The 57,671-nt window shown below is 48.6% G+C and carries 27 protein-coding genes (1 of these 27 running past the window's edge); 21 read left to right on the top strand and 6 right to left on the bottom strand.

Translation table 11 applies throughout. The annotated features are described in order from the left end of the window. A protein-coding gene (locus tag IQ256_RS09030; protein WP_193855208.1) for a UvrD-helicase domain-containing protein crosses the window boundary here: on the top strand, positions 1–1,359 show its 3' portion. The gene continues 780 nt to the left of window position 1, outside the view; only the last 1,359 of its 2,139 coding nucleotides appear in the window; its start codon lies off the left edge, out of view; it ends in the stop codon at positions 1,357–1,359. A gap of 54 nt (positions 1,360–1,413) precedes the next feature. Here IQ256_RS09030 and mobF read toward each other — a convergent pair whose 3' ends face one another. Continuing rightward, on the bottom strand, positions 1,414–4,926 hold the full coding sequence (gene mobF, locus IQ256_RS09025; protein ID WP_193855207.1) for a MobF family relaxase: 3,513 nt from the start codon (positions 4,924–4,926) through the stop codon (positions 1,414–1,416). Between the two features lie 296 nt (positions 4,927–5,222). Here mobF and IQ256_RS09020 point away from each other — a divergent pair, with 296 nt between their 5' ends. The 4 genes from IQ256_RS09020 to IQ256_RS09005 are packed head-to-tail and all read left to right on the top strand — an operon-like array spanning position 5,223 to position 7,653. Continuing rightward, the gene (locus IQ256_RS09020; RefSeq protein ID WP_193855206.1) at positions 5,223–6,350 is read left to right on the top strand and encodes a ParM/StbA family protein; all 1,128 of its coding nucleotides are present in this window, start codon (positions 5,223–5,225) and stop codon (positions 6,348–6,350) included. A gap of 49 nt (positions 6,351–6,399) precedes the next feature. After that, complete coding sequence (locus IQ256_RS09015) at positions 6,400–6,948, top strand: hypothetical protein (RefSeq protein WP_193855205.1); 549 nt, start codon at positions 6,400–6,402, stop codon at positions 6,946–6,948. Positions 6,949–6,960: 12 nt separating this feature from the next. Continuing rightward, complete coding sequence (locus IQ256_RS09010) at positions 6,961–7,347, top strand: hypothetical protein (protein WP_193855204.1); 387 nt, start codon at positions 6,961–6,963, stop codon at positions 7,345–7,347. 48 nt (positions 7,348–7,395) lie between these two features. Further along, complete coding sequence (locus IQ256_RS09005) at positions 7,396–7,653, top strand: hypothetical protein (RefSeq protein ID WP_193855203.1); 258 nt, start codon at positions 7,396–7,398, stop codon at positions 7,651–7,653. Positions 7,654–8,131: 478 nt separating this feature from the next. On the opposite strand, the gene IQ256_RS09000 is transcribed toward IQ256_RS09005, so the two are convergent. Then, positions 8,132–16,861 carry a calcium-binding protein gene (locus IQ256_RS09000; protein WP_193855202.1) on the bottom strand — a complete coding sequence of 2,910 codons (8,730 nt, stop codon included), beginning with the start codon at positions 16,859–16,861 and terminating at the stop codon, positions 8,132–8,134. An 8-nt stretch (positions 16,862–16,869) separates the two neighbouring features. Then, entirely contained in the window at positions 16,870–18,474 is a 1,605-nt protein-coding gene (locus tag IQ256_RS08995) for a pre-peptidase C-terminal domain-containing protein (RefSeq protein ID WP_193855201.1), read from the bottom strand. A gap of 1,501 nt (positions 18,475–19,975) precedes the next feature. Here IQ256_RS08995 and IQ256_RS08990 point away from each other — a divergent pair. From IQ256_RS08990 to IQ256_RS08945, 10 genes are all read left to right on the top strand, one after another. After that, entirely contained in the window at positions 19,976–25,672 is a 5,697-nt protein-coding gene (locus IQ256_RS08990; RefSeq protein WP_193855200.1) for an S-layer family protein, read from the top strand. A 695-nt stretch (positions 25,673–26,367) separates the two neighbouring features. Next, positions 26,368–36,543 carry an Ig-like domain-containing protein gene (locus IQ256_RS08985; protein WP_193855199.1) on the top strand — a complete coding sequence of 3,392 codons (10,176 nt, stop codon included), beginning with the start codon at positions 26,368–26,370 and terminating at the stop codon, positions 36,541–36,543. Positions 36,544–36,790: 247 nt separating this feature from the next. Next, positions 36,791–39,301, top strand: coding sequence for a DUF6851 domain-containing protein (locus IQ256_RS08980; RefSeq protein WP_193855198.1), 2,511 nt, complete (start codon positions 36,791–36,793; stop codon positions 39,299–39,301). A 1,043-nt stretch (positions 39,302–40,344) separates the two neighbouring features. Beyond that, entirely contained in the window at positions 40,345–41,742 is a 1,398-nt protein-coding gene (locus tag IQ256_RS08975) for a sodium/proline symporter (protein ID WP_193855197.1), read from the top strand. Between the two features lie 747 nt (positions 41,743–42,489). Continuing rightward, entirely contained in the window at positions 42,490–44,283 is a 1,794-nt protein-coding gene (locus IQ256_RS08970) for a sedoheptulose 7-phosphate cyclase (RefSeq protein ID WP_193855196.1), read from the top strand. 208 nt (positions 44,284–44,491) lie between these two features. Beyond that, positions 44,492–45,340, top strand: coding sequence for an O-methyltransferase (locus IQ256_RS08965; RefSeq protein ID WP_193855195.1), 849 nt, complete (start codon positions 44,492–44,494; stop codon positions 45,338–45,340). A gap of 36 nt (positions 45,341–45,376) precedes the next feature. Continuing rightward, the gene (locus tag IQ256_RS08960; protein ID WP_228024708.1) at positions 45,377–46,837 is read left to right on the top strand and encodes a hypothetical protein; all 1,461 of its coding nucleotides are present in this window, start codon (positions 45,377–45,379) and stop codon (positions 46,835–46,837) included. A 19-nt stretch (positions 46,838–46,856) separates the two neighbouring features. Then, positions 46,857–47,906, top strand: coding sequence for a methyltransferase (locus tag IQ256_RS08955; protein WP_193855194.1), 1,050 nt, complete (start codon positions 46,857–46,859; stop codon positions 47,904–47,906). Between the two features lie 78 nt (positions 47,907–47,984). After that, positions 47,985–49,193 (top strand): NupC/NupG family nucleoside CNT transporter, encoded by a 1,209-nt coding sequence (locus IQ256_RS08950; protein ID WP_193855193.1) that lies wholly within the window; start codon positions 47,985–47,987, stop codon positions 49,191–49,193. 189 nt (positions 49,194–49,382) lie between these two features. Next, positions 49,383–51,005, top strand: a complete 1,623-nt coding sequence (locus IQ256_RS08945; protein WP_193855192.1) for a tetratricopeptide repeat protein — start codon at positions 49,383–49,385, stop codon at positions 51,003–51,005. Between the two features lie 67 nt (positions 51,006–51,072). On the opposite strand, the gene dinB is transcribed toward IQ256_RS08945, so the two are convergent. Together dinB and IQ256_RS08935 are read right to left on the bottom strand one after the other, a co-directional pair. Continuing rightward, on the bottom strand, positions 51,073–52,248 hold the full coding sequence (gene dinB / locus IQ256_RS08940) for a DNA polymerase IV (protein ID WP_228024707.1): 1,176 nt from the start codon (positions 52,246–52,248) through the stop codon (positions 51,073–51,075). Beyond that, the gene (locus IQ256_RS08935) at positions 52,241–52,678 is read right to left on the bottom strand and encodes a (2Fe-2S) ferredoxin domain-containing protein (protein WP_193855191.1); all 438 of its coding nucleotides are present in this window, start codon (positions 52,676–52,678) and stop codon (positions 52,241–52,243) included. The genes dinB and IQ256_RS08935 overlap by 8 nt, the downstream gene beginning before the upstream one ends. Positions 52,679–52,793: 115 nt before the next feature. On the opposite strand from IQ256_RS08935, the gene IQ256_RS08930 reads away from it, so the two are divergent. The 5 genes from IQ256_RS08930 to IQ256_RS08910 all read left to right on the top strand — a co-directional run bounded on the left by IQ256_RS08930 (position 52,794) and on the right by IQ256_RS08910 (position 55,351). Continuing rightward, positions 52,794–53,705, top strand: a complete 912-nt coding sequence (locus IQ256_RS08930; RefSeq protein WP_193855190.1) for a D-hexose-6-phosphate mutarotase — start codon at positions 52,794–52,796, stop codon at positions 53,703–53,705. Between the two features lie 116 nt (positions 53,706–53,821). Further along, complete coding sequence (locus IQ256_RS08925; RefSeq protein ID WP_193855189.1) at positions 53,822–54,022, top strand: putative toxin-antitoxin system toxin component, PIN family; 201 nt, start codon at positions 53,822–53,824, stop codon at positions 54,020–54,022. Further along, positions 54,019–54,372 (top strand): toxin-antitoxin system HicB family antitoxin, encoded by a 354-nt coding sequence (locus tag IQ256_RS08920; RefSeq protein WP_193855188.1) that lies wholly within the window; start codon positions 54,019–54,021, stop codon positions 54,370–54,372. The genes IQ256_RS08925 and IQ256_RS08920 overlap by 4 nt, the downstream gene beginning before the upstream one ends. Positions 54,373–54,392: 20 nt before the next feature. Then, positions 54,393–54,722, top strand: coding sequence for a hypothetical protein (locus tag IQ256_RS08915; RefSeq protein WP_193855187.1), 330 nt, complete (start codon positions 54,393–54,395; stop codon positions 54,720–54,722). Between the two features lie 62 nt (positions 54,723–54,784). Then, the gene (locus tag IQ256_RS08910) at positions 54,785–55,351 is read left to right on the top strand and encodes a putative glycolipid-binding domain-containing protein (protein WP_193855186.1); all 567 of its coding nucleotides are present in this window, start codon (positions 54,785–54,787) and stop codon (positions 55,349–55,351) included. Positions 55,352–55,375: 24 nt separating this feature from the next. Here the strand turns inward: IQ256_RS08910 and larB are convergent, their stop codons facing one another. Continuing rightward, the gene (gene larB / locus IQ256_RS08905; RefSeq protein WP_370623391.1) at positions 55,376–56,158 is read right to left on the bottom strand and encodes a nickel pincer cofactor biosynthesis protein LarB; all 783 of its coding nucleotides are present in this window, start codon (positions 56,156–56,158) and stop codon (positions 55,376–55,378) included. Positions 56,159–56,261: 103 nt separating this feature from the next. On the opposite strand from larB, the gene IQ256_RS08900 reads away from it, so the two are divergent. Next, positions 56,262–57,653: a lipid-A-disaccharide synthase gene (locus IQ256_RS08900; RefSeq protein WP_228024706.1), complete on the top strand. Its 1,392-nt coding sequence runs from the start codon at positions 56,262–56,264 to the stop codon at positions 57,651–57,653. Positions 57,654–57,671 lie beyond the last annotated feature (18 nt).

Genomic DNA, 57,671 nt, shown 5'->3' with positions numbered 1-57,671 from the left:
TGGAGTGGGTCAGTGCGCGTCCTCGGCGGAGCCGGTACCGGCAAAACCGTTGTAGCAATGCATCGGGCAAAGTGGCTAGCTCAGAACCGATTTAATGATTCTAGCGATCGCATACTCTTCACTACCTTCACAAAAAATCTAGCCGTCGATATCGAAGCTAACCTGAGATCAATCTGTTCTCCCGAACAAATGCGCCGCATTGAAGTGATTAACTTGGACGCTTGGGTCGCAGAGTTTCTTCGCCAAGAAGGCGTAGATCTTCGCCTTGCCTACGGAGAAGCCTCCGACCAGCATTGGGAAGAGGCATACACATTAGCCCCGACTGAACTAGGCTTTCCTCTCAGGTTTTACCAGGAAGAATGGCGCGATGTTGTTCTATCTCAAAACTGCCAAATCTTGCGCGATTACCTTCAGGCTCGGCGAGTAGGACGAGGCACCCGCTTAAGTCGCAAGCAACGCCAGTCACTATGGCCTGTGTTTGAGGAGTATCGAAATCTGCTCAGAGAACAGGGCCTTCGAGAGCCTGACGACGCGATGCAAGATGTTGCCCAGCTGATTAAAGAAAAGGGAGCAGATTCCTTCCCCTACAGAGCTGTCATTGTGGATGAAGCTCAGGACATGAGTCCAGCAGCTTTCAATTTAATTCGTGCGATCGCCGGAGACTCTGATAAAAACGATCTCTTCATTGCAGGCGACGCCCACCAACGTATTTACGGTAAAGTCGTCACGCTTAGCCATTGTGGTATCGACATACGTGGTCGAGCCCGCAAACTACGCCTCAACTACCGAACCACTGATGAAACCAGACGCTGGGCTACTGCTGTGCTCAATAGCGTCACAGTCGATGATTTAGATGGTGGCGTAGATTCACTCAAAGACTATCGCTCCCTAATGCATGGCGAAGAACCTATCATCAAGGGTTTCCAGACATTTCAAGAAGAAGTAGACTATCTCGCTCAGGTAATCACTGACATACAGTCATCTGAGCACCACACGGCAGGTATTTGTCTTTCCGTCCGCACGAATGCCTTAGTCGATCAGTACTTCACAGCACTCAAGGGAAAAAATATCACCGTCAAAAAAGTTCACCGCAACCAACCAGACAACCCCTCGGACAGCGGCGTCAGATTAGCCACCATGCACCGAGTAAAAGGACTACAGTTCGATTACATGCTTCTACCCGCACTAGGGAAAGACACCATTCCTTTGAACTCAGCCTTAATCCACTGCTCAGACGAAACTGCTAAGCAACACTTTATCGATAGTGAGCGTAGCCTACTGCATGTAGCCGCAACTAGGGCTAAAAAGCGCGTCTTCGTGACGTATTACGACGAGCCTAGTCTCTTGATAGACGCCTGATTTTTTAGCCTGCTTGTAGGACACAAATAAATCAGTAACCTACAAGCAGCTTACTCAATCTCCTATCTCAATACGTTGTCGGGATTGTTTTCGGCTATTCGCTGAATTGGTTGGCTGCTTCTGTTGGCAAGCAGTCAGCGTTTTTCTGATGTAATTCATCGCCTCCTTCGCTCCCTGCATCTCACGAATCTGCTTCACTATCGTGCTGCCCGCAGTCAACATCAGCCAAACTTCTTTTCGACTACGCCCATCCTTAACCGCTGCCCGTCCAACCAATAGATCCAACTTGACAGCATTCTCAGCCTGAACACCCTCACTGTAGTCATTCCATAGCTTGATATAAACCTCACGCTGACTCTTCCCTATCGAGTCAGCTTGCCTCTCAGCTACAACCTGACTCGCCAGGTGTGACTGCTCTACTTCGTCGATAACGGATTCCTGTCCGCCTCGATACTCTCCAGCTTGTTTTCCAACTGCCGCATCGAATCGATCAACCGCTGCTGCGAGTTTATTTCTGTTTTTAGCTGCGCGTTCCAACTGCTCAAAGCCGAAATCAACTGCTTCAACTGCTCTTGCAAAGAGTCCTTCGCATTCGATGAATTCTGATTGCTCAACATACTCTGCAACTGCACAATAAAGTGACTCAACCTGCTGGCTAAGGATGTCGGCAACCAATTCAAGCTCGCCGTCAAACCCTGCATCTCCTGTTCCAGTAAACTCACCCGTTGGCTGAGTTCGCTCACCTCTTCCCGCACGGGTTGAAAGCTCGCCTGCAAACTCCGCCGCAAGGCACTCTCCAACGCCGTCTCCAACACGCTGCCCAATATCTCCACCGTCAGTACTGGGGCCTTCTCCTCCACAATTCTCTTTCTGGGTCTTGCCATACGTCTCTCCTTTTTGTCCTAACAAAACATAATCACTCGCGTTCTCCTTCGCCCTAGAAACCTGCGCCTTGCGAATCAGCTCATGCTTATCTGCCGTGTACAGCTTTAGCCCATGCTTTGCCCGAGACACCGCCACATAAAATGCCTCTCGATTCGTCGTTTTTTCACCCATCAACGCCAGCACCCGTTCAGCCGTTTTCCCCTGACTCCCATACGTCGTACTTACCCAGGCATAATCCACATGCGATCGCCCCGATAAGTCAAACCATCGGCCCTGGCCCAACTCATCCACCGCCATCACTTTCCCAGCGGCATCAATCTCTGCCACAGTGAACTGTTGCCCATTACGTGTTTTCGCTGCCCGGTCATTCTTAGTCCATCGCAGCTTGTCTCCCACGGCAATATTTATGGGTTGAACTCGATAGACTGTTTTGCGATCGCACCGCGCTGGATCAATCTTCAGTAACTGCCCGGCAACCGTCTCCACCACCAGCTGATTAGCTTCCTTATCAACACCTCTCACCACATACTGCTGATACTTCACCAGTCCCTGCTTCTTGTAATCCTGAGTCGGAATCAGTACATCTCCCGCCACATAAGCCGACACATAGCGAGCTTGCACCGTGGTCAAATCCTTTCGCCGCAGACTCAGCAACTTCAAAGCGTCCTCACCCAAACTTCCCTCTGTCTGAAGCGCCTGTCGTAATTGAGCTGTCAGGACGCCCCTTTCCTGATTCGTTCCGGCCAGTAGCAGCGTCTCCTCACGTGCCCCTGGTGAGAGTGAGATATAATCACTAACCATTTGGTTAATTTGACCGCTCAACTTAGGCTCAAGATGCAAACATTCCGCCTGCTCCAGCACGTCAATCCCTCGTGCCACGTTCCCTTCAGAAATCAGCCGCACTGCCAGCTTCAACTCCTCCGTCTTTTGCCGCAAGCTGTGGTCCAACCGAGCCAAAGCAATACCGCCAGCCTGCAAACTTTTGAATGGATTACCGGCTTCTACCGCCGAAAGCTGTTTCGTATCGCCCACCAGCAACACCCTGGCCCCTTCTTGTTGCGCCCGTATCAGCAGCGCGTGAGCATCCTTCATACTCAGCAACCCTGCCTCATCTACAAACCAAATTGCTGGTGCTGTCTCTTCTTCGACTGATGAAACCAGCAATCCCGCTACCGTACTCGTCTCAATCTTCAGCGACTCGCCCAAAGTATGAGCCGCCTCCGCACTCGGCGCGAACCCTCTCACCTGCAAACCTTTATCCTGGGCAATCAGCTTTAACTCATTCAGTGTATAAGTCTTTCCCGCCCCAGCCGATCCTTGCCAAGCCATCACAGAATCTGAACAGGTCAGTGTCTGCAAAATTGCCTGTCGCTGCTCCGCTGTCAGTGGGGACTTTCCCAACAGTTGCTCAATCTCTTCCGGCAAGGCGATCTCCTTTACCTGTCCCTGCCCTCCCTGCATCAATCGAATCGTTTCTAGCTCCAACCGAATCGCCGCCTGAGTGGTCATCCGCGTTTCATCAATCCTAATCAGCTCAGAACTTCCCTCAATCGCCGCCTGTAATTGATCAAAGCTTTGCTGCCCTAGCTGATGCTCCAACGCAAACCGCTCCAACGCAGTTCGTCTGAATACCGCTTCTCGCTCACTGCAATGTGCGATCGCAGGCTCGATATCCGGTTTAGACAGCGTTTTGGACAGAGTGCTTGCAGCCTCTACATCCGAGGCGATCGCTTCAACCTGATCTGCTTGCTCCCATCTCGAATTTGCTGTCGGCAATTCAGGTAGCGCCAATCCTTCTACCTGCGCCAAAGCATTCCATCCTTGCCTCAATTGCTCAGGCTGCATCGGTGTCGGCTTGCGTTTGCGAGACTTCAGCGCCGCCGCCTCATATAGTGCTAGCCGCGATCTCAACACTTGCCCGTCCTCGCTGAAAACTGTTTTCCCCTCTGCTTTCCACAGCGCCACCAACGCCTCAATCTGCTGCCGACGTGTAGAAAACAATTTGAGTAGCTCAGCTGAATAGCCGACTAGCTCGAACTGGCCATGGGCTTTTGGCTCAATGACATAGCCATGTTTTTGAAGCGCGATCGCCAACTCATTCTGATAAATCTGACCCAAGAGTTTCTTGTTTGCGATCGCCTGTTCATTCGCAAAGCTAAACCACTGTCCATCCGGCAGTTGTGTCGCATTCATCACCACACAATGACTATGCAACTGTGGCTCCGCCTCCCGATTTGTCGCATGGGGAAACACCGCTGCAATCAAGTTTCCTGTTGTCAGCCGTTGCCGACCCATCTCAGTTGAGATCCTAGTCTGTGCATACCGCTCTTCCAACACAGACAATGCCTTCGCCACCGCCTGATGATGCGCCGCCAACACCCGCTCATCCTTCTGCACCAACGCCGCAATGCTCACACTCTTTGGCGCACTAAAGGTAAAGTCCGTCGCCGCTCGCCGCTTCTTCGGGTCAATCTCCTTTCCCGAAAGCACCTCACCATTCGGTCCCGTCCCGCTCAGTAGCTCACCAAATACCGCCTTCTCCACTGTGCCAGTTAGCCCTAAATTACTGGCACCCTTCCCTAGCCAAAACGAAGCCTCATGCTGCTCCTCCTCGGTGTAGTAGTCATCTTTGACGAAATAGTTCTCGGCCTGGGCAGCCGAAAGATTGCTTGTAGACAGCATGGCAATTCGCGTCTGAAACGGTGCGAATAAGTAGTCGAAACAATAAAAATCCTTAAACCGATTGCGCTGCGGGGTTTACGAGTTTTTTTGCCAGCAATCTGGCGTCCTGTGTGGTATTTCCGGCGAAGCCCCCAAAAGGGCGTAGCACCGTAGCCGAGATTTACCGCTCACCTCAACAATATAACCAATATTTGCAAAAAATAATATTTTGGTTAAACGTATATTTTTATTAACCATGAAGAACCGAATCTATGAGGCCGCGATTAATATTGCGGTGTAGCTCGCTTCAAAATGCTATGACACAAATTACTGTGGGTACGCCCACTATTCACCTTGCTGGAGACATTGGTGCTTCAGCCTCTAAGTTCTTCTATCGGGTTCACCCCGGACAGGCTGTGCCACTTTGGATGGATGCTGCCGTTGCCAATGGTCTAAACGAATCGGCTTTACCTAGCATCGGCAGTAAGCATCGCCCTCAAGACAGTGCCTGGTTAGAGATCGGTTCGGAAATCGTTTTGGTTGGAGAATCAGCTAAGGCCTTTTTGGATAACACTAGCTTGAGTGCGAACAAGTCTGACAAGGCAGCTTACAAAATTGCAGCAGCACTCGGCGTTATCGCTGAACTAGAACAGTTGCCTAGCCATTACAAAGCCTTCGTTTGGCTGCCCTTACCGCTAACAGAAATTAGAACCCGCGAGCAGATCGCTGCTAAGTTCTACGATATCTGCGAACAGGGCTTCATCTGCCGCGATCGCCAGCAGGACGTACAGCCGATTCTAAAGTTCTTCCCTGAAGGCTTTGGACTTTATCTCAACCGCAAAAAGCAGCTAGAGAAAAGTAGTCAATCTATCGCCGGGCGGCGGACTCTCATCCTAATGATGGGGCATCGTAACCTGTCCATCCTCTGTTTTGAAGGCGGATCTCTTCGCGCCGGTCGCTCTAATTCTGATGGCCCTGGCTTCTGGCCCGCCTTTGAGAAGGCGACTCGCTCAGCCGGGGTACCGCCGACTGACTATGCTGGACTGATGTCTGCACTCGTCACTAGGAAGTCCCAGCAAATTTCCCAAGCACAAGCAGGGCTCTTCGACTTTGGAACCTACGCCAACTTCGTCCGACAAACTTATTGGCAAGCAGTCAGCGTCTACCTACAAGACAATTTGCTAGGACAGCTCACTGATGGGACAGTAGACATCATTCTCAGCGGTGGCGGTGCTGGCATCATTCAATCAGAGATAGCAGATTACTTTGAGTCCTTGGGATTGAGCGGTCGCCTAGTCTACGCAGACCAACTACAGCCTCAGCTAACCGATGTGGTTAGCCAGTTACCAGAAGCTGCTCAGAATTCGTCGATTCCGTTACGAATGTCTGACTGCTATGGTCTATTCCAAGGACTTATCGGTAAACTAACCAAAGTACCTACCTAACAAACCAAGCTGCTGAATCCTGAAAACTTTAGTTCCACTCGCATTCACCATGGCTCGTCCACGTTCTCCCCATAGCACTAGTGACCGACAGCGTATCCAGTTTGCTTACAACGCAGACCGCAGTACGCCAATTGGGGAAACTTTCAAGTATCTTTTGAAAAGCGACAAGTTGCCGAGTCGAAAGGGTAAGCATAAGGGCTTGGATGCGATCGCAGCATTCTGGCAACCGTTTGCCTATCAGGAAAAGGAAGAGTTGAGTGATGAGGAGAAGATTGCGATCGCACAAGAATCTATCGATACCTTATCCCAACAAATCGATCTCATCCGCGAAACCTTCGGCATAGAGGCTCCTCAAGCACCGACAGCCAATCCAGCTCAGCTTCAGCAGGAGATGCGCTCGGTTGCAACAGCAGTCGTTCAAGAGTTTGTCGCTAGTGGTGCATTTCCAGCATCAGCGGTTGAGAATGTCACCGCTCAAACAACCAACGCTGTTAGCAATGCTGTCTCGAAACCAGCACCCAGCATCAATGAGGGCGTTGACTTCGATGAGGAAGCCCTACTCGGCGACCTCTTTGACAACTCCGAAATTGCCGCGTAGGTAGGGAATTCCATGGGGCTAGAACCGAAGAAACCCAGCAACGAAGCGGGCAAAGCCGCAAGGCAGCAATATTTAGATTTGGCTAGGCGCGTTACCGGCGAAGCTAATCTGGACTACAACACGCTCTACCACCGCTTTGCCGAAAATGACTGGGCTGCTGTCAAACTCGATGATGCTGTCGCATCACTGTCGATTAGGTCGGGGAACTCACCCAAGCAAACGGTCGGCATTCTCCATCAAAGCCCCTATCTTCAACACCAGGTGCATCAACGCAGCGTGCCTTTAGCACCGATGAGCCAGTACGTGCGCTCTACGGTGCTAAAGACCGTTCAACAGCAAAAGCAAGCACAGTCTCAGCAACGGAGTCCGTCACGAAGCTCCGAGATCGAACAGAACTAGTAGCTGTCTGCGCTTGCGACCTAAGCAAACAATTCAAGCGTTATCATTATGCTTCTCTTCATCAGTAAGCGACAGGCAACTGAGTGCCTAAATCTCAGCAGTTCCACGCTCAAAAAGTACCGACTAAACGGTGAGTGGATTGAAGGAATTCACTGGGTAAGGATCAACAGCCGTTGTGTTCGATACAACCTCGAACTCATCAAAGACTGGTTGCATAATAAGAATGACCCAGCCGCTCATCTACGAGCGATTGAACTCTATCAAACAGGATTGCTTAGCAATCAGAAAAAGGGACCAAAGAAATAAAGTATCTTGGATATTGCGTATTCGCGTGACTTCAGGCTCGTGGCAACTTCTGGTGAAGCGATTCTCTGGCTTAGGTTGACTGTACTCTTCTACATAGGGCTGATCCTATGTTTGCTTGATAGCATAACGGTTTTTTCTACGTCAATGCGTAACTTCTAACCTATAGCAAACGGGCAGCGTTGAGCGGCGGTTCGAGACTATCTAGTCGTCTTTGAAAAACAGCTAGTAATACATTGATGCAGTCGCGAAATCGCCTGCCGCATCGATGCATTACTAAGTAGGTAGCCATATATAAATGCTGCTATAAATCGTTGAAACCTTTACCAGACATCGCTCGATAACCTCATTTAATTTAGGCTACCTACTTAGCTGTTTATGGCTTCGACTTGCGTAAGCTCTTCTACTGTTTGGTTAAGGCTGCTCATGCGTCAGTATCATGTAGACGCTTACACATGCTTTTCCAGAGATGACTACCCATTTACTCGAAGACATCTGGATTGATGCTGTAGCCTAATCGATTGATGGCGGCGATCGCATCTGTTGGTGTAATCAAACCATTACCATCAAAATCAGCCTTAATATCGGCAGCAGGTGTAGACTGCCCCAAACGATTAATCACGAATATAGAATCGGTTGGTGTTATTATGCCATTCCCATCAATATCCCAAGGGAAGTAGGTGACGTCGTCTTTGTCGATGCCTTTTCCTTGCAGGACGTCATTAGGTGTGACGTCATCATTGAGCTGGCTGTCGGGATCGACGATGATACCGAGATAGTCGTAACTATCAGAAACATGGTCGCTGCCCAGCCCGATCAAGTCGTCTGCTTGAGCACGACCGTTAAGAACGTCCCGTGAAAGCTGAACAGTTTTCGTTTGTGTTGATTGCTGACCGCTAGTCAGTCTATCAATGGTAACGGTATCTATAAAAACATCGTCTGCATTTCCAATGATGTCGTCATCAGAGTGAATGATACCGACGTCGAAGGCTGTAGCGTTAGCCGTACCTTTATTCTCAATAGTGAAGGTAATCGTTGCTTCGCCTGTGGCTATGTGGTCGTTCACAACATCGAAGGAGGTGGCAGCAAGAATAGGTGCAGGTAGCACGGTAGTCGCAGCTTGTTTTATATCTTCTTTAGTCCAAATGGTAGCGCCATCGTCGAACTGAAACTCTTCAATAGCGTAATACTCCCCTGCACCGAACTGCCTTTTGATAGTGAGCTCGTCTTCCTCGCCTTTCAGTTTAAGAACTAGATCATCACCTTGTCTTAGTATCTCTAAAGTCTCGGGTGTTAGTCCTACCCCAAGTTTAACAGTGTCGTAGTAGCTGTTTGAGCCATATGAGGCTTCTTGGATAGTATCTTTTCCGTAACCGGCTTTGAATATGTATGTGTCGTCGCCGAACCCGCCCTCCAAAAGATCGTATCCAGCACCGCCATCTAAGGTATCGTCATGACCAGTCCAGGAATAACCAACTAGATGATCGTCTCCTTCTGTAGAATTTACTTCCAGCAGGTAGCGTTTAATGTCTTCCTTTGTCCAGACAATTGCACTATTATCAAACTGAAATTCTTCTACTGAATCGACTTCACCGACCCTATCAAACTGGTTTTCTATAGTAAGGCGATCGCTACTACCGTTGACTTTGAATACTAAGTCATTACCTTTCCGCACAATTTCCATAGTTTCAGGTGTCAGACCTGCTCCAAATTGAACGGTATCGTAGTAGCTATTTAGAGCATAGTAAGTTTCTCGAATGATGTCCTGTCCATAACCCTGTTTGAAGATGTATGTATCGTCTCCAGTTCCGCCTTCTAGAACATCGTTGCCCAAACCACCGTCTATCGTTTCGTTATTAGTTCCTTCGGAGTAACCCACAATATGGTCGTCTCCAGAAGTCGAACTCTGGCTAAGAATGTATGACTTTATTTCGTCTTTGGTGAAGACAGCAGACCCATTATCGAACTGGAATTCTTCGATTGAAATGATTTCATAGACATAATCAAATTGATTTTTGATGGTAAGGCGATCGTCACTTCCTTCAACGTTAAAGACTAGATCGTTATCTTGACGAAAAACGTTCATAGTCTCTAATGTCAGTCCTTCTCCAAATATGACTGTATCGAAGTAACTGTTCAAAGCATAGTAATCTTCAAGTATTATGTCCTGTCCATAGCCTCGCTCGAAGATGTATGTATCATCACCAGCACCTCCCTCTAGGAGATCATTACCGCCTTTGGCATCTAGCGTTTCATTGTTTATGCCTGTCGAATATCCGAGTAACTGGTCATCTTTCTCGGTAGAAGTTAGATCCAGTAGATGCTGCTTGATATCTTCCTTTGTCCAAACAAGGGCTCCATTATTGAAGCTAAACTCTTCTATTGCGTAGATATCGTATACTTGATCAAACTGATTTTCGACAGTAAGCCTATCGCGCGTGTCGTTCGCATCAAAGATAAGATGATCGCCCTGTCTGAAAATATTCATAGTATCGGGAGTCAGACCTGTTCCAAAGCTGACGGTGTCGTCAAAACTATTGAGACCTACGTACCCATCACTGATGATGTCCTGTCCATACCCTTTCTTGAAGATGTATGTATCATCACCAGCGCCTCCCTCTAGGAGATCGTTACCGCTCCCGCCATCTAGCGTTTCACTATTTATGCCTGTTGAGTAACCAGCTATAAAGTCGTTACCATCGGTAGAATTAGCGGCCAGCAAATACTGCTTAATATCTTCTTTCGTCCAGACTGTCTTCCCACCGTCAAATTGAAATTCTTCGATTGAGTAGACATCATGAGAAGCATCAAACTGGTCTTTTATTGTGAGACGATCTGTTGTATTTGAAACGATAAAGACTAAGTCATCTCCTTCTCGAACAATTTCCATTGTTTCAGGGGTCAAGCCTGAACCAAATTTAACGATATCGTAGTAGCTATTTAGACTTCTAAAGCCTTCTTCAATTGTGTCTTGACCATGCCCTCTATTAAAGATATAAACGTCGTCCCCAGCGCCACCTTGAAGGAGATCATTGCCACTAGCATCGCTCAGAGTATTTTCTTCTTCATTGCCAATGAGGATATCGTCCCCAGGAATAGATTCCGGTAGCGACATAGTATCAATGTCGTTGCGAGTAATTGTGATTCCGTTCGAGAATTCGATCTGGTCAATGCCATAGCCGTTTCCGTAAAATTGATTCTCAATGATAATGCGATCAGCAGTATTGTTGATGGCGATGTAGAGTTCGTTTTGTCCTGGCACTCGCGCGAAAGAGATGTCTGTTGGAGAGATATCGTCTTTGAGCTGAAGGATGTCTACTCTAGTGTTGTAGTTTGAGGTGATTCTATCAACGCCATCGCCGCGACCAAAGCGATAGATATTTTGGCCATTTCGCCCGTTTAGGATATCGTTTCCAGCCCCACCATCAAGTAAATTTTCAGGGGAATTTTCTCTTACGTGATAGGCGGTGAGAATATCATCGCCAGCCGTAGATTGTAGCAGTTGGCTTTCTATATATGCTCTAGTCCAGGTTGTGCCATCAGCAAATACAACCTTATCTATGCCATAGTTGTCACCAGAGAAAAACTGACTTTCGACGATGATTTGATCACTGGTATCTTCAATTTCAAAATAGAGCTTATTACGCGACAGGGATGTGTTCCTATGCTCTCGCCGAAACAAGACATCCTCAGGTGAAATGTCTTCCTTGAATTTGAGCGTGTCAACCCCAGTGTTATAGTTTGAGAGGATTGTATCGACACCATCACCTCGGCCAAAGATATAGGTATTTTGACCAGAGTTTCCATCTAGGGTGTCATTGCCTGCATCTCCTTGCAGAACATCGTCACTAGCGGTGTAGCCAACCAGGGCATCATCACCGTCTGTAGACTGAAGAAGCTGTACTTCTACGTCTTGTTCTGTCCAGATTGTACCGTCAGCAAAGACGAACTGATCTATGCTGTAAGCATCGTTACTAAATTGATCTTCAATAATCAGCTGGTCGAGAGTATCTTTAATGCTGATTTGAAGATTGTTGATGAAGCTGAGACCTCCTGATTTTCGGGTGAAGATAATATCTGCTGGAGCAACATCTAGGTTGAATCTGACCGTTTCATCGTTGCTGTTGTAACTTGTTGTTATGGTGTCTATGTCATAGCCTCGTCCAAAGACGTAGACATTTTCGCCAGAGTCACTGTCTAGCTTGTCGTTACCTGCACCGCCGTCAAGTACATTGGCTTCTCGGTCGTAACCAAACAGGTTATCGTCACCGTCGGTAGATTCCAATAGCTGAGCTTTGACATCAGCTATTTCCAAAGTGGTCCCGTCTGCGAAGATGAATTGATCTACGCCGTATCTGCTGCCTGCGAACTGGTCTTTGATGATAAGTCGATCGTGGGTGTCTTTGATAGCGATGTAGAGGTTATCCCTCTCGTATACGCTGTCAGATTTACGCCAGAAGGTAATATCTTCTAGCGTGATACCAGCTCTAAAACTAACGGTTTCTATTCCCGTATTGTTGTAGTCGACATCAATGGTGTCGACGCCATAGTCTCGACCAAAGATATAAGTGTTTTGGCCATTGCCACCAGCTAGAATGTCGTTACCGATGCTGCCATCTAGGTAGTCATTGCCTTGTCCACCCTCTAGATAGTCGTCTCCTTCTTGCCCATAGAGCTGGTCGTCGTCATCTCCTCCATAGAGGCGATCTTCACCGATACTGCCTAGCAAGAGATCATTACCACCACTGCCTGCTAGTTCGTCATCACCTTCTCCACCTTCTATTTGGTCATCACCGTCGCCTCCAGTAAGGTTGTCATTGCCGGTTCCGCCTGAAATAAGTACGCTGTTGCTGCCACTGTAGGTGATTTTGTCAGCGGCTCTGTTGCCAATGATGGACTCGATGTTGCTGCGATCGCTCAATTTCAGATGGAACCGATCGCGCTCATCAATGGTGACAATATCGAATCCATCACCTCCGTCTAAGGCAAACAGGAAGTCGTCTTGGTCGACAGTGATCGTATCGTCGCCGCCGCCACCTTTGATAACGTCTTTGCCCCCAGCGCCATTGAGGATGTCGAATCCATCGCCACCTATTAGAGTATCGTTGCCGTCGCCGCCGTTTAGGATAGCGCCTGCGGTACTGCCAGGTAATACACGCAGCGTATCGTTGCCATCGCCACCGGTAACGGAATAGGTAAGGGCAGGATCGATTTCTAAATTCAGGTCATTAGCTGTGCTGTCTGCAATGATAATATTTGGCTTGTTTTCAAAAGTGAATTGGTTGAGGCCGTTACCTAGTTCTTCTAGCTTTACGCCGTCTGGATTGTAGGCAAAAGCGACATCGAATATTTGGGAGCGGTTGCGGTACCGATAGCCGAGCTGAGTGAAGTAGGCGGAGGCTGTGACCTGATTGCCAGCTAGCTCATAGTTTTTACTTTGGCTAATTAGCGATATATCTGCGATGCCGTAGCGATGTAGTGCAGCAAGTTCACCTAACTCAACGCGGTTGTTGCCGTTATTATCTGTCCAGACTCTGAGCTGGTCGAAGGTTGTATCTTGGTAGTTGAGGAAATCGTCGCCGTTGGTATTGAGAGCATTGATGTGAGTAACGTCTGACTGAGCAGTGAGGGAGATGAACTCATCTAGCTCTGCGATCTGCCCATCGCTGTTACGGTCAAGCACAAGAAATCCATCTAACGGAGAGACCCAGCCGGTTTGCTCTAGGGAGCCATCATCGTCCTGGTCCGACATAGCGAAAGAGTCTTGAGCAGAGATAAGCTGAAGGCCATCATCTCGCAAATCGACAACAGCCAGGTTGCGGCTACTAAGTTCGTAGCTTTCTGGAACGTCTAGCTGTACATCTAGTGTGGACTCACCTTCTACTTTGGCGGGCTGTAAGGTTATAGAACCATCTTGTTGAATGGTGGGAACGTAGTCTTGGCCATTGGAAAGCCGAATGAATTCGATGCGGCTATTCTCTTCTGCCCAGTCTTTGATTTTGATTTCGACAGGCTGTGGGGTAGCATCACTGCTTTCTGTCTCGAAGGAGGCTGGAATGTAGGCTACAGAGATGATGAGGTCTTTATCTTGTAGCTTGAGAAGGGGAATGGTGTTGGTTGCCAAAACGAGGGTATCTGTACCGCCATCTCGGACAATGCCTTCGTAGTCTCCGGTGTCGTAAATAGTGGTGAGGTTACCATCACCTAACGCATAGAGATAGATATCGTTGCCTGCGCCGCCTTCTAGGGTGGCGTTTTCGCCTGTGGCTCTAAGGGTATCTGGGCTAAGAGTGCCTTGAAGGGTAGTATTGTCTTCACTGGAGAATTGAATGCTGCCAGTAGGGACAAGCTGCCATTGACCGCTGGTATTGTCGAGTTGGTATTCTTCGTTGTTGCTGAGGCGAATTAGTTCAATTGGGCTGTTGGCAATGTTTTTGAGGGTGATTCTGTTAGCAGCAGGGTTTGAGGCATTGTTAGGCGTTGAGATGTTGAGAATTAGGTCTTTGCCGTTTTGGGTGAGGGTGAGGTCGGCGAGCTGTATGTTTTTGCCGAGTTCTAGGGTATCTACACCGCCTGCGTCTTGGATGGTGTCTGGGCCATCGCCGAGGTTATAGCGATAAATATCGTCGCCGAGGCCGCCGCTGAGGGTTTCTGTGGCTGTGGAGGAAATTAAAACGTCGTCACTATCGTTTTCGCCTTGAGCAGTGCCACCATTTGCTTGAATGATTTGGGTGACGTCAGCGGCTTTGTAATAGTCTGAGGTTTGAGGGGTGTCAAGGTTGAGAGCTGTGGCTTGGGTGCGGGTATCATTCCAGTTGGCGACGACTTCGTGTTGTAGCTGTACAGCTCCGTTCTCAGCAACAATTTGGAAGCGACTGCCATCGGCAAAACGAAGGATTTCTAGTTGGTCTTCTGTGGTGGTGAGCCAGTTAGAGATGACTTCGCCTTCAATAACAAGATTGTTGCCATTAAGAGATAGGTTTACTTCGGAGGGCAAAAACTCTAGTCCGAGATCGCGAACGGTGGGATCTGGAGTGTAGAGTTCTAGTTTGACTCTCGTTTCTTCGGTAACGATGACAGGATCGCTGTCTAGTAGTCCAGGAATTTCGATAGTTTCTGTGTATACAACGATGTTGTACAAGTTGCCATCGCTGAAACGGATGAACTGTGGCTTATTTTTAGGTTGGGTGTTGACCCAATTGGGTTCTCTTCTACCATCAATGACGAGATCTTTTTCTTCTAAAGAAAGCTCGATGGTTTCTGCCGAGAGTTCTTTGGAGGCTTCGATGATAATGTCTTCATTGAGACTGGGGGGAACGAAACGTTCCCAAGGTCGTGAGCGCAGTTCTATAATGCGTTCGTCTGCATCTGAGATAGCATTTTCGTCTAGTCCATCAACGTAATTTTGGTACAGGGATGGGTTGTCTTTGTAGACGCCGTATTCTTTTGCAGCCTGGAAAGTTTGATTGAGCTGTTCTAGTGTTCCTCTTGGTTCATCTAGATTAGTGAGAGCGCGTTTAATATATAGATCGCCACCTTCTACTAGAGTTTTCTGAAGCTGATAAACTGCACCTGCTTCTATAGCGGCTTGAACGTCATCAAAGCTGACTCTTCCACCTCTGCTACTTCTTCCCGGAGCGTCATCTTCTGGTTGATAGACTAGATCTTCCAGGTAATGACCATAGTAGACATCCTCTGCCTCAATTAGCTGCCCATCAATGACATCGGCAAATAGATTGAGAATCTGTTGTGCAGCGTCTCCCATCTGTTTGGCAAGCTCTGTGTTGCCATCATCTAATTCATAGGAGAACTGATTGACGTATTCATTCTCTAAAACACTTATAAGATATGCTGCTCTTGGGAAATCTTCATCTCCAAACAAACCTCCAATCAGACTGCCAGCTATTGAGCCTAAGAATGATCCTACCCAAGTACCAATTACTGGAAAGACTGAGCCAACTAAGCCTCCCACTGTTCCACCTACAGACCCACCTATTGCCGATCCCTCATTGAGTTGGCTTTCGCTAATAATATTCCAGCGAACTAGGGACTCGTATAGTTCATTGCTAGCATACGAGGCCGCGTAAGAGGCTAATGCACTGCTGAATGAAACTTGTAGATTATCAATAGTAATATTTGCAACTTTATCGATGCTTAGATACTTTGCGGCAAATTGAGGAAAGTACTCTATGGCAGCAGAGGTAAAGGCATAGTTTATAACTGCTTGTGAAAGGGTGTTAACTCCTATACTCAGGAAAACTTGAGACAGCTCATCTTCGATCTTCAATGCCTCAATAATCGCCGTCGATAGTTCCTCGCTGCCTAGAGCTACAGCCGTGGAAACTAAGTTTGTCAAGTAGAGTTCTGGTGAAGCAAGATTATCAAGTGATTGATCATAAACACCGTCGTTGACATCGTAAACCCAACCTCCAACGCTTGAGCCCATAGATCTTGCTATAAGCTGAGTGGCAAAATTATCATCAACAAGATAAGAAGCTATTTGACCACCTAAACTTGATGCCTTCGAACGAAGTTCAGCCCGCTTTTTATATTCTTCTATATCCTCTTCGGTAGGCTGATAGCTAAAACCACCATTCAAATTTTCTCCTGTTCCTGGAGCCCAGGTCTCACTGTCTAGTTCCTCAAAGAAGGGGACTTCTGCTCCCATAGCCTCTCCAACAGTGTAATGAGTAGAATTGCTATTGGTGCCTCTTCCTACAATTCCGTAAAGCTCATAGTCGATATTTTCTGAGTTAATACTATTTCCAGCTTCAAGACCTCTGCCCCATATGGCTTCAGCTTGCTCTGATGTTAGACCTTCCTCAAAAGTTTTTCTGTTGATTACATCAGAACGATTGTAGCCTAGGTAGCCGTTGTAATTCCCTCTTAATGTTGTCTTCTCTCCTATACGACTCCAACTGCCGCTATGAGAATCCACTCCAACCCTAACATTATTTTCATATACAAATTCGTGCGCAACAATCTGATGATCTAGCACTCTTAGTCCCATCGCTCTAGGAAGATTGTCGCTCCTGCTAGTTCCTAGTCCATGTATTTCTTTGATTAATCTCTGCGTACCGAATGGAGAGACTTCAATCATTGTCCAAAAACGGTGGACAACGGGTGAAAATCCTGGCAAATCAAATAAAATCAGATCTGCTGACTTGATTGTATAAGTCGAACTAGAATTCAGAGAGAATTGTTTACTCATGGTTAGTCTTATGAATTGAAACTTTCAAAAACAATGCTATTTATGCCGTAACCCAATCTATTGATGGCACTGATCGCATCTGTCGGCGTAATCAGCTCATTCCCATCAAAGTCAGCTCTAATATCAGCTTTTGGTGTTGACTGTCCTAGACGATTAATCACAAATATTGCATCTGTTGGAGTGACTAATCCGTTGCCGTCGATATCCCAAGGAAAGTAGGTGATATCGTCTGTGCTCATACCTTTCTGCGAAGCTGCATTCAGGGGACTGTTTGCTTCACTGTCAGGATCTATCACAATCCCAAGATAGTCATAGCTCTCAGAAACGTATCCACTTCCGAGGCCTGTGACGTCATCAGCGAGTGCGCGGCTATTGAGCAATTCGCGAGAGAGTTGAACAGAGATACTTTGGTTTATCTCTCCTCCGCTCACTAAATCTCCAATAGAAATTGTCTCTACAATCAAGTCATCTTCGTTACCGATAATGTCGTCGTTGGAATAGACGATGGCAGCTGAGATATCAGTAGCATCTGTAGTGCCTTGGTTTGCCAAGGTGAAGGTGACGTTGGCTTGGCCAGTGATGACGTGGTCGTTGGTGACATCGAAGGTGGTCGCGACGACGGTAGCGATCGCTTCTACTGGCGTAGTTGTTGCATCAGCTGTCCTCGGCGCGTCTTCGGTGTAGCCGACGTTGTCTTTGGCCACGCTGTAGAACTGGTAGGTGCGTCCGGCTTCGCCAGTGTAGGTGACTGTGGTATCGGCAGTGTTGTCTAGCCACAGTTCGTAGTCGCCATCATTGACGGAGACGTAGATATCGTAGGTGGCGATGCCGCTGCCGTCGTCCCTCGCAGCGTCTCGATCTTCGCCAGCTTTATCTACAGGAATAGCTCCTAGGGAAATAGCAGAAGCCTCTAGATTGTAGGTAGTGCCATCACTGCTATTGACCCGCAGGTAGTACATACCTGCTTTGAAGTTCCCTGTGATAACTTCCTCAATATTGCTCGAGTTGGTCGAGCGACGCAGCTCTCTGGTGAGATCGCTATTGTATAGAAACAGCGATGCATTCTCGCTCAGTCCATGGAGCTTAATATCAATCTGACTATTTTCGACAAGCTCAAATCGGTAGTAATCAACTGTATCATTCACAAGCCCGTTAAAATTGCCGATGAAATCACTAGCGCTACTGGGCTGGCTACTGAGCACGCCTAGATCTTTTGCCTTATCTAGAATCTCACCAGCATTGTCCACAGGTGTCGGACCAAGCGACGTTGCCTGTGCGGTCAGCTTATAAGGTGTTGCTTCTCCATTCGCAGTACGACTAACGTGCAGAAAGTAGACATCCGGCTTAAGATTCAGCTCAATCTTTTCATCTACAGTACTCGTATTAGCAGAACGAGCAATCTCTCTACTGCCATCACTGTTCCTCAAAAAAAGTGTTGTATCTTGACTGAGATCACTGACTAGAAGGCTAACAAGACTATTCTCAGCTAATTCGAATCGGTAATAATCGGTGAAGTCTCTATCACCTATCTCGTTTGTTAATATTTTTGAAACATTACTCAGAAATTCTAGATCGAATGCTGTCTCTAGCGTGCTGCCCGCAATGTCTTTCATAGTGGAAGATAAAAGTGCTTTTTGAGAATGAAGGGAGTGAGTACAGAAGTAAAAGATGCAGCTAGCCAAATGCGCTTTCAGACGCGCTCAGGCTATCAAAACTTCTAGATACTTTAGTTGTATAAAGGCTTTCTTCTGACTCGACTACTGCATGTTTACTAGAAAGTCATATAGCGTGGCAGAATACTGTTTTTTGATAAACCTTCTGCAATCTTCTAGTGATTAGCTCCAGAAATAGGCGCTAATTGCGCTTGAATTACGCTTGAACATCGCATTCTAAAGTTGGTTGCTTTATATGTGGCTTTGCACCCTAGACGTTATTAGGATAATATTTGAATCGTGCGATTGCGTGGACGGAAAGGTTAATTTTCTCTAAAGCCAAGCTACAGCGCATCTTAGTCTCGATTAACCCCAAAGTTTCCTCAAGCTTTGCTTTTGTGAAGTAGCGTCGTATCATAAACGCCTTTGTCTAAAAAAGAACATGTTTTTTCTTAGCCTAAACCACCGCAAAGATCTTGCTGCACCAGCCATTGGGGCGATCATAAAAACAGATGCTACCTCCGAGACCTGCTTCTCCTAAGTAGTCTGTCGAATAGCTTGGTCAAAATTATACTAACCGCACTATTCAACCCTAAGTTCTTTTACCCAAGGTGATAGATTGCCGTTCATTATTTGTTGAATATGGTGATCGTACTACAGCTTGAGCTTGCAGAACGTCAGAGCGAGGCTAGCTCAGAAGAATGTGGAATAGTTATTGTAGCTCTAATAGAACTACAGAAAATTCTTAGCATTTAAGCGATCAAGATCACATACTTATGCTCGAAAGCGTCAATCAAAATCAAGTTGTAAGGGCTTTATGAACAAAAGCTAATTATTAGAAGATCTACGAGTCCCACAAGCTACACTCTCGACGGCTTAGGCTTAGGCTTTGAGAAAGCCGAGTCTCTGCATTCTCGACGAGTCGACAGCTTCAGCTAACAGCTCCCTTGATTGAAGAATTGATAAAGAATCGATAGTTTTTGATATGTCTACCACTTTTTGTTGGTTCCTTTGGTTTACTATACTTCCTGGAGAAATTTTTCTCTCAGTCGGTGGGTGTTCGTGAGATGCGTCTAGATGCGTCTTAGTTGTTGAAACATATTGCGAGATTATTTGAAGGTGACTATTTAAACAGATCTATGCATCCGAGTTAAACAAACTACCTAACACATTTTAATTAGAGTATCTGGTTCATTTCCTTAGCTTTCTGTACGAAGAGTTCTGGGTGGGTAGTAACTAGATGCCTCTACAGTGGTCTAGGCATCGGTTAGAAGCTGCCAGAGAATTTTGTGCAGTCATACAGTTCTATTCAACTTTGCAGTTTTTCTCTTCGCAACCCGCCATAGAGAAAGATGAAGAGAGACTGGCAGGTATATTTTTAGACCTTCATACCAGCTATGTAGCTGAGAGTTGGTCTACTTTCATCAACTTTCAAAGTTATTTTAAGCCAAGGAATTAATTCATGGATTCTGTTGAGATTATATTGGGTCTAGTCGATCGAGACGGCGTAGACGGTCTAGAAGTAGGCGAAGAATTTGACGTTACTTTTACAGCAAAGGACGTTCGTGAAACTCCAGGACCGTTTGTCTTCTCAGCTTATACTGATGTTAAATTTGACCCTGAAATTCTAAGTGCCGAGAATATAACTTATTCCAGCGATCGCGTCGCGACAACTGGCACTATTGACAACGCTGCTGGTCTAATCAACGAAGCCGGTTCTACAAGAAACCCGTTTTCCTTTGACCCTTCTCCTACTGGAGTTATCTTTACTGTTACCTTCAAAGTTTTGAAGGCTGGTGAAGTAACCATCACCACTAACCCTGGAGAAGATATCGGGTCGCAAACTACGATTGTTGGTCTAGATACCGACCAGAGAAATCAAACCCTGTACGGCAGCTTAAATCTTGCAATACAGGGCGATTCCAGCGATGCGCCAGTTGCTAATAACGATGCCTTTAACGGTGATGAGGACACGGTCATTGCAGGCAACGTCCTAGACAACGATACCGATGCCGATAGCGAAGCCGCAGATCTGATAGCCAGCTTGCTAGATACGCCTGCAAACGGTGACGTTGTTGTTGATCCAGACGGCAGCTTTACCTACACACCTGCTGCCAACTTTAGCGGCAGCGACAGCTTTACTTATACCGTTAGCGATGGCGAACTCAGTGACATAGGCACTGTTGATATTACGGTAGACCCAGTCAACGATGGCCCAGTTGCCATTAGCGATACCTTTGATGTCGATGAGGATACCGCTATTAGCGGCAACGTGTTAGCCAATGACACCGATATCGATAATGAAAGTTCAGAGCTAACAGCAAGCTTGCTTGAGGATGCTACCAACGGCGACGTTGTGGTCAACCCAGATGGCAGCTTTAGCTACACGCCAGATGCTAACTTCAACGGCAGCGATAGCTTCACCTACACCGTTAGCGATGGGACGCTCACCGATACCAGCACGGTCACGCTGAGCGTTGATGCCGTCAACGATGTACCCGTTGCAGTCGATGACAGCGGCAGCACGACCGAAGGCACTGCTGTTGTCATTAACGTGCTAGATAGTGCTAGCGATGTTGAGAGCGATACGCTCAGTATTGAAAGCGTAGGCGCTGCTGCTAACGGTGAAGTCAACATCAATAGTGATGGCACACTTACCTACACGCCTAATGCAGGATTTAGTGGTAATGACAGCTTTACTTACACCATCAACGATGGCAACGGCGGTATCAGCGAAGCAGCTACTATTTCTATTTCTGTCGGCGCAGTCAACGATGCTCCAGTTAGCAGTGACGATGACTTCAGCGGTAACGAAGACACCGTGATTACGGGCAATGTGTTGAACAATGACACCGATGCTGATAATGAAGCGGAAGAACTGACAGCTAGCTTGCTCGATGGTCCTGAGAACGGCAGCGTTTTGGTTAATCCAGACGGCAGCTTTAGCTACACGCCAAATACCAACTTCAACGGTGAAGATAGCTTTACCTACATCGTTAGCGATGGAGCGCTTACCGATACCGGTACGGTCACGCTGAGCGTCGACGCGGTGAATGATGCGCCGGTTGCCGTAGGAGATAGTAGCAGCACTATCGAAGATACTGCTGTTGTAATTGATGTGCTAGATAATGATAGTGACATTGAAGGCGATACGCTAAGTTTCGAGACTGTAGGCGCTGCTGCCAACGGTGAGGTCACTATCAACGGTGATGGCACACTCACCTACACACCTGATGCAGGCTTTAGCGGCAACGACAGCTTCACCTACACTATCAACGATGGCAATGGCGGTATTAGCGAAGCGGCGACTGTTGCTGTTTCTGTGGGTGCTCTCAACGACGCACCAGTTGCCAACAACGATGACTTCAGCGGCGATGAAGACGCCGTAATTACGGGCAATGTGTTGAACAACGACACCGACGTTGACAATGAAGCGGAAGATCTGACGGCTAGTTTGCTTGACGGCCCTGAGAACGGCAGCGTTGTTGTTAGCCCTGACGGTAGCTTTAGCTATACGCCAGATGGCAATTTCAACGGCAGCGATAGCTTTACGTATACTGTCAGCGATGGAGCGCTGACTGATACTGGCACGGTCACGCTAAGCATCAACGCTGCAAATGATGCACCGGTTGCAGTTGGAGACGTTGCTACTGGCGATGAAGATACTTTGATTGTGGGCAATGTGCTGGACAATGACACTGATACTGAGGATGATGCGCTCACAGTCTCACTGGCAACAGAACCCGGAAACGGAATAGTCAATATTAAAGAAGATGGCAGCTTTGAATACACACCTGGTACTAACTTCAGCGGCAGCGATAGCTTTACTTATAGTGTTAGTGATGGAGAGCTCAATAATACTGGCACTGTAGAGATAACAGTAGATCCAGTGAATGACGCGCCTGAGGCAACTAATGATGCTGGGACTGTTTTAGAAGACGAATCGCTGACTATTGATGTACTCAGTAACGACAGCGATGTGGATAGTGCTTCTCTAACAGCGTCACTGCTGTCTGATCCAGCTAATGGTAGTGTCACTGCTAACGCAGATGGCAGCTTTGACTACACTCCCGATACTAATTTCAACGGGACCGACAGCTTTACCTACACTGTCACCGATGGTGAACTTAGCGACACAGGCAGCGTGACTGTAGCTGTTGAGGCTGTAAACGATGCGCCTGTAGCAACAGGTGATAGCGGCAACACCCTAGAAGGCGAAGCAATCGAGATCGATGTGCTCGGCAATGACACCGATATTGATGGTGACGATCTGAGCATTAGTACGCTAGGTGATGCTTCTAACGGCAGCGTTGTCCAACAAGCCGATGGCAGTGTTGAATACACGCCGAATGCAGGCTTCAGCGGAAATGATAGCTTTACTTATACCGTTAGTGATGGCGAACTCTCTGACGTCGGTACAGTCACAGTTGCAGTCGGTGCGGTCAACAAGATACCAACTGCAACTGATGATGAGTTCAGCGGCAGCGAAGACACCCCCATTAGCGGAAACGTGTTGGGGAACGACACTGATTTGGATGGTGACGATCTCAGCGCAGAGCTTGCTACTGAGCCAACCGACGGGACCGTGACATTTAACGCTGATGGCAGTTTTGAGTATACGCCTACCGCCAACTTCAACGGCAGCGACAGCTTTACCTATACTGTCAGCGATGGCGAACTCAGCGATACAGGCACGGTCAATATCACGGTAGACCCGATTAACGACGTCCCGATCGCCGTTGAGGATAGCGGTAATACAACAGAAGATGAATCTGTCGCAATCGATGTACTTAGCAACGATACAGATCTCGATGGCGATACGCTGAGCGCGACGCTAGCAGAAGGCCCCACGAACGGCAGCGTGGAGACTAATACTGATGGCAGCTTTGAATATACACCTAGTGCGAACTTCAATGGCAGCGATAGCTTCACCTACACCTTGAGCGATGGCGAAGCGAGTGTTGAGGGCAGCGTAATTGTCAACATTGAGGCGGTCAATGACGCACCAGTTGCCATCAACGATAGCGGCAACACCTTAGAAAGCGAAGCGATCGAGATTGATGTGCTCGGCAATGACACAGACATTGACGGTGATACCCTGAGCATTAGCACACTGAGTAATGCTGCCAATGGTAGCGCTGTTGTGACAGCAGGGGGGACCGTTGAATATACGCCTAACGTTGGCTTTAGTGGTAACGACAGCTTCACTTACGCCGTCAGCGATGGCGAGCTAACTGACGTGGGTACAGTAACCGTTTCAGTTGGTGCAATCAATAAAGCACCAGACGCTGTTGATGATGAGTTTATCGGGACGGAAGACACATTGATTGAAGGCAATGTGTTGGGTAATGATACTGACCTAGATGGCGATGACCTCAGCGCCGAGCTAGCAACCGATCCGACTAACGGCACTGTTATCCTCAATGCCGACGGTAGCTTTGAATATACGCCTGACGCGAACTTTAACGGCAGTGACAGCTTCACTTATACCGCCAGCGATGGCGAACTAAGCGATACGGCTACTGTTAGCCTGAGCGTGACGCCTGTCAATGATGCGCCAGTTGCCACCGATGATTCAGGGACTACGCTCGAAAATGAATCTGTTATTGTTGACGTGCTCAGCAACGATACAGACATTGATAGCGACGGTTTAACTGCGACTCTGTCAACGGGGCCAGACAATGGCAGCGTTGTTGTGAACGCTGATGGCAGTTTTGAATATACGCCAGACGCAGGCTTTAGCGGCAGCGACAGTTTTACCTATCTTGTCAGCGATGGCGAACTCAGCGATACGGGGACGGTGAATGTCACTGTACAGCCAGTAGAACCGATAAACACTCCACCCACAGCAGTTTCCGATAGCGCTAACGGTATAGAAGATACAAAGATCGTTGGCAATGTACTATCTAACGATATTGACATTGATGGTGATACTCTAAGCGCGGTGCTGGCTGATGGACCAGCAAATGGGACAGTGATTGTCAATACAGACGGTAGCTTTGAGTACACCCCTGATGCCAACTCTAACGGCAGCGACAGTTTTACTTATATCGTCAGCGATGGCGTAAACGATGGCGGAGAAAATGTTGTCGGCACGGTGGATCTGGCGGTTGAGGCGGCGAACGACGCTCCCATCGCGGTTGATGACAGTGGCAATACTACAGTAGGTAGTGCGGTTAATATCAATGTTCTCAGCAATGATCTCGATATTGATGGTGATGACTTAAGCGTTGAAATGTTGTCGAATCCTGCTAATGGCAGTGTCAGTGTGCTCGATGGTGGCATGGTGACCTATACACCTAACCCAGGATTTAGCGGCAATGATAGCTTCACCTACACTGTCAGCGATGGTGAACTCACCGATACTGGAACGGTCACACTGAACGTTGATGTCGATGATGTGCCGAAAGGGACTTTGATCGGTACCGATGATGACGATACTCTCATCACCGGCGATGAGGAAAACACTCTCTTCGGTCTAGGTGGTAATGACTTCCTCGATGGCGGCAACGGCAAAGATACAATCTTTGGTGGAGATGATGGCGATCGCCTAATCGGGGGCCCAGGGAAAGATACGCTCTTCGGAGAGCAAGGTTTTGACACTCTCGATGGTGGTGACGGTGACGACTTCCTTGACGGCGGCAACGGCAAAGATACGCTAATTGGCGGCAAGGGAAGAGATACGCTCTTCGGTGGGATTGGCAAAGATACAATCTTTGGTGGAGATGATGGCGATCGCCTAATCGGGGGCCCAGGGAAAGATACGCTCTTCGGAGAGCAAGGTTTTGACACTCTCGATGGTGGTGACGGTGACGACTTCCTCGACGGCGGCAACGGCAAAGATACGCTAATTGGCGGCAAGGGAAGAGATATGCTCTTCGGTGGGATTGGCAAAGATACGCTGATTGGTGGCAAGGGCGATGACATTCTCACTGGCGGCAAGGGAAAAGATACATTTGTCTTAGCCCTTGGCGATGGAACAAATACTATCACTGACTTTAGCGGTCAAGATCTGATTGGATTAGCGAACGGACTGGGTATAGGCGATCTTTCTTTTGTTGGTAACGACATCATTGCTACTGATACAAACGAAGTCCTAGCTACTCTCACTGGCGTAGATACTTCTAGCTTGAACAGCCGTCAATTTGTATCCTTCTAGTGTGTATCTATAAAGACGAAAAGCTCTGTGAAGAGCGCCCTAGCGACTGTAAGATCTCATGATCTAAACTGATTGTTCTTAGCTATTCGATCAGACTCGAACATTCCAACACCTCAAAGGTGTGGAATGTTCGTTGTTTTAAACTACCGGGGAAGTCTCTACCGCGCGGCACGAGGAAGACTGTCACTTCTGTGCATTAACTACTTCTAGCCTCCGTATGTGAATTGTTCTAGTTGACTTTTGTAAATAACACTTTTGGGATTTTACGGTCAATGTATACTAATCATGCGTCTTTGATAGAAAGAAAATATCTATCTAAATACTCGGGGCAGATTTGTAAGATACTCACTGTAGAGCTGGATTTCTAAGCTCTAGTAATAGGTAGATACAGCTCCTGTTGCATCGTATCTATAGAAAGGTGATTTGGGTAAAAACTTCTAAGATCGAGCTCAATCCGCGTTATTTCACTTGAGCTGTTCAGCGTGTTATTGACGGCTGAAGCTTTAAACAAATGGATAGTAATTTCGAATGTCAGCAAGCTGGTTTTAGCTTGTCAAAGCTGACATTGGAATGCTGTTCGCTTCGTCCTTCGTATGTTCTAACTTTGAGTCTCTAGTTCTTAAGAGACTTCCTCTACACTGCTGGAATTTGATCAATTTCTAAATTTGTTGTTACGTATAATTCCTTACTGAGCTATGGCTTCTAATACTGATTTCCTAGGACAAGCAGGTCCATTGTTAACGCCTGAAGAGAATGCGATCGCTCTTACGACTCCAGATCCTTTTCTTCCTGGATTGGGTCCAGTTTCTACATCTTCTGCTTCTGTTGGAACAGTTTCGCCACAGCTCTCTCAAGATGTTTTTTCTGAAGATATTCTTGCTGAAGCTATTTCCGCTGAAGATACTACTGTCACAGGCTTAGAGAGGCAGAGTTCTGGTAGCGATCGCCTCACCGGATTGGCCCTAAACGCAGCAGAGTCTGGCGCGGATCTAGTCGCGATCGCATTTGATGCCACCATTGACCACGTACTCACTGGTAGCACCACCGCCACCTTTATCCTACAGAACCAAGGTACGGCAGATGCTAGCGAGTTTGAAGTTGATATTGTCTATTCTAATGACGATGTCTTCGGCAATGACGATGACCAGGTGGTCGCCACGGTGACGATATCAACGCTATCTGTTGGCCAGGTACTGAGCCAGACAATAGACGTTCAACTGCCTTTAGGGACTCTAAACGCGAATGCACTAGCCGAAGATGCCACAGGAGAGGGCGCCGACTATGTGTCTTTGAACAAAGACTTTTTGGGTCTGGTAGTAGATGCAAAGGGTGCGATCGCCGAGAGCAACGAAACCAACAACCAGAATCAGGGCAAAGGGAAAGACCAAGACGATATCACCTACTTCCCTTGGGATATTGATGGCAATGGCCAGGTCACGCCGACCGATGCGATTTTTGCGATTAACCGGCTAGGGCAGTCGGTTGATGAGAGCAATGCCAGGGCTGATTTTGATGGGAATGGGGCGATTACGCCTACCGATGCGATCGCTGCTATTAACCGCCTTGGCTACAGCATCAATTCCGATGTCATCGAACCTGTCACACCGCTGACCACTACTATTACCGAAATTTCGCCTGCTAATGGCTCTGAAATGGTCACCCTGACAAGAGAGGCTATTGTCCGCTTTTCTAAGCGCGTTGACCCGGCAACTGTTACTAGCGAATCGATAAAATTTGTTTCGCTAGGTGCAGAAGTAGCAGGCCGATTGGTGGTCAGTAGTACTGAGAAGTTTGCCACTTTCTTCCCGAGTGAATCTTGGAATCCAAGTGCAGAAGTCAGGATTATCGTTGACGGCGATAAAATTATTGGACGAGACGGGACTGCTCTAGACGCTGACAGCGACGGCATACCGGGCGGAAAGGTAACAGCGGACTTCACTACGCTGCCCATCACGCGAATTCCTGATACGGATGTTTTTGGCTTTGTTTACGATTCTTACAACAGAAATTCAGACGGATCGAATATTCCTCTAGAAGGGGTAATAATTCGAGTAGATGCCCTACCGGAACTGACTGCGGTTACCGATGAGAACGGCTACTTCATTTTAGAAGATGTGCCAGCGCCAGAGTTTCACGTCTACATTGATGCTTCGGAGGTCGCTGACGTTCCCGAGGGAAGCCAGTATGCCAGCTTAGGTAAAGCCTTCCATAGCGTTCCGGGACAGCCTACTCGTCTGTTTATGGACGGAGAAGACTTTGATATCTACCTACCGCTGATGTCAGGCGACGATATCGTTGAACTCTCTCCTACTGAAGATACTGCTGTTGGCTTTGGCTCTAGCGCTCAGACATTCTTGGCAGAACAGTTTCCAGACGTCGATCCAGAGATTTGGGAACGCACTCAAGTAACTTTCATTGCTGGCTCCGCTCAAGATGAGCAAGGGAATGTGGCTACTCAGGCTACTATTGTGCCGGTTAATTCTGACCGCCTGCCTGCTCCGCTACCGCCCGGATTAGACCTGCCTCTAGTGATTTCGATTCAGGCGGGTGGGGACAACGGCTTCAATAGAGAAGTGGAAGGGGGTGCTACTAACTTTGATGTACCTGCACCTGTTACTTTCCCTAATCTTGATGGCCTCGCACCAGGCGAGAAGAGTTTAATTTGGTCGTTTAATCATGATGCGGCTAAGTGGGAGGTAATCGGAACCGGAACGGTCAGCGAAGATGGGAAAACTATCACCTCTGATGAAGGGGTGGGTATTCAAGCACCTGGTTGGCATGGTGTAGCACCTGGCGTTCCTGCAAATAGTGAACCACCTAGCGAACCAGAACCAGAACTCGACTACGAAGATATTAAAGAGATTCTCAATAATGATTATCAGTCTAAGATCGGGACAGCAGGCGCGGCTTTAGCGCATCAACTTGCTTGCATAGCACAAGCGGCCTGCGACAATGAGGACACATGGGGTAGCGGATTTGTCAAAGAAGTGCTCCAGGATGTGGCTAACAGCGTTAAGAACTTTGACTTTAGGGATACCTTGCCTAACGCATTGTTAGCTGGTACTCCTATCCCAGCTTATTCAGACAAGATAATTGAGCGATTACCTAACTGGGCGTTAGAGATAGGCGATACAGATATCATAAGACTAGGGGATATCTCTGCAGTTCTAGGTGGATTCGGACGTCATTTTCCCTATGAACTTCTGCCTAGTTTCTTCGCTCACGCAGATCAGCTAGATGACGAAACGCACAACATGTTTTTTGAGCAAGGTATAGTTCCGTGCTTTGATGACTTAGTTGCAGATGGTGAAATTTCTTCTTGGGCAGGTAAGGTAGCTCAAACTATCGTTCCACCATCTGCCATTGTACTTCGCGAGTTTGTTCAAGCTGTCGATAGCGTCTTGGACTTTGGTCGCGATCTCTTCAGGTCTATAGGTAGTAATTTTAGTGAAAGCACAATCGCGCCATTTAGTCAATTAGGAACAAGCAATCTTACAACAAGTTCTTTGAGCGATGAACTTCAAAACTTACCCTCTAAACTTACTAGAGAAGATCTCTATTCTACTGATATCGATTCAATTACAACGCTTGACGTAAGCGCCGAAGATCTTTTCTTTACACCGGTAGGCAGTACGCTTCAACTCAATGTTACTAAACAGAACGGAGATGGGACAGTCACCAATCTTACTTCTTCGGATACAGGGACTCAATATTTTGCGATAGTGGGAGACGAAACCGTCGAGGTGACAGAAGAGGGCTTGATGTCGATATTAGGGACTCCTAGCCCGATTGAAGCGCTAACACCATCTCTATATATTCTTGTTCGAAATGGAGATGACGTAGGTATTGGCCAATTTGCGATTACTGATATCGATACAGACGGTGATTTGATCGTTGATTCTTATGAACAACTTGTTGGACTCGATCCAAACGCAGCGAACGGTTTAGAGTCTGATTTAGATAAAGATGGGTTGGTTGATCTAGCAGAAGTGCTGCTTGGTACACTTCCTACTAATATCGATACAGATGGTGACGGCATCAATGATAGAACAGAAGTTCTGTCAGAAACAGGCGCACGTTATTCGTCTAGTAATCTGGTTACTCAAGATAGTGAGCATTACTTTTCTGTAGCTGATGTCAATACTGGATTCGTTCAAAGAGGTAAAACGAAGAAAGATGGGACCATAGATGAATTAGTTTTGTCCCAAGACAGTGAGTACGTTGTATCTTTCTTCAATTCTCAAACTTTGAAGTACGGTTCTGCTAAATTTTCAACACCTGATAATGTATCAAGCTTCAACTTACCTAAAGTAGTAATAGGAGAGTCTTCGTCACCAGACACTGATGGCGACAAACTACCAGATGTCGCAGAATTTGTGCTGGGAACATCAATCAATGATACAGACACCGATTCTGATGGTATCTCTGATTTTGCAGAGATTGAGCAGGGACTTGATCCACTAGGTGGTCAAGGTTTCCTAACCGGGATTATAGCCAATCTCCCTCTCAGTGGAGAAGCAAGAGAGGTTGTAGTAGAAGGCGCTACAAATTCTATCGAGGGTCAGACTGCTTATGTAGCCACTGGCTCTCATGGTCTGGCTATTATTGACGCTTCGCAGTTCAACAGTCCAATTGTACAGGGCCAAATCAATCTGGCAGGTGACAATATCGATGTTGCTGTCGATAGCGATGTCAATATCGCCGCTGTCGCTGGACAGAGTGGTGGTTTGCATCTGGTCGATATCTCTGATTCGATGACGCCGACACTGATCAAAACAGTCGATCTAGCAGTCAATCAGGTCGAGATCTCAGACGGAATTATCTACGCTTCTGTAGGCAACTCCGTCAAAATGCTGGATGTTTTCTCGGGTGAGGAACTCGAACCGATTGAACTATCTGGCTCAGGGTTTGTCTCTGATATCGCAGTTGAAGGCTCTACGCTTTATACCTATCTCAGCGGCTCGGATACGCTCTCCGCTATCGATATCAACAATCCTGGAACGGCTAGTGTTCTGGACGAAATCAATGTCTCAGTCGCCTCCTCTTCGGTTGGCATTTCTGTGGGTAACGGCGTTGCCTACATTGCAGGCAGCGGGCTACGCACTGTAGATGTCTCCGATCCGACAGACCTATCGCTGATCGGCGATGCTGATAGCTTCTTTACCGCTCGCGATATCGCCCTAAATGGCTCTGGCCTAGGACTAGTCGCTGCTGAAAATCAGGGCGTGGGTATCTACAGTTTGAGTGACCCTACCGATACCGACGCACTCTTCACTCAAATCGACACGGATGGCACTACTTATGATATCGCTATTGCCTCTGGCATCGCCTATGTTGCTGATGGGTCGGGCGATCTCAAGGTAATCAACTATCTGCCTTTCGACAGTCAGGGACAAGCACCCACCGTTTCTATTAGCAGCGCAGCCGATGTAGATTCTAGTCAGGCTGGTATTCAGGTGCTAGAAGGTGCTTCGGTACCCATTCAGGTTGATGTCACCGACGACGTTCAGGTCCGCAATGTGGAACTGCTAATCGACGGAGAGGTAGTCAGTAACGATGTTTCGTTCCCCTTCGATTTGAATGCTGTTGCCCTTAGCAATTCCCCTCTAGGGACTAGCGTAGACATTCAGGTTCGCGCTACTGATACGGGCGGTAACAGCGCTCTTTCTAATGTACTGACAGTTGATCTAGTTCCTGACACATTTGCGCCAGAAATCACCAGCACTTCGCCATCAGAAGGCACTCGTCGCCGGGCAATTTCTGGATTCTCTGTGCGCTTTAATGAACCGATTGACCCAGATCTGCTGACCGAAAGCGGCATCAAACTACGCAACTTGGGAGAAGACGGCACCGCTGGTGGCGGTGATGATAGCGAAATTACCCTTTCAAACTACCAGCTCAGCGAATCTGGCCGGACATTATTTATCACCGCACCGTCAGAAGACATCTTTACGGCCGGAAATTATGAGTTGCGGATTGCCCCGGCTGTGATTAGTGATCGCGCTGGCAACAACCGCACCGAAGCCTTCACCCTCGCCTTCACCAAGCGCTCTGTCAGTGACCCTCTCACCTTTGGTGAACTCATTGAAGACGCTATCTTCGAACCCGGTGAAGACCAGATCTTCACCTTTACAGGCACCGCCGGACAGCGAATATTCTTCGATGGAACAGACAGTACCTTCGGGATTAATGCACGTTTGCTCAGTCCTAGTGGAGCTAGTGTCAGCAGTCTCTCTACTGCTAGCGACAGCAACCCTATCAGCTTGCTAGAGAGCGGAACCTATCAGTGGGTTATCACTGGCAGCGGTAACACAACTGGCGACTATAGTTTCCGAGTCTTCGATCTCACAACGGCTGACACCTTGACGCTAGATACTGACGTGAACGGTACCCTAGACCCCGGTAGCTCGGCCGCTCTATACCAGTTTGAAGGCATCGCTGGACAGCAGCTATTCTTCGATGGCCAAAGTGCCGACAGCGGCAGCACTTTCTATCTCTATGGGCCAGGTAATCAACAAATTATCGCTCGCGCTACCCGCTCAGACCAAGCGATTGAGCTACCTGGAGAAGGTACCTATACTGTTGCCATCAGAGGCTTTGCTAACGAATCACACAATTTCAGCTTTAGACTCAGCACGCCCGATACAACAGAAACAGCGCTGACTTTGGGAGATGCCGTTTCTAGTAGCATCAGCGAACCAGGCGAGGTCGATGTCTACACCTTTGAGGGTAGCGCTGGTCAACAGCTCTTCTACGATGGTTTCAATAGCGATGCTAGCCTTGTCTTTAGGCTGCTCACTCCTAGTGGCGATAACGTTAGCAACTTCTTCACTAGCTTTACTAACAGCGATAGAGAATCGATCAACTTGCTAGAAGATGGCACCTATCAACTGGTAGTCAGCGGGAATGGTGGTATCAACACAGGCGACTATGGCTTCCAGCTGACTGACCTCTCGACAGTCACAGCCTTACAGCTAGACACTGACATTACTGGCACCCTAGATCCTGGTAGTTCAGCCGCCTTGTACCAGTTTGAAGGAACCAAAGGCCAACAGCTCTTCTTCGATGGGCAGAGTACTGACAATAGCAGCACCTTCTATCTCTACGGTCCAGGCAACCAGCAGCTTGCCGCTCGCAGTACCCTTTCAGACCAGGCGATCGAGCTACCCGGAGCGGGTACCTATACTGTTGCAATTAGAGGCTTTGCTACTGAAGCCAATGACTTTAGCTTCAGACTCAGCACGCCTGATACAACAGAAACAGCGCTAACTCTGGGAGATACCGTTTCTGGCAGCATCAGCGAACCGGGCGAAGTTGATGTCTACACCTTCGAAGGCAGCGCTGGTCAACAACTTTTCTACGACGGCTTTAATAGCGATGCCAGCTTATTCTTTAGGCTGCTCAGTCCTAGCGGCGAGAATGTCATTAACTTCTTTTCTAGCTCGACTGGCAATGATAGAGAATCAATCAACCTGTTAGAGAATGGTACCTATCAACTGATTGTCAACGACAATGGCGGTAGTAACACAGGCGACTACGGTTTCCAGCTGGCTGACTTGGCGACAGTCGAAGTCCTACAGCTAGACACTGACGTGAGTGGCACCCTGGACCCCGGTAGTTCAGCAGCCTTGTACCAGTTTGAAGGCACGGCCGGGCAGCAGCTCTTCTTCGATGGACAGAGTACCAACAATGGCAGCACTTTCTATCTCTACGGTCCGGGCAATCAACAAATCACTGCTCGTAGTACCCGCTCAGACCAGGTGATCGCCCTACCTGGAGAAGGTACGTATACTGTTGCTATTAGAGGCTTTGCCAACGAAGCCAATGACTTTAGCTTCAGACTCAGCACGCCTGATACAACAGAAATAGCGCTGACTTTAGGAAATGCCGTTTCTAGTAGCATCAGCGAACCGGGAGAGGTCGATGTCTACACCTTTGAAGGTAGCGCTGGTCAAAAGCTCTTCTACGATGGTTTCAATAGCGATGCTAGCCTTGTCTTCAATCTGATCAGTCCTAGCGGCGATAATGTTAGTAACTTCTTCACTAGCTTTACTAGTAGCGATAGGGAATCAATCAATCTGTTGGAGAATGGTACCTATCGACTAATCGTCAACGGGAACGGTGGTATCAACGTAGGCGACTATGGCTTCCAGCTAACCGACCTGACGACAGTCGATACCTTGGTGCTAGATACTGACATCAGTGGCACGCTAGACCCCGGTAGCTCAGCTGCTCTGTACCAGTTGGAGGGCGTAGCTGGACAGCAACTCTTCTTCGACGGACAGAGTACTGATAACGGCAGCACCTTCTATCTCTACGGGTCAGGTAATCAACAGCTTGCTGCTCGTAGTACCCGCTTTGACCAGGCGATCGCCCTACCTGGAGATGGCACCTACTTTGTCGCAATTAGAGGCTCTGCTAACGAAGCTAACGACTTTAGCTTTAGACTCACAGAACAACCCTTCGAAGCACCAGAACCCGTAGTTGGAGAGGCGCTCACTCTGGGGACGCTTACAGAAGGCGCGATCGCAGTGGCTGACGAAGTAGACACGTACCTTTTCGATGGCACCGCAGGACAAAGGCTCTACTACGATGGCATCAGTGGTATTGCCTCTATCGATGCGAGTTTAGTCAGCCCTAGCGGAGTCACTGTCTTCAGCTTTAACAATGCCAACAGAGACAGAGGCCCAATCACCCTACTCGAATCAGGTGAGTATCAGCTGCGCTTAGATGGCTCTGGCAGCACTACTGGCGACTACGGCTTCCAGCTACTCGATTTAGCGGAGGCGACCGACCTTCCATTCGATACAGTCGTTAGCGGCACGTTAGAGGCTGGCAGAGCTACAGACTTCTTCCAGTTCGAGGGCACGGCTGGGCAGCAGCTATTCATCGAAGGCTTGGGTGAGCAGTCCGGCGGTACCTTCTATCTCTATGGTTCCAACAACCAGCAGGTAACTGCAGTGAACTTCGTTGGGAATCTTGACATCACTCTACCGGGGACAGGCACCTACTACCTAGCCGCAGAAAGCTTCAGTGACGTAGCCCTTGATTACAGTTTCCAGATCATCACCAATACAGCCAGCACCACGGTACTGACGCTAGGTGACCCGGTCACCAGTACGATTAGCAAGGGTGGCGAAGTCGATGTCTATACCTTTAGCGCCACTGCCGGACAAAGGCTTTACTACGACGGCATCAGCGGTAGCACTTCTATCGATGCGAGTTTAGTCAGTCCTAGCGGCGTTGTTGTCTTCAGCTTTAATAATGTCAATAACGACAGAGGCCCCATCTCCCTGCTCGAATCAGGCGAGTATCAACTGCGCTTAGATGGCTCTGGCAGTACTACTGGCGACTACAGCTTCCAGCTACTTGATTTGGCAGAGGCGACCAATCTGGCATTCAATACGGTTGTTAGCAGCACGCTAGAGGCTGGCAGAGACACAGACTTCTTCCAGTTCGAGGGCACGGCTGGGCAGCAGCTATTCATCGAAGGCTTGGGTGAGCAGTCTGGCGGTATCTTCTATCTCTATGGTCCTAACAACCAGCAGGTAACCGCAGCTAACTTCATCAGTAGTTTTGATATCACCCTACCGGGGACAGGCACCTACTACCTAGCCGCAGAAAGCTTCAGTGACGTAGCCCTCGACTACAGTCTCCAAATCAGTACGCCTAGCGTCAGTACAACAGCGCTGACGCTAGGCGAGACGGTCACCAGTACGATTAGCGAGGGCGGCGAAGTCGATGTCTATACCTTTAGCGCCACTGCCGGACAAAGACTCTACTACGACGGCATCAGCGGTAGCGCTTCTATCGATGCCAGTTTAGTCAGCACTAGCGGCGTCACTGTCTTCAGCTTTAACAATGTCAATAACGACAGAGGCCCCATCTCCCTGCTTGAATCGGGCGAGTATCAGCTGCGCTTAGATGGCTCTGGTAGCACGACTGGCGACTACAGCTTCCAGCTACTCGACCTGGCAGAGGGCACCGACCTTACCTTCGATACAGTCGTTAGCGGCACGCTAGAGGCTGGCAGAGACACAGACTTCTTCCAGTTCGAGGGCACGGCTGGGCAGCAGCTATTCATCGAAGGCTTGGGCGAGCAATCTAATGGCATCTTCTATCTCTATGGTTCCAACAACCAGCAGGTAACCGCAGTCAACTTTGTCAGCAGTATTGACATCACCCTGCCGGGCACAGGCACCTACTACCTAGCCGCAGAAAGCTTCAGTGATGTAGCACTCGACTACAGTTTCCGAATCGGTACGCCTAGCGTCAGTACAACAGCGCTGACGCTAGGCGAGACGGTCACCAGTACGATTAGCGAGGGTGGCGAAGTCGATGTCTATACCTTCACGGGTACGGCTGGTCAGCGTATCTTCTTCGACGGGCTTGGGGGTGATAATTTCAGCCTGTTTGCAAGCTTAGTGAGTCCGAGTGGCATCAACAATCTCAGCTTTGTCAGACCTGCAAACAACACAGCGCCGATCACGCTACTCGAATCAGGCGAATACCAGCTGCGCTTAGATGGTTCAGGTACTGCGACTGGCGACTACAGCTTCCGGTTGTTGAATGCTAGAACCGCTGCGCCACTGCCAATTGGTTCTACGATTTCAGGAACGCTGAATCCTGGCACCGCTACTCGTATCTTTACCTTTGAAGGAACAGCCAATCAGAATCTCTCTTTTGAAGAGCTGGGCAGTCGTCGATTTGGTGGCATCTTTAAACTGTACGGTCCCGGAAATCAGTCGATTGTGTCTCGAAACCTCGGTTTCGACTTCGAGGTAACACTGCCTGGTAGTGGGCAGTATCTACTTGCTCTAGAAGGTAGTGATGCAGACGAGGCGGTGAATTACCGGTTCCGAGTTGTGTAGGCTGCACCGCTTTGACTCCGACATATTGAAAAGACGCAAAGCAGCCATTCTTAGGACAAAGGAGAGAATGCACCATCTCTCTTAAAGGGTTCAATTTACTTCTCTTACGAGATTCTCTATGAAACGCACCTAGCTTGATTAACCTCGAACATTCCGGACATCTGCGGTATTCGGATGTCTAGAGCGTTCGAGATATCAAGCCAAAAGAAAACCTTCTGTACTATCTAGTTCGTAAGACCAAAAAACAATGTCTGACATTCAGCTTTCTCTAAACCCAGACACTCAACTCGTTACAGTTGAAGAATTTTCTCCTACTGTCTCAGTCCAGTGGGATAGAGTTGTACAACAAGCGGTAATCGACACGAGTGTCGGTCCTACGATCGCTGCTCGTGCCTATGCCATTATGCATACGGTTATGTACGATGCCTGGTCTGCCTATAGCCTGGAGGCCATTTCCACCCAAACCGACGACGATCTTCAAAGACCCACAGCAGAGCATACAAACGCTAACAAAATCGAAGCGATGAGCTTCGCAGCCTATCGAGTACTGACAGAACTCTTTCCAGAAGATGAGAATAAAGCTCTCTTCAACAGTCTGATGACCATACTGGGTCTAGAGACCAGCAACGATACTACCAACACAGCTACCGCCGCTGGCATTGGCAATGTGTCCGCTGAGGCTCTAATGGCAGTCCGCCGCGCCGACGGATCAAATCGGGAAAACGGCTACGTCGACACTATTGGCTATGAGCCAGTCAACGTAGATGCCAACAACATTGTCAATCTACAAAAGTGGACCTCTGAATCTGTTCCGATTGATACCATTGACTCTATCCTAGCAGGCGCTGATTCCACAGTCGATCAGCAAAAATTTCTGACGCCTCAGTGGTCTACTGTGACGCCTTTCGCCTTAGACGCTCCTGATGCTTTGCGCCCTGATGCACCAGTTCCTTTCTTACTAGTAGAGGCAACAGTTGATCTAGAAAACGGTACGATCACCCTGGCCGGTGAGACTGAGGCTAAAGTGATCACTGCCGATATGGTAGGGCTGGTAGACGAACCCGGTAAATTCATCAACCAATCGTTCATCGCTCAAGCAGAGCAGGTGATATCAGCAAGTGCTAACCTCACTGATAGACAGAAGCTGATCGCAGAATTCTGGGAAGACGGTGGCGGCACGTCCTTTCCACCAGGGACCTGGCAGACGTTTGGTGAGTTTGTCTCAGCAAGGGATCGCAATAGGATAGACGAGGATGCACTGCTGTTCTTTAGCCTCAGTAATGCGATGCTCGATGCTAGTATCGCGACCTGGGAATCGAAAGTCTTTTATGACTACGTGCGTCCGGTTCGTGCTATCAGAGAGCTGGGCAAACTGGGGCTGCTAAATAATGGCACGCTGGGCACGGACGAAATCACTGGGGAAACTGGGTTTGTAATTCAGGTATGGGGAGGTCTGAATCAGGGAACAAGAACCATACTCGCTGATAATTTCTTGACCTATCAGACGCCGGGAGGAGATGTCTCTCCGCCATTTGCAGAATATACTTCTGGGCACAGTTCCTTCAGTGCGGCAGGCGCAGAAATCCTGAAGCGGTTTACAGGGAGTGACAGTTTTGGGGCTGAGGTTACCTTTGAAGCAGGATCTTCTCGTTTCGAGAATCTGTTGACACCGACAGAAGAGATTACTTTAGAGTGGGATACGTTTACGCAAGCCGCTGACGAAGCTGGCCTCTCTCGTATCTATGGCGGAATTCACTTTGAAGACGGTGATTTGAACGGTAGAGCACTGGGTCGAGAGGTCGCTGATAGTGTCTGGAGCAAAGTCCAAGGTCTTGCAAAGGACGCAGATATCATCACCCTTGATTTTATAGCAGATAAGTTTAGCATCGACTCAGAATTAGGCTTCTTTGTTGTAGATGATGCGAATGGCACCATAGACGGTCTCTTGCCAGATAATGAGGGCTATCTGGTTGCCGCAATGGCTCGTTCTGCTGTTCTCTTTTCTGCGCTGCCTGAATCTGCTGATGTAGAAGCTAGTTTAGAAGCTATCAGTACTCGCTCTTTTTTGAAGGGCACCTATGTTAGCTTCTTCTCAATCAGTGACGGAACGGTTGATGCTTTCCTGAGCAGTGGTGATGGACAGGTATCACTGTTCGAGACTGTACTAATTGACGAGACTAGCGAACTGGATTTGACGATAGCTGATCTCAATGTAACGGCGACAGTAGTAATCTCAGCAGAAATAGGTCACGGACTACAAGGGAGCGCCTCAGCAGAAATCCTTGACCTCACAGGATTGGACGCTGCCGTAGAGGCTATATTTACAGTTCAAAGAGAAGCTGCTTTTGAGAACGTTGTGGGATTCTATACCATCGATGACCTGACGGGGAGAATTACTGATGCTGAGGGTAATGTTTTCGATCCGGAGAGTACAACAGACTATATCCAAGCCACACTCGCGAACCGAGTTGCCGATCTCTCGCTATCTTCTTTGAACAACAGCGTGAGCGCACTCTCCACTACGATAGAGGTAGGTCAGATTTTGGCTCCCTTCATAGTAGTAGATGGCACAATTGACGAATTGCTGGACGGCGATGCTGACAACGATCCTGCTATCTACTTCCCATTCCTAGGCGCAAATTCAGACGGTGTTGATCACGTTCGACTGTTTGGAAACAATACCTTCGGTTTTGAAGACCTAGCAAACGGTGGAGATCAAGACTTTGATGATGTGATTATTCAGGTAGAGTTTGTTTAATAAGGGCGTCAGATGCAAGAAGTATCAGGCTTGAAACTGTGCTGTGTCGTTACACCTTGAGCTTATCAAGCCAAACTGTCGGCGACCTACTCAAACTGCTACCAAATCTAGAATACATCGCCGCAGAAAGGGACTTCTTACGTGACTACGTTCTGACCGACTCGCAGTCCACTGCCGCCATCAGCAGTTACGTAGTTTGGGGTGAAACCTGTGCCATGAAATTTATCAGATCCATCAATGCGCTTTTTCTCTCATCCATTTACTTCTCGAAACATAGTCCAAACGGCTAATGTTGGCCCTTTTATTGGGGTAAAGTTGGGGTAGTGGAAATATTCATGCGCTGAAATCACTGAAAAATCAGCATTTCTCATAGCCTTCCAAGCTAATGATGGGGGTTCGATTCCCCCTACCCGCTTTCACTTATACAGTGACATATCATTTGTTATTGGTGACGTCTCGATGTCACTAGCGTTAGATCCATGACCTCAAGACATATCGGATTAAAAAGTCATTGGCTCAGTCAGCTTTAAGTCGTTTGTTCATTTTATGACTCTTAGGTGACTCTTTAACAATAGATTTCTAGTAGTTTGTTTTTCCATGATTCAGAGAAATATCTTAGTCGGTGGTGACAGAATTTTTCATACTCTTCCTTGAGTTGTTGTGCTTTCGATTTAGTTTCCCCTTCCTGAGCGAGTGCCTAGCAACTAAACGATTCTTAGGCTCAACTATCCGGTAGTGATGCTGTGCTCCATCCACCTCGAAAGTTGCTCTCTCTAGTCGATGCTGCCAAAGCCTAGAGGTCCTTGTTCAAAACGCTGTGCTGCCGTAAGTGATAGCACTGGTGCAGCAGGCTTGAGAGTTAGCAACACCCGTTCAGTGGCATAGTCTTGAAGCGTGCCTTTGAGAGCTGCTGTATCTTATCTTCTTAGTCTCCTATGAAAGTCGCTAGCTCTATCATCAAAGCGGGCTAAGCGCTTACCAACAAAGGTACATTTGTCTGACTACAAAAATTGTTATTGATATAGCAGTCTAAAGAACGACTTATGATATCTACCGCACTTACGTTTATTGGCTTTGTCATACTATTCACGGTTGTTGGTCTCTACTCGTCAACGCAAAAGCAAGATACTACAGCCGATTATCTACTGGCTGGCAGAACAGTCGGCCCTTGGCTAGTTGCTCTTTCAGCGCTTTCTACTGGGCAGAGCGGATTCTTATTCACAGCGCAGGTAGGATACGCTTACACGCAGGGAATTTCTTCGATTTGGCTGGCGATCGGCTGGGCAATCGGCGACTATCTCTCCTGGCTGCTGGTGTTTAAACAGCTAAGAGAGACTTCAGAAGCCTCGGATTCGGAAACGGTGCCGGCTTTTCTAGCGCAAAAGCAAAAAGGCCATCGGCTGATTTCGGCTGTTTCTGCGCTAATTACCATTTTCTTTCTAGGTGCTTACGCGGCTGCTCAGCTTCTAGCTGGCAGTAAGGCGTTGAGCAGTATCTTTGGCTGGAACTATGCCTGGGGCGTGATTATTGGTGCGGTGATTGTTGTTGCCTACTGCTTTTCGGGCGGCATTCGCGCTTCTATCTGGACAGATGCGGTCCAAACGGTGGTGATGATTGGCGCTCTGCTAGTGCTGCTGTTTGTGACGGTTGATGCGGCGGCTGGGATAGGCAATATTTATGCGGCGCTCGGGGATGCCGATAGTCGCCTAGTTGCTTTGTTTCCGCCTGATTTGGGCTGGGGATTCTGGCCGTTTTTTATCGGCTGGATAGTCGCTGGGTTTGGTGGGGTCGGACAGCCCCATATTGTAGTCAGAGCAATGGCACTCGATTCTGCCGAGCATATGGGCAAAGCTAGAGATATCAGAACGATTTGCGGCTTGGTGACTGCCTTTTCAGCGATCGCAATCGGTCTGGCTGGTCGGGTGCTGTTGCCGCAGCTAGACGATCCTGAACTAGCCCTGCTGGCTCTATCTAGCGATCTGTTGCCTGGGGTGCTAGTCGGCGTGATGCTAGCTGGCCTATTCGCCGCCACTATCTCTACAGCCGATTCCCAGATTCTCTCTTGCTCGGCGGCGCTAACTCAAGATCTGTTCCCTAAAATGTCGCACTCCTATCGGCTAGTCAAAGTCGGTACTTTGGTAGTGACGGCAATTGTGCTAGCGATCGCACTCGCTAACAACGAAAGCGTCTTTAGACTGATCATCTTTGCCTGGTCGATCTTAGCGTCTGGTCTAGGCGTGCTGCTGGTGCTGAGGTCATGGCAAAAGCCAGTTTCTACAGCCTGTGCGATCACCATGATGCTAGCCGGGGTTGCAGTAGCTGTTCTTTGGAGACAGGCTGGACTTTCTGGCGACCTATACGAAGTTCTACCGGGTATGGCAGCAGGTCTAGCAGTCTACGCAGGTTTTCGTTTAGCAGAGCGCCGGCCTGTTACGCAGTAGAGTGTCAGCAGATTGCCATATCAGCAGATCGAATACGAGCTCAAAATGTAGTCAAGAGATCTGTAAACTTTGAACTTTGTATAAGTTTTTTTGCGTTTATCCCCATTCAAATAGGCCATAAAGCCAGGGACCGCGCGGTGAACAAGAACAAAGTAGCCAAAAGGGTGCTTGACTTCGCGACAAAGTTATTAATACGTCGCCTATGCTACAGAAATGTTGTAAAAAAACAGACAAGGGGACGCAGTTTTCTACCTAAATTTGATAGTTTTCTCTCGAAAGATACATTGACTAGCCGCTCTCCGTATGGAGTAAAGAACAGTATTTTTTTTGATAGATACTCTTTGAGCACAAACAACCTGTTTTGATACCGTGTTATCTTGATGAGAGATTAGTACAAGTGCTTTAATAACAGAACCAAGAAAAGTCTCGAAGAAAAAATAACTAGAAAAGATTAACTATCAGCAATGACCCTCAGTAGAACAGCCTAGTCCAATTGAAGCGGCAGCCAAGCTTTAGAAGATTTCATTTTTAAGTATGAGATCATAATTCTGAATGCGCCAAATTATTTTTGTGCTGGGGTTTTCTCAGCCAGCATTCTCTAGCTGGCATTCTCTAGTACGTTAATCTGTCCTAGGCTGCTGATAAAGAGTGGACGCGATCACTTTTTCGTTAGCTCAACTCAACTCGCTTGTTCTATCTAGTGAGATTTCTTCATCGTTTGTGCATCAGTCGCTACTTAGCCCAGATATGACCTCATCTACTGCCCCTATGTCCGTCGTTTCTGTATTTCAGGGTTTTATTGCCCACCAAAAAGAAAAGCCGTTAGCTACGACTTTTAATTTAAGGCACGATCTCGAAGCGCTCTTCTCTACCGAAGTATTCAACAATTTGATCTTGACGTTTGTAGACAGCGCCGCATTTTCTGCATCCCTAGGAAAAGAGTTTGCTGCTGTCGAGGCGATCGCCGGAATATCCGCCTGTCGCCGCCTTAGAAGCTGTCTGAACTTCTCTTTAGGCCAGTTCTTCATGACGCTGGCCGAGCTGCTCTATGCGTTTGATACCGCTATAGGAGAACGATGGTATGCGCTCGCCAATCGGGTGCTTCAGTCTGAGTTGAAAGATACAAAAGTGTTGAGCTTTCTTTTGCAAGGAGAGCGAAAAGACTTCTATATAGACCTTGTAGGGCAGCTGACTGAATCGAACCCACATGCTATTTATCCCACCTCTTGCTTTAGAGAAAGCGCTGGATTTGTTGAGAGCACAGCAGACGATCAGACGGTAGAAGCAGTTGTCAGCACTAGCACTTTTACCACTGTCAAGATTGTTGATAATACGCTAAATGTCGAGAACCTACTGCTAAGAAATATCTATATTTCGCATGGACGCTGTGTCTGTTTGATCGATCAAAACGTAGAACAGTATTACGGGGAAAGGTTAGAGCACTACTTCGCGCATCACAACATTCCGCTACAAAAGCAAGTGCATAGGGCAATGGAGGTCGATAAAGGCATCTATACCGTAGAGAAAATGCTGGGCGAGTTTAAGCAGCTAGGCGTTTCGCGTAATGAGCCCGTTTTGCTAGTAGGCGGCGGCGTTCTAGCAGATACCGGAGGGCTAGCCTGCGCGCTCTACCATCGCAATACGCCCTACGTAATGCTCTCTACCTCGATTGTTGCTGGCGTCGATGCCGGACCGTCTCCTCGTACCTGTTGCGACGGCTTTGGCTACAAGAACCTTTTTGGAGCCTACCACCCCCCGATTCTCTCTATTACCGATCGTTTCTTCTTTAGTACGCTTAGAGAAGGCTGGCTGCGTCACGGCATCATTGAGATTATTAAGATGGCCGTTGTTAAAGACCTGGAGCTGTTTGAATATTTAGAAGCAGCTGGCCCTAGACTGATCTCTACCCGGTTTGGCACCATAGATACCCAGGGAGATGACACAATCGATCCGCTCTCCCAAAAGATTCTAGGCGGTGCTATCCGTAGCTATGTTGCAGCTGAATACAATAATCTCTACGAAACGCACCAGTGTCGCCCTCACGCCTATGGCCATACGTGGTCTCCTGGGTTTGAGATTGAGGCGGGCTTACTGCACGGTCATGCGGTTGCTATTGGGATGGGATTCGGTGCGTATCTTAGCTACCGGATGAGCTGGATTAGCGAAGCAGAGTGCCACCGAATTATGAAGCTAATTAGCTCATTCGGCCTGAGCCTGTGGCATGACGTTCTCAACAACAAAGAGACGCTGTGGGCTTCGCAGCAAAAGATTTTTCAAAAGCGAGGTCAAAATCTAGTTGCGCCTTTGCCTAAGGGCAAAATTGGCCAGTGTGGCTACTTGAATGAGCTGAGTCAGCAAACGCTGTTCCAGGCAATCGACGAATATGCCTCTCTCTGTGCTAGCTACCCTAGAGGCGGCTGGGGCATTGAACCACACTGTAGCGACGTTGGGCTAGAAGATCCCTCTACCGTCGGTCAACCGCTGTCTTCGCCGCTGCTATCAGAGCAGGAGAATTCTCTAGAAGCGCTATCGCTAGCGTAGTGTTGGATTGAAACTTGGAAAGTGCGATCTTTTGTCGTTTCTTGTTCAAAGACGATAAAGATCGCATCTATAGAAATATTTGTCGCCATCGCTGGTGATTAGCGTAATAGTGTTCATAAGATGATTGCTCACCTAAAAGCACGAATTACAAGAGTAAACCAGCCCCAAGCAGCCCATCTCAATATAACTAAAGCATAACAATCACACTATGCCCACAAAACAAACACCCTTGCCAGCAGCTCGTCCGGTCACTCCCCACGGCATCCTAGTTCAGCAGCTACAGCAGCTTCAAACCGCCGCCGAACAAGAGTCTGTAACAGCACAGTTCAAGGCGGATCTATCGCAGGTAGCTCGTCTGGCCGCAGGGCTCGATCCCTATCTGGAGGCTTGTACAACGGCTGAATCCACTGCGCTCGCGCAGCTGGTTAAGGCCACACAACAAGAAGACTGGAGTCAGCGTTTTGACGATGGTGCGACTGTCAAAGAACTAGAGCAGGAAATGCTTTCAGGCCATATTGAAGGGCAGTTTCTGAAGATGCTAGTAGCGATTAGTCAGGCTAAGAGAGTGCTAGAGATTGGCATGTTTACCGGATATTCTGCTTTGGCGATCGCAGAAGCCCTTCCCAAAGATGGATTGCTAGTTGCCTGTGAAGTAGACGCCTATGCCGCTGAGTTTGCCCAGCGCTGCTTTTCGACCTCTGCTCATGGCCACAAGATCCAGGTAAAAGTAGCCCCGGCGATCGAGACATTGCGCGATCTAGCTTCAGTGGGCGAGCCATTTGATTTGGCCTTTATCGACGCGGACAAGGGCGGCTATATTGAGTACGTCAATCTCTTACTAGAGTCTCCTCTACTGACCCCCAACGGATTCATCTGTATAGACAATACGCTCATGCAGGGTCAGCCCTATCTAGATACGGCCAATCGGACGGCTAACGGCGAGGCGATTACCCGCTTCAATCAGTTTCTAGCCGAAGACGATCGCGTAGAGCAGGTGATGCTGCCTATTCGAGATGGTTTTACCCTAGTCAAGCGTTGTTCTAGTCCGTTTTCATAGCTCTTTCTATTCGTAGCTTCTCCTATTATCAATCGCATGTCACAGGTTCTAGCATCGCCCCAGCCTAGCGCTAATGTCTTCACTAGCCTCTTGCCGGTATTTTTCAAGAATGTAGGCACGCTGATTTTACTGCTGTTGTTGCTGCCGCTAAATATTGGTTTGATTTTTTCGTCTATGGTAGTGAATGCTATCTACGAGAAAGTAAATAGAGGAAAAGCAGATGGAGAGAAAGCAAATAGGAAAGTCGCTGAAATAGACTCAAAGCAAAAAGCGTCGCACGATGCAGCCGCTAGAGCGGCGCAGACCAAAGGCCGAAAGAGAGTGCTAATTACTGGCGCAAAAATGACCAAAGCGCTGCAGCTTGCCCGCTCTTTTTATCAGGACGGTCATGAAGTTTATTTGGTTGAAACGCATAAGTACTGGCTGAGCGGCCATCGATTTTCTCGGTCGGTCAAGCGTTTTTTCACTGTGCCAGCGCCAGAGAAAGACAGCGATGGCTACAGTCAGGCGCTTGTAGAAATTGCCAAAGAACACAATATCGATCTATTCATTCCTGTTTCTAGCCCTATTGCTAGCTACTATGATTCTCTTGCGAAAGTAGCGCTAGCGCCTTACTGCGAGTCTCTTCACCTTGACCCGGAGGAGACTGTAATCTTAGACGATAAGCACGCTTTTTGTAGTCAAGCCACCGCCTTGGGGCTTTCTGCGCCAAAAGTCTTTCGTATCACCGACCCGAATCAGATATTAGAGTTTGATTTTGAACGTGATGGTAGCCAGTACATTGTCAAAAGCATTCCATACGATTCGGTGCTGCGACTGGATCTGACTAAACTGCCGTTTGCAGGGATGGAAGACTATGTGCGATCGCTTCCCATCAGCGAAGCCAAACCCTGGGTGATGCAAGAATTCATTCGCGGTCAGGAATACTGCTTTCATGCCACCGCCCGCAAAGGCAAAATCAGGCTGCACTGCTGCTCAAAATCTTCTCCATTTCAGATCAACTACGAACAGGTTAACAACGCGGCAATTTATCAGTGGGTAGAAACCTTCATCCAAAAGATGAACCTCACAGGTCAGATCTGTTTTGACATGATTCAAACCGAAGATGGCCAGGTGTATCCTATTGAGTGCAACCCACGCCTGCATTCTGCAATCACCATGTTTCACGATCATCCCGGCGTTGCTAATGCTTACCTCACTGATGGTGAACCTGATGAACTTCCCCTGACGCCGCTTCCTAACAGCCAGCCTACCTACTGGACCTATCACGAGCTTTGGCGGCTGCTCAGCGTTCGCTCTGCCGCTGATTTCAGCGCCTGGTGGAACAAAGTTACCGCTGGGACCGATGCTGTTCTAGACCCTAACGATCCGCTGCCCTTTTTGATGTTGCACAACTGGCAAATCCCTTTGCTTTTGCTCGACAACCTGCGTCGGCTAAAAGGCTGGGTCAAAATCGACTTTAACATTGGCAAGCTAGTTGAACTTGGCGGCGATTAAACACCCATTACACAAAGAAATGACAATCACCCAAAACCCCAACAGCGAAGCCAAGCAAAAAGTCTTTGACCTGATGCTGACCTTTGTGAAAAGTCAGTGCCTGTATGTATCTGCTCGCTTAGGCATCTTCGATCTGTTAGACGACAGCGGCGAACAATCTGTAGACTCTCTTGCTACACAGACCAACACCGATACTGAAAGGCTGTACTTTATCCTTAGAGCGCTTGCCCACGTAGATATTCTCGAAGAAAAGCCCGGTAGAGTTTTCGCTCCAACAGAAGCATCTAGTTTGCTAGTAACTAACAAGGCTCCTTCTGCTGGCCACTTAGCCATGCACTTGATTGAACCGGCTCAGTGGGACGCTTGGAAGGTCTTGCCTGAAGCGCTAGAGAAAGGAGTTGTTCCTTTTGAATTGGCCAACGGCATCGGCGTGTATCCCTACTGCTATGAAAATGAGTGGAGCAAAGATACCTTTATTAAGGCTATGAGCTTCCTGACTCACTCTCAGGTAGAAGGCTTATTAGAGGCGTATGATTTTGGTCAGTACGAGACTGTCATGGATGTGGGCGGCGGACAAGGCGGCTTGATCGCCAGCATCGTCAAGCGCTATGGCTGCAAAGGCATTCTATTCGACTTGCCGGATGTGGCCCATACTGCAAAGGACTACATTGCCAAACAAGGCATCGATCCAGATGCGATAGAGATCAAGACGGGCAACGTTTTTGAGTCGGTGCCGGCAGGGGCAAAGGCCATCGTGATGAAACATTTTATCTCTGCCTGGAGCGACGCAGACGCTAAGAAGATTCTGGCTAACTGTAAAGCCGCCTTGCCAGCAGATGGTCGACTGATTTTGCTACAGTCTTTTGTTCCAGATATTGACGAGCCAAAAACAGAAGCCGATGGGATTATGCCGGGCATCTTCGCTGTGCAGATCAACGTGGCTACGCCGGGCGGTGGCTGGCGCACCAAAAAGCAGTTCCAAGCCCTATTTGAAGAGAGCGGCTTTAGGCTAGAGAAAGTGATTAAAACGTCTAATAGCCTATCGGGAATGGAGTTTAGTGTGGCGTAGCTTTCAGTTTGGGTCGCTCGCTACCTGGTAGTATTTGCCACATCTACTGCTGGATGTTTAGTGTTGGGGAGCGAGCCTATGGAGCGACTAGTTGGGCTGTTGGGGCTAGGGGTATTCATCGGATTTTCCTATCTGGTGTCTGTCAATCGCAAGGCAGTGCGCTGGCGACCGGTGCTGTGGGGATTTGCGCTACAGATATTTTTTGCGCTGATCATCTTAAGAACGGCGGTAGGACTAGCTATTTTTCAATGGTTAGGAAATATTGTCAGCGCTTTTTTAGACTACTCAGATGCGGGGGCTTCTTTTGTCTTTGGCGAGAATTTTGAAGACTTTTTCTTTGCCTTCAAAGTGCTGCCCACGATTGTCTTTTTCTCGGCCTTCATCAGCGTGCTGTATCACTATGGGATTTTGCAGTTTGTGGTGAGTGCGATCGCCCGCCTGATGATCCGCACCATGAAAACCTCAGGCTCTGAGACCCTTTCCGCTGCGGGCAATATCTTCGTCGGCCAAACCGAAGCACCGCTGCTGATCAGGCCCTACGTTTCAACCATGACCATGTCTGAGCTACACGCGGTGATGACCGGTGGTTTTGCCACGATTGCGGGTGGCGTGCTAGCTGCCTTTGTTTCCCTTGGCATTCCAGCAGAGCATCTGCTCGCCGCCTCGGTGATGTCGGCCCCGGCAGCGCTGGCAATTTCAAAGATTATGTTTCCAGAAACAGAAGATTCTCCGACAAAAGGAAACGTCAAACTAATTGTTGAAAAAACTAGCGTTAACGGTATTGATGCGCTCACCACAGGCACTTTAGACGGACTGCGCCTAGCGCTGAACGTAGGCGCGATCATTATTGCTTTCTTAGGTGTTCTAGCGGCGGCGAACGCCCTGATTGGCTTTCTAGGTGGGCTCGTTGGCTATGCTGAACTTTCTCTAGAATCTATTTTGGCTGTGCTGCTAGCGCCAGTCGCCTGGTTGATGGGCGTTCAGTGGGCGGATTGCAGTGAGGTCGGCGCGCTGCTAGGACAAAAGACAATTCTCAACGAGTTTATTGCCTATCCCGCCCTGAAAGTGCTGATAGACGAGAATGCGATTTCAGAGCGATCGATTGTGATTGCGACCTATGCGCTATGCGGCTTTGCAAATGTTGGCTCGATTGGCATTCAAATTGGCGGCATCGGCAGTATTGCACCCGAGCGTCAGTCGGATCTGGCTAAAATTAGCGTTAGAGCGATGGTCGCCGGAACCTTGGCCTGCTTCACGACGGCCTGCATTGCTGGAATACTGCTATAAAAAAACTGCTAGGAGAGAACTGCTATAGAAAACTGTTGTAAGAGAACAGAAAGTTCGTAGGATAAAGAAAGTGTGTAGGCTTTCTTGTTCTACATACCTCTTCTCTTTGGGATGAGCTACTTTGGAATAAGCTACTTTGGTAGCTGATGTTCTTTGACGTACGTGCGATCGCTCGAATAGCCCCATCATATGAAGCTCAACCGATACTGGCTAGTCTCATTCATGGCACTTTTGTGGAGTCAGCCTGCAATAGCCCATATATCCGCTACATCCGCACCTTCGCCGTCAGTAGCCCACCAGGTAGCCCAAACGACTGTAGCCCAGACGACTAGTGAACCGTCCGCTACCCCAGCAGAGCAAGAAGCCGAGGCTATTCGACTATTCAATCTGGGAACCGATGCCTTTTTTAGTGCCCAGTATCGAGATGCAGTCAATATATTCCAGGCAGCATCAGTTCTCTTCAGGCAGGCTGGCAACCCGCTAGATGAAGCCGGCTCCCTACAGTTTTTGAGCGTTAGTCATCTGCGTTTAGGCCAGTACGAACAGACGATCGAAGTCAGTCGGCAAGCCTTGGCCCTGACCCGAGAAATTGACGATCGCCAGGGCGAAGCGAACTCACTACGAGATCTAGCTACTGCCCATGCCAACTTGAGGCAGTACGAACAGGCAATTGACTTTTATCAGCAGGCGCTAGCTGTCAATCAAGACTTAGATAATCAGAGTGCTAGTGCCAGTATTTTAGGCAGCTTAGGTACGCTTCACTACGTTTTGAGCCAGTACGAGAAAGCGATTGATTTTCACCAACAGGCATTGGCTATCAGCCAAGACCTAGCCGAACCGCAGGATGAAGCCAACTTATTGGGCAATATCGCGATCGCACACCAGGCCCTCGGTCAGTATCGGCGAGCGATTGACTTTCATCAGCAGGCACTGGCCATTGTTCGAGAGTTGGGCGATCGCACGGGCGAAGCCTCCATCCTCCAGAATCTAGGGCTAGCCCACGACAGTCTAGGCCGGTACGAGCAGGCAGTTGATTTTCACCAAGCCTCTCTAGAAATCAAGCAAGAACTGGGTGATCGCACTGGCGAGGCCAACTCACTCGGCAATATAGGCGTCGTTTATACAGTCTTAGGCCAATACGAGCAGGCAATCGATTTTCAACAGCAGGCGCTGGCGATTCATCAAGAGCTTGACAACCCACTAGGCGCAGTTAATTCGCTTTTGGGGCTTGGCATCGCCCATGCTGACTTGGAGGAATACGAGCAAGCAATTGACTTCACCCAGCAAGCGCTGGCTGTTAGCCGGGAGATCGGCAATCAGCGGGGCGAAGCGCAAGCGCTGATGAATCTAGCCACCAGCTACGGCAGTTTAGGCCAGTTCGAGCGCTCGATTCGCTTTTTGCAGCAGAGTCTGGCCGTTAACCGGGAGATGGGCACGCGTGAGGGTGAGGCAAATTCGCTAGGAAACCTGGGGATTGCTCATCGAAATTTAGGACAGTACGAGCAAGCAGCCGATTTCTTACAGCAGGGTTTAGCCGTTGCCCAAGACATTGATAATCGCCGGATCGAAGCTCGCTGGCTGAGTGAATTAGGCAGCTTATGGAGTGCTCAAAATCAGGTAGAGCGGGCCACGAATGCCTACAGCGATGCGGTTGAAGTCTATGAAGAAATTCGGGCCAGCATCACCGGACTTAGCCCAGACTTGCAAACGTCTTATACCAATGCGATCGCCAGCACCTACCGCGAATTAGCAACGCTGCTAATTGCCCAAGGCCGCACGGAAGAAGCCCAAAGGATTCTCGATCTTTTATAGGTCTGTAAAGCGAAGTATCTAGCAGTCACTCTTGCAGTCACTCTTTAGAACTCTTAGATATCAAGTGTTAGCTGAACAGGCTAAGCTGACTGTAGGGTTGGGGATCTATCAGGTTAGATACTGTGATGCCCAATAGTCTGATCGGGCGACCTGGCTCTACATTCACACTCAACAAACCCACCGCCAGCTGAAAAATCTGTTCATTCTCTTTGATCGGCGTTGCTAACGTGCGGCTGCGAGTGATTGTATTGTAGTTATCGTACTTGATCTTGAGCGTTAGAGTGTAGCCATGACGTTTGTTCTTTTGCAATCGCTGATGCACTTCTGTTGCAATATTCACCAGCGCCGCTTTCATCTCTTCTATCTGAACCAAATCTTTGAAGAAACTGCGCTCGGCTCCAATCGATTTGCGAATACGGTTGGGATTTACCGGGCGATTGTCTTCGGCTCTAGCAACCCGGTAGTAGTAGCTGCCAACTTTGCCAAAGGCTTGAGTGAGTTCGGCCTGTGTCCATCGCTTGAGATCTGCGCCTGTGTGAATGCCCAAAGCTTTCATCTTGGTTGCAGTAGCCGGGCCAACCCCATAAAAGTCTTCTATAGATAGCTTTTCAATAAACGTTTCAGCATCGTCTGGGCCGATAAAGGAGAGTCCGTCGGGCTTGTTCAGATCAGAGGCGATTTTGGCCAGGAACTTGTTGATCGAAACCCCGGCAGAGGCAGTGAGCTGTAGGTTTGTGCGGATGCGATCGCGGATTTGTTGGGCGATCGCCACTGCCGAACCGATTTCTTTTTTATCCACCGTCACATCTAGATACGCTTCATCTAACGACAGCGGCTCAACTAGATCGGTATAGTCAAAAAAGATTGCTCGAATCTCTTGCGAAACTGCTCGATATCTTTCAAATCTAGGCTTGACAAAGATTAGATGCTGACACCGGGCGATCGCACTACGAGAAGGCATCGCCGAATGAATGCCGTACTTTCTCGCCTCGTAGCTAGCCGCACAGACGGCTCCGCGCTGTGAAGGCAGGCCGCCAACCGCCACCGGTTTACCGCGCAGCTCAGGATAATCTCGCTGTTCTACCGAAGCGTAGAAAGCATCCATATCTATGTGGATGATCTTGCGAACTTGGCTGACGACAGGCGATTGTGACTTGAGACTCGGCTTGGCGCTAGGCATAGTATCGGAGCTAGGCAACTCGGGGCTAAGCGGCTCGGAGCTAGGCACCTCAGGGCTAAGCATAGTGCGATCGCCCACCTATCACCACCGCTATGCCAATGCAAAACGCCATAAACAAAGCAAACGCGATCGCCCAAATCCAAATCGAATTTCGCGGCGCTCCATTCCCTTTTCCATGCACCTGTGAATACAGCATGTAGGTTACCGGGCGATCGCCTAGCAAATGCTGTTTTACAATCACAGACACCTCTTTGGCACACATCTTGCTGTACCAGGTCTTGTCAGGCGTGACCAAAACCATCGGCCCATTGCCGCACTGTCCCAAGCAGCCCGAAGCTTCAAGCTCAACATCGCCAGCGCTCTCAGCAGACAGGCACTGCTTAAAAGCCGCCAGTACTTCGTCTGAGCCCTGCTGTTTGCAAGTTGTATTCTGGCAAACTAAAACCCTTCTAGGCACGGATATAGGCTGAGAGAAGACAGCTTCAAAGAACACCTAAATTCTAGCGAATGACAGCCAGTCCTAGAGTTTTAGCCAGAATTTTAGAAGACAGACGACTAGGCCCAATCAGGCGTAAATTAATAAGGCGAGACTCTATAAAGCAGACGTTATGAACATCGAGCAACTGAACCAAGAATTCGCGATCGCTGACCAGCTCAGCATTATCGAGGGCAAAGGCGGGTTTCCGGTTATCACCATCGACAATGAACAGGCAAAGGCAAATATTTCTGTCTATGCAGCGCAGGTGCTATCTTTTCGGCCCACCAGCGCAGACGCAGATCTAATGTTTGTCAGCGAGAATGCTTATTATCAAACAGGCAAAGCGACCAAAGGCGGCATTCCTATCTGTTGGCCCTGGTTTGGCCCCGATCCAGCAGGGCAGGGCCGCGCTAGCCACGGTTTTGTTCGCAACCGAATGTGGACTTTGCTTAGCACTGAGACCACCGCGACCGGAGAAACCAAAGTCCGGCTCGGCGTCAGCGCAGATGAAGAGACTCAAAAAATTTGGCCTCACAGTTTCGAGCTAGTAATGGAGATCTTGGTTGGTCAAACGTTAACAGTTGCTTTGATCACCAGCAATACGGGCGATCGCGCCTTCCAGATTACTCAAGCCTTTCACAGCTACTTCACGGTGGGTGATATTAATCAGGTCAAGGTGCTGGGCCTAGAGGAGACAACTTACCTAGATAAAGTAGACGACGGCAAAGAGAAAAAGCAGTCCGGCGCAATTACGTTCTCATCAGAAACCGACCGCATCTACACCGACGTTAAACCCGAACTCACCGTCGAAGACAGCGCCCTAAACCGTCGCATTCGCATTTCCGCAACTGGCAGCAAGACCGCCATCGTCTGGAATCCGTGGAAAGAAATATCGGCCAAGATGGGGGATTTAGAAGAGCAAGACTATTCGCGGTTTGTCTGTGTGGAGACGGCGAATGCGGCTGATGACGTGGTTGAGGTTAAACCGAATAGTACGTATCGGTTGCAGGCGATTTACGCGATTGAGGCTATAGATGGTTAGGGAGCTATCCGCTCAAATAGAGAAGGGGGAGAGATGTAGTGAATAGCTGCTTTACAGGGACCAACCGTGTTGAACCGACGGAAGTATGACACTAAATACGGTGCTATAGTAGTGTCATGACTGCTGATTTATCTTTTCGAGTTGTGATTGATACAAACGTCGTATTCGAGGGCTTGACCAAGCGGGGCGGCGCTGCTGGGTTAGCGATAGAGGCATGGTTAGCTGGTCTATTGACCGTTTATGTTTCTACCGCACTTGCTTATGAGTACGTTGATGTTCTATCTCGTAAGCTTGCCGGCAATGAAGATGAAGCATGAGTCGATTCACTCTTCGGTTACCGGAAACGCTACATCAGCAACTAGCAAACTTGGCAGATGGCGAGGGTGTCTCCTTAAACCAATATATTGTCTATGCTCTGACGCGACAGGTAACGCTTGCCTATTCGGTTAGTGCAGTTTCTAAGGAAGACATTCAGCAACAGAAACTATCGTTCAATACTTTGGTGCAAGACCTGGGGAAAGCGTCTTCTTCTGAGGTCTCAGCAGCATTGGCTGAACGAGAAATGGCTTCACCAGAGAAGGATTTAGATCTCCATACTGTTGCGCTTCTGCAAGAAAAGATACAAGATGCAGCGAAAGCACACTCAAAGGCAGACGGAACTGACTGACGCTGCGTTGATGCTGGCGTATGATCGCATTCTCATCAGAAACTGACCGCATCTACACAGATGTCAAACCTGAGCTGGTGATTGAAGATAGCGCATTGGGTCGCCGCGTTCGGATTTCGGCGACGGGTAGTAAGACGACGATTGTTTGGAATCCGTGGAAGGAAATATCGATTAAGATGGCGGATTCGAAAGAAGGAGCCGATCTACAGTTTGTCTGTGTGGAGACGGCGAATGGGCTGATGATGTGGTCGAGATCGTACCAGATAGCGCCTACAAACTACAGGCGGTTTATGCAATTGAGTCTATGGCTAGCTGATCTCATCACTCGGCTGGTCTTCAGCTCCGTCTAGTCCATGGCTGACGTTTCCATAATCAGCTAAAGTCATTCGAACTCGAACGTGAAAGGTTAGCTATGAAAACGACTGTGCGTTGGTGTGATTGGGAAATGCAGGGACTCGAATTCTGTACGCTCATTCAAGAACCGAACATGTTGTTATTGGAAGGGGTTGTGGTAGGCACTCGGGAGAGTCGATATGGTGCATATTACCGCGTGCAAGCTGACAGTGAATTCAGAACACGAAAGGTTGATTTTTCCTACGTAGGAGGATCAACTCTGCATGTCGAATCTGATGGAAATGGACATTGGACAGATACTGTTAACAACACTCCAATAGTGTCATTAGAAGGCTGTTTTGATGTAGATATTGGTGTCACACCTGCTACAAATATGCTGCCGATTAAACGGCTAGGTCTAGCGGAAAATGAGAGTAGGCATATTCGTGCAGCCTACATACCGCTGCCAAGTCAAATTGATGGTGCGTTTTTACCGCGATCTGTTGAGCAACGATACACTTGTCTAAAAGCTGATAAGCGATATCGCTACGAAGGCATTTTTCGCGATTTTAGTGCAGAACTTGAATTTGATGAAAACGGTTTGGTTATTGACTATCCCGACACTTTCCGTCGCGTGGGTACTTAACAGCGTTTGACGCGATGTTTCAGTTCACTTTGTGCTAGACATTGCGTTAGATATTTTCGCTGCCGTCCGCAGGATCTGCCCGGCTAAGATAGCTGCGCCGAAGCCGTTATCAATATTGACAACCCCGATTCCTGTTGCACAAGAATTTAGCATGGTCAGCAAAGGAGCCAGTCCTTGAAAGCTTGCCCCATAGCCGATGCTAGTCGGTACAGCAATTACTGGACAGTCGGCTAGTCCAGCGACAACGCTTGGCAAAGCGCCTTCCATCCCGGCTGCCACAATCAGCACGTCAGATTCGTTGATCACATGCTGATTGCTGAGCAGTCGGTGGATGCCAGCGACGCCTACGTCCCACAGACGGGTAACAGCAAAGCCACACAGTTCGGCGGTGACAGCAGCTTCCTCGGCTACGGGTAGATCGGCTGTGCCTGCGGTTAGAATGCTCAATCTTCCGGGCCTAGTCGGTAGAGGCTCTAAGGGTAATATCGCGCAGATTCTAGCGGTCTCAAAATAGGTGGTCTGGGGTAGCTCTGTTTGAATGGTTTGATATTTTTCTGCGCTTACCCGTGTGGCCATCACTACAGGGTGTCGTCCTTCCATAACTCGCATAATCTCAGCGATCTGCTCGGCGGTTTTATCCTTACCCCAGATCACCTCAGGAAAGCCAGTACGGCCAGTCCTAGCATGGTCAATCTTGGCAAAGTTGCCTACGCTCTCATATAACTTTTGAGATGCCCGATTTGGTTCAGACTGAGTGATGATTTGATTCTCGGATTGATTTTTGGGCTGGTTCTGGGACGGGCTCACAGGCTGATTCATCGGCTAACTTACTGGGCGATCGCATCAAGAAACACAACTGTAATAGGCTAACGTAGCAAAATGGTTTTAACTTTTGCTTTTCTAGCCCTCCATGTCCCCAACGCTCAGCTCTACCGAAACGAATCAGGCCAAGACAAATCAAACCAGCCTAACGTCTGAGTCGACATCTGATCTGGTCGATGTCGTCATTTTGTCTAATGGCCCTGGTGAAGTGGCGACCTGGGTGAAGCCTGTGGTGCGATCGCTCCGTCAAAAAGCGCCTAGCTGCCGCATCTCTGTCATCCTCTCTCCTTGCCCCCACGCCTCCGGTAAAGAGCCCGTTATCCTCTCAAACTATCCCGAAGTAGACCGCGTTCAAAGCGCCCCCAACTTCTTCAGATTTTTATTAACGGGTAAGACGGCTGATAGCTGGGACTGGCGACCCAAGGGTATTGTTGTTTTCCTAGGCGGCGATCAGCTATATACGGTCATGGTCGCCAAACGGCTAGGCTATCGCACCCTTACCTATGCCGAATGGGACGCTCGCTGGACGGGCCTAGTCGATAGATTCGGCATTATGCAGGCCAAGATTCTTGATAAAGTCCCTAGGGCCAGACAGCACAAATTTACCGTCGTGGGCGATTTGATGGGAGACGTGCAGGCGATCGCCGATCGCCCCGAAATCACCGACATCCTGGGCTGCGATCCCGCTGCCAACATCATTGGGTTCTTACCCGGCTCCAAGCCGATCAAGCTAGAGATGGGCGTGCCCATGCTGCTAGGCATTGCCCAGAGTCTTCATCAACAGCGCCTCTGCGAACAGCCTGAACAGTCCGAGCAGTCCGAGCAGTCCGAGCAGTCCCTACAATACGTCATTGGCGTCGCCCCCACCCTCACGCTGGCCAATCTAATGGCCTACGCAGATCCCGCGCTCAATGACGCCATGACCCTACTAAAAGCGCCTAGCATCACCCTGCACGAACCCGCCCAAGGACTGCCCTACTGGCAGCTCCAAAACGGGCCTAAAATCCATCTATGGCAGCGTTTCCCAGCGCTAGACCTATTTTCACAGTGCCAAATGTGCTTCACCACCGTCGGTGCCAACACCGCCCAGCTAGCTGCGCTAGCCACCCCGATGATTGTGCTCTTGCCCACCCAAAAGCTAGATGCGATGAAGATAGCCGAGGGCTGGCCCAGACTGGTTTCTCAACTGCCAGGACTGCGCGTGATCGCCCGCACCGTCATCGGTCCCCTACTGCTAAAAGGTCTGCAAAAATCCCATAAATACTTCTCCTGGCCAAACATCACCGCCAAAGCCGAAGTCGTCCCCGAACTCTTCGGCACCGTCACGCCCGCGCAAGCCGCCGCCGTCGCCCTCGACTATCTAGAACACCCCGAAAAACTAGACCAGGTTCGCCAGGCCCTGCAAAATCTACGGGGACCCGCTGGCGCTGCCGACAAAATGACCGACCTCATACTAGAAACCGTCAACTATCCTGAATAAACCCATCTCCCCCTCCCC

The sequence above is a fragment of the cf. Phormidesmis sp. LEGE 11477 genome (genome assembly GCF_015207105.1).
Classification (GTDB): Bacteria; Cyanobacteriota; Cyanobacteriia; order Phormidesmidales; family Phormidesmidaceae; genus Phormidesmis.
The sequence above is the reverse complement of the archived record's forward strand: the minus strand, read 5'-3'. Positions and strand labels throughout refer to the sequence as shown.

Bases quoted from the DNA above. Each gene is read 5' to 3' on its own strand.
- mobF (WP_193855207.1), bottom strand. From the start codon at position 4,926: ATGCTGTCTACAAGCAATCTTTCGGCTGCCCAGGCCGAGAACTATTTC.
- IQ256_RS09020 (WP_193855206.1), top strand. From the start codon at position 5,223: ATGACACAAATTACTGTGGGTACGCCCACTATTCACCTTGCTGGAGAC.
- IQ256_RS09015 (WP_193855205.1), top strand. From the start codon at position 6,400: ATGGCTCGTCCACGTTCTCCCCATAGCACTAGTGACCGACAGCGTATC.
- IQ256_RS09010 (WP_193855204.1), top strand. From the start codon at position 6,961: ATGGGGCTAGAACCGAAGAAACCCAGCAACGAAGCGGGCAAAGCCGCA.
- IQ256_RS09005 (WP_193855203.1), top strand. From the start codon at position 7,396: ATGCTTCTCTTCATCAGTAAGCGACAGGCAACTGAGTGCCTAAATCTC.
- IQ256_RS09000 (WP_193855202.1), bottom strand. From the start codon at position 16,861: ATGAGTAAACAATTCTCTCTGAATTCTAGTTCGACTTATACAATCAAG.
- IQ256_RS08995 (WP_193855201.1), bottom strand. From the start codon at position 18,474: ATGAAAGACATTGCGGGCAGCACGCTAGAGACAGCATTCGATCTAGAA.
- IQ256_RS08990 (WP_193855200.1), top strand. From the start codon at position 19,976: ATGGATTCTGTTGAGATTATATTGGGTCTAGTCGATCGAGACGGCGTA.
- IQ256_RS08985 (WP_193855199.1), top strand. From the start codon at position 26,368: ATGGCTTCTAATACTGATTTCCTAGGACAAGCAGGTCCATTGTTAACG.
- IQ256_RS08980 (WP_193855198.1), top strand. From the start codon at position 36,791: ATGTCTGACATTCAGCTTTCTCTAAACCCAGACACTCAACTCGTTACA.
- IQ256_RS08975 (WP_193855197.1), top strand. From the start codon at position 40,345: ATGATATCTACCGCACTTACGTTTATTGGCTTTGTCATACTATTCACG.
- IQ256_RS08970 (WP_193855196.1), top strand. From the start codon at position 42,490: ATGACCTCATCTACTGCCCCTATGTCCGTCGTTTCTGTATTTCAGGGT.
- IQ256_RS08965 (WP_193855195.1), top strand. From the start codon at position 44,492: ATGCCCACAAAACAAACACCCTTGCCAGCAGCTCGTCCGGTCACTCCC.
- IQ256_RS08960 (WP_228024708.1), top strand. From the start codon at position 45,377: ATGTCACAGGTTCTAGCATCGCCCCAGCCTAGCGCTAATGTCTTCACT.
- IQ256_RS08955 (WP_193855194.1), top strand. From the start codon at position 46,857: ATGACAATCACCCAAAACCCCAACAGCGAAGCCAAGCAAAAAGTCTTT.
- IQ256_RS08950 (WP_193855193.1), top strand. From the start codon at position 47,985: ATGGAGCGACTAGTTGGGCTGTTGGGGCTAGGGGTATTCATCGGATTT.
- IQ256_RS08945 (WP_193855192.1), top strand. From the start codon at position 49,383: ATGAAGCTCAACCGATACTGGCTAGTCTCATTCATGGCACTTTTGTGG.
- dinB (WP_228024707.1), bottom strand. From the start codon at position 52,248: ATGCTTAGCCCTGAGGTGCCTAGCTCCGAGCCGCTTAGCCCCGAGTTG.
- IQ256_RS08930 (WP_193855190.1), top strand. From the start codon at position 52,794: ATGAACATCGAGCAACTGAACCAAGAATTCGCGATCGCTGACCAGCTC.
- IQ256_RS08925 (WP_193855189.1), top strand. From the start codon at position 53,822: ATGACTGCTGATTTATCTTTTCGAGTTGTGATTGATACAAACGTCGTA.
- IQ256_RS08920 (WP_193855188.1), top strand. From the start codon at position 54,019: ATGAGTCGATTCACTCTTCGGTTACCGGAAACGCTACATCAGCAACTA.
- IQ256_RS08915 (WP_193855187.1), top strand. From the start codon at position 54,393: ATGATCGCATTCTCATCAGAAACTGACCGCATCTACACAGATGTCAAA.
- IQ256_RS08910 (WP_193855186.1), top strand. From the start codon at position 54,785: ATGAAAACGACTGTGCGTTGGTGTGATTGGGAAATGCAGGGACTCGAA.
- IQ256_RS08900 (WP_228024706.1), top strand. From the start codon at position 56,262: ATGTCCCCAACGCTCAGCTCTACCGAAACGAATCAGGCCAAGACAAAT.